The following is a 57,671-nucleotide window of genomic DNA, read 5'->3' as shown; positions in this document are numbered from 1 at the left end:
ATGCCCTTCAATATAAGCTTGTGTATCTCTAGGAAGCGATAAGACGTTTAATTTGCCTTCTTGTGGGTCAAACCGAAGTAAGAGCATCGTATCTGTCAGCCCTTCAAAGGAATTGACTAAAGCATGATAGCCTAAGTCTTGTTCTTTTTCGGGTGCATTCGTCACATCTGAGGTTAGTACCTTTGTTCCTAATACTAAGATATTGACCGATCGGCTTAATTGTGGGATCTGTAAATTGCTATAGGAAATTGTTTCTTTTTGTCCAAAAACGGCTTCTTGTTCGGGTGATAATTTAGCTTGCCGCAATGGGGTAGAAGATAGAGAAACGGCTAAAATCGCGCCTGCGGTGGCTGAAAGAATGGCTAAACTGGTTAATCCTAAACCGAGGAATAGCCATCTAAAAGAAGATTTTGGAGTTGATTTACTGGTTTTTGATTTGGCCACAAATATTATTTTTTGCTCAAAAGGGCTAAAGAAAGGCGTTTTTCTCACTAATACAGATGATAGAAGCAGTTATTAGCGTTTATGAGGTTTTCTGACTCTATTTTAGCGATTATTATAGATTATTCATTTTTAAGAACAGTAACTCAAAACACTTTAATACTCAACAATGGGAATCCATTCATAGGTATTGACAATTCCTTGAAAATATGTATTCATTGTTTCACGTGGGTAAGGTACTTCGCCATCCTCACCAAACCATTTATCATAAATCACGACCATATTTTGCTGATCGGTGACAATTCCTTCCATAAATTTAATCAGACTATAATTAACTAAGTCTCTCCATTCGGATTCATCATGGGGAACCGTACAAGCATAAGACTCATATAAAAAAGGATAGTTTGGGACAATTTCCAACATTTCGGAATTAGGTGCTGTTTTTTTGAGTCCTTCTAGTACAATTCCATCACTGGCAAAACCATCGATTTCACCTTGTTCTAGTTTTTTTAAACCCTCCATTCGATCTTTGACTTTAACTAATTGTGCGGCAGGTTGTTGAGATTGAATGACCTTTTCGTTAGTTGTTTCAGGAATGACTCCGATTCGTTTTCCTGCTAAAGATTCTATCTCATTTAGACCACTGTCTTTTTTAGTTAATACTTGTGTACCACTTGCAAAATAACTGACTGAGAAATCAACTTCTTTTTCTCGGTTCCATGTAAAGGTTGTCGAACCACATTCTAAATCAATGCTGCCATTTTTGAGTTTTTCAAAACGGTTTTGCGGAGTAACTTCCACTAACTGTAATTTAATCGGTTTTCCTAATTGTTTTTCTGCTTGTTGTCGAATCAGTTCTAGCATATCCAAAGAGTAACCAACCCATTGACCTTTTTGATTAATATACCCAAAAGGAATCGCATCTTTTCTCGCACCTGCGGTAATAACTCCCGTTTCTCTAATTTTTTCAAGAATTTTTCCCGCTAAACTGGGGGTTTGATGACAAATCGAGAGTAATAAACTCAATAAGATCAGGGTTAGTTGCTTTTTCATCGTCTTTTCCAAGCATGAACCAAAGATAGAGACGATGAAGGATTATTCTAGGTTTCAATTATTCCCATTCGATCGTGCCAGGGGGTTTCGAGGTGATATCATAGACCACACGGTTAACGCCTTTGACTTCATTAACAATGCGGTTTGAGATAATTTCTAGAAGTTCGTAGGGGACTCTTGACCAATCTGCTGTCATTCCGTCTTCGCTGCTGACTAAACGTAGGACAATTGGATAAGCATAGGTACGTTGATCTCCCATGACACCCACACTGCGAACGGGAAGTAATACCGCAAAAGCTTGCCAGAAATCATGATACATTCCTTGTTTACTGATTTCATCTCTGACAATAAAATCCGCATCCCGTAGAATATTCAGTTTATCGGCTGTCACTTCACCTAAAATCCGAATGGCTAAACCCGGACCTGGGAAGGGATGACGACGTACAATCTCTTCAGGGAGTCCAATCGATCGACCTAATTTTCTGACTTCATCTTTAAAGAGTTTCCGCAAGGGTTCGACTAGCTTAAACCGTAGATTTTTGGGTAAACCCCCGACGTTGTGATGACTTTTGATTTTGACGGCAACTCGTTCACCCGTTTTTGGGTCTACATTACTATCAGCCGATTCGATGACATCGGGATACAATGTACCTTGAGCAAGATAATCAAAAGGGCCAAGACGATTGGATTCTTCTTCAAAAACTTGAATAAATTCGTGTCCAATGCGTTTACGTTTTTCTTCGGGATCTGTAATACCTTCAATTTGGGCTAAAAATCTTTGACGCGCATTAACATAAACGACTGGAATATGAAACTGTTGAGCAAAAATGTCCATTAATCTTTCGGGTTCTCCTTTTCTCATGAACCCTTGATCGATAAACATACAAGTGAGTTGATCACCGATCGCCCGATGTAATAAAAATGCTAAGGTAGAAGAATCTACACCACCCGAAAGGGCTAATAATACCCGTTTATCCCCGATTTTGGCGCGAATTTCTCGAACTGATTCTTCGACAAACGCTTCAGTTGTCCATGTGGGTTCGCATTGACAGATATGATAGACAAAGTTACGGATTAAAGCAATTCCACCGACGGAGTGTACGACTTCGGGATGAAATTGGACACCAAATAGCTTTTTAGTATGATGTGCGATCGCTGCACTATCGGTATTATCAGTATGGGCTAAAATTTCAAATCCAGAGGGAAGTTCTTTACATGAATCTCCATGACTCATCCATGCAATTGAACCATTTTCGACATTAGTCAATAAGTCGGTTGGATCATCAATGTGTAACGATGCTTTGCCATATTCTGCTCTTTTCGCTCGTTCAACTTTTCCCCCTAACTGCTGTACCATGAGTTGCATACCATAGCAAACTCCTAACACAGGTACTCCGAGTTGCCAGATCTGCGGATCACAATGGGGCGCATTTTCATCATAAACTGAGCTTGGCCCACCAGAAAGGATAATCCCTTTAGGGTTTAGTTGTTGTAATTGTTCGGCTGTCGTGCGATATGATAAAACCTCTGAATAAACGCTCGTTTCTCGAATACGACGGGCAATTAATTCAGAATATTGTGACCCAAAGTCTAGGATCACGATCATTTGACGATTTAAGCTTGTTGTCAGAGACTCTGGAGGCAAAGTCTCGGTTGTTTGCGATACTGATGGGGTTTGAGTAGTCACTTCTACAGACGAAAGTTCAGGGCTAATCGTTGACTAAAAAATAAATTATTATTAAGAAATTTGGCTTTTAAGCTTTTCTCTATCCGTTTAAGAATAGAATTTTAAACAGCCATATCAAAAAACAACTAAAATTAGATATTCATACAAGTATAGCACATTAGTTACTTGTCATCTGTCTGCTGGCATACTTTTTCTTTAATCAGGCTTCCAGTGCGACTTTGAACGAGAATTGAACGATTTCTCTCAAATAGAATTGAACCTACATTAACCTTTTTCTGTGTATGTTTATAGATATAATCTTGGGAGCGTAGATCGATAGTAGATGCGATCGCGTTATATACTAATTCTACCCAATGGTTTTCAGTTTCTCGCAATACATTTAAAGCAATTTCTGTTGTAGCACTATCGAACACTTTTTGTAGAATTGGTGTCGGTAAACCCACCCTAGCACAGTGAGCCGTCAGAATCTCTAAGCGTCCATCCGCTAAATGATGATGGGTGTGAAAAATCCCACCCGCAAGCTTAATGAGTTTACCGTGATAACCAAATAATAATATCTCTCGAACTCCTGATAATGCAGCAGTGGCCAACATCGGGCCAACCCAATTGGCGGTTTTAATCAATTGTGATGGATTAATGCCCATTTGTTGCGCTAAATCTAAGCCATTTTCTCCCACACAAAACACTAATGTTTCAAACGCTCTGGCTTTTTGCGATAATTCTATTTGATATGCGTCTAATTGTTCGGGTGCGCTGAGAGGTTCCGATATGCCTCGTGTTCCCAGTAATGATAAACCTTCAACAACACCAAACGCAGCATTAGACGTTCGTGTGGCTAGGTTTTTTCCTTCGGGTAAAATAATCGTAACGGTGATGCTTTCATCGGGTTTTAGAAGGGGTTTAAGGTTTTCTAGGAGTAATTTTTGGGCATAGCTATAAATTGCTGCTTTTCCCTCATGATTAATTTGAATTCCTATTCCTTCTCCCCCTTTGAGGGTAATTCGTTCAGTATTTTCGGTTATTTCAACAAAAGCCCAAATTGGAGTATTTTTAGTTAGATCTAAATTATCACCTGGATCACTACGAGTAATCGCTAATGCCGAATGATGATTTAATTTAGCAACTTGTTCGATAGGAATATCTACAATTTGATGGGGTTCAATTAAATCTAGAGTTACAGTATCCTCTACTATTTCTTGATGAAGATGACGCAAAGCAGCAATAGCCGAAGCACAAGCAAAAACGGGTAAAGTATATCCTTTCCGAGCAGTCATAATTTAGATTAAAGGCATCGTTTGACGACAGTGATCTTGGAATGAATCTGATAGATCTTGTGGAGCGTTAATTTTTTGTCATTCCACTAACCTTAAAAATATTAACAAACATCGGCTTTAAAAAAAAAAGCTAGATAAAAATTTAGATACCGTTAGATTTCCGTGAACACCATGATTAATCATGAGTCTTGCTTATATCTTTATCTAGCCAATGAAATGAAAGAAGCTTAAACTGGGAAACTCAATCAATGTTAATCTTGATTGCATTTTGATTATATCTCAATACAAATATAAAGCAAGTGTAATCCAGACAATCTCGATAACGCTTGTCAAATGGAATCTTTCATAACAAACCTACGCAGAGTGTCCCTTTTACCGTTACAATGGGCCACTGCGGTAAAAGACCCGTCGATGATAAGAGATAGCATTAGACTCATTAACTAGATTAAATCAATATGGCTAAAGTTCTTGTTTCAGACCCAATCGATCAAGTGGGGATCGATATCCTCTCGCAAGTCGCCCAGGTAGACGTAAAAACAGGATTACCCCAAGAAGAACTCGTTAAAATTATTCCAGACTACGATGCTTTGATGCTGCGTTCTGGAACACGAGTCACCAAAGAAATTATCGAAGCGGGAACCCAATTAAAAATTATCGGACGGGCTGGAGTAGGAGTCGATAATATAGATGTACCATCGGCAACTCGTCAAGGAATTGTCGTGGTTAATTCTCCTGAAGGAAACACGATCGCCGCAGCCGAACACGCCGTAGCCATGATGTTAGCCCTATCACGTCATATTCCTGATGCTAACCAATCGATCTGTCAAAAGCAATGGGATCGTAAACGCTTTGTTGGCACAGAAGTATACAAAAAAACATTAGGTGTCGTAGGACTTGGTAAAATAGGTTCTCATGTCGCTACAGTAGCAAAAGCAATGGGCATGAAATTACTTGCCTATGATCCCTTTATTTCCAAAGAACGGGCCGATCAATTAGGTTGTACCCTCGTTGATCTAAATATACTCTTTTCTGAATCTGATTATGTGACGCTTCACGTTCCCAAAACGCCAGAAACCACTCATCTGATCAACCGAGAAACGATCGCCAAAATGAAACCCACCATCCGCATTATTAACTGTTCTCGCGGTGGTATTATCGATGAAGATGCTTTAGCTGAAGCACTCCAAGAAGGTAAAATCGGCGGTGCAGCATTAGATGTTTTTGAACAAGAACCTCTAGGCGAATCGAAACTACGCGGGCTAAATAATGTCATTTTAACGCCTCATTTGGGTGCATCCACCGAAGAAGCTCAAGTCAACGTAGCGATCGATGTTGCAGAACAAATTAGAGATGTATTATTAGGATTACCTGCACGTTCGGCGGTGAATATCCCTGGTTTAACGCCCGATGTCATGGAAAGATTACGCCCCTATCTACAACTGGCTGAAACATTAGGTAATTTAGTTGGTCAATTATCAGGAGGACGCATCGATCTACTTAATGTTAGCCTACAAGGTGAACTCGCCAGTAATGACAGTCAACCGATTGTAGTTGCTGCTATTAAAGGATTACTTTCCCAAGCTTTACGCGAACGGGTGAACTATGTTAATGCGGCTATTGAAGCCAAAGAACGCGGCATACGTGTTGTTGAGACCAGAGATTCACAAATGAGTGATTATTCTGGATCATTGCACCTCGAAGCGCGGGGATCAATGGGTCAACATTCCGTCACTGGGGTTCTTTTAACAACTGGAGAAATTCGGATCACTGATCTCGATGGTTTCCCAATTAACGTCCCACCGAGTAATCATATGTTATTCACCCTCCACCGCGATATGCCTGGTATTATTGGTAAAATTGGCTCACTTTTGGGCAGTTTTAACGTTAATATTGCGAGTATGCAAGTCGGACGCAAAATTGTTCGCGGGGATGCAGTAATGGCGGTGAGTTTGGATGATCCTTTACCCGAAGGTTTGTTATCCGAAATTACTAAAGTTTCTGGGATTCGTGATGCTTATGCGGTTAAATTGTTAGTTAATCCCTCTAAATAACGATCGCCATGTCTAATAGCTGGTGGGAAATCAGAATATTGTGTGTCCCTCAATTAGAAGAGTCGATTTTTTGGCGACTCGAACGCTTTGGCTGTTCGGGAACCGCAACCGAAATAAAAGGTGCATCGGCTTTAATTAGGGCTTATATTCCCCAATTCCAAGTCCAGCTATTAGATTTAGCCGCTTTGTCTTTGTGGTTAAATCAAGATGCAATTCTTGCTGAAGTAGCAACCCCTCTCATGCAATGGAAACTCATTGATGAGGAAGATTGGGCGATTAGCTGGAAACAACACTGGCAAATTACCGAAATAGGGGATCGCTTTTTAATCACTCCTGCATGGTTAACCCCCCCAGAAAACACTAATCGTAAGATTATTCTGCTCGATCCTGGGGTCGCTTTTGGGACTGGGGCGCATCAAACCACCCAACTTTGCCTAGAATCGCTAGAAATGCGTCTTTTTCCTGATCAAGTCGGTGAATTCGTCATTGCAGATATTGGTTGTGGTTCGGGTATTTTATCCGTTGGTGCCGTTTTATTAGGGGCGCAAAAAGTGTACGCAGTCGATACTGATCCCCTTGCCGTTCAATCAGCCCGCAGTAACCGTCATTTAAACCGTATTGATCCATATGAACTCGTGATCAATAAAGGTAGTGTCGCAGAATTACTAGATTTGATTCCCGATGGGGTTGATGGGATTTTGTGTAACATTCTAGCTGAAGTGATTTTAGACATGATTCCTCAGCTAACTGAATTAGCTAAACCGACGAGTTGGATGATTTTAAGTGGTATTTTAATTAATCAATCCCAAGCGATCGCCGAAAAACTACAACAATACGGCTGGATCGTCGCTACTATCTGGAAAAAAGACGATTGGTGTTGTTTTAATGTCAGACGTAGTAACTAATCGTTGTATCCTATGACTCTTTTTTAAAACCTTGTTTTTGATATTCGAGTGATTCTGAATGACGTTGTGCGGGGTAGCGTTGCCAAGTAGCCCACGCTGCTTTAACACCAGAAACAACGCCTTGTGTTCCTTGGTTAACTTTCCCTAATTGCTTTCTAGCATTGCTAAAACTTTGATCGACTTGTCTGACTACACCCGAAGCACTTTTCACTCCATCATTAAGATCATCAGTTAATTCACTAATTTCTAGCCCTGTTAGACGAATTGCATCTAAGGTGGGTGGGAATTCTCGCTGTAGTGTATCGAAAAGCTTTTCGGCACTTCTAGCAGCCCTCGCTAATTCTTGCAAAGCAGGAATCGCCGCAATCAGTACCGCCGTTAAGCTGACGGCGACTAACAGTAAAGACAGAGAAAGCCAAAAGATAGGTTCAGTCACGCTAATTATCGGGTGTGTTTATCGACTGGGGTGAATTCGGCAGTAATATCACGGGGTTGCTGCATAGAATTACTGAGTTGACTTGCTTCGATGCCAGCAGCGATCGCATCTTTCAATCGTTCTAGGGTATCATCCCAATTGCGACGGGCTGTTTCTGATAAACGATCCGCCTGTAATTGTACAGTACTCGATAAATCTTCAGCTAATTCTGGCAAAGCTTCGGCCGATTTTTTTAAAATACGTCTTGTTTCTTGTCCAGAGCGAGGAGCAATGAGAAGTCCTGTAACTGTCCCTAAAACTCCACCTATTACCAATCCTGCGAACAATAAACCGCTATTATCTTTGTTGGACATTGCTTCACCTATGAAAGCCTTATTCTCATTGTAGAGGTATTCTATCGGATTCGTCAGTTAGGAAAAGTCATCCAATAGCTTTCTATACAATAAAATAATTGAGGTAGGAAAAATGAAGTAATTTTGTAAAAGATTAAGGTTAAAGCATGACACGGTTAGCACTACTGAGCGTTACAGACAAAACAGGATTGATTGAATTCGCTCATCAGTTGGTTGAAGAATTCGACTTTGAAATCATCAGTAGTGGTGGAACGGCTAAAACTCTCCAAGCAGCTAACATTCCCGTGATTAAAGTTAGTGACTATACAGGTTCACCCGAAATTTTAGGGGGACGAGTTAAAACCCTCCATCCTCGGATTCATGGTGGGATTTTAGCACGTCGAGAGGTTCCCCAAGATCTGACCGATTTAGAAAATAATCAGATTCGTCCGATTGATTTAGTGGTTGTTAATCTCTATCCTTTTGAAAAGACGATCGCTCAACCTAATATCACTGTAGCAGAAGCAATTGAGCAAATTGATATTGGCGGCCCTGCGATGTTACGTGCATCGGCTAAAAATTTTGCACATCTTACTGTTTTGTGTAACCCTCAATACTACGATACCTACTTAGAAGAATTGCGCTCAAATAACGGCGAAACTTCCTTCGCCTTCCGTCAAAAAATGGCATCTTGTACATTTGCACTAACCAATACTTATGATCAAGCTATAGCTTCTTATTTTGCTAGTCTGGGAGAGAATAGCGATCGTTTTAGCCTCGCAGGAACCGAGTTACAAGCGTTACGTTATGGCGAAAACCCGCATCAGAGTGCGACGTGGTATCAAACGGGAACGAGTACGAGTGGATGGGCTTCTGCTAGTAAATTACAGGGCAAGGAACTAAGTTACAATAATTTAGTAGATTTAGAAGCAGCCCGTCGCATTATTGCTGAATTTCCAGAAAATGAACCCGCAGCAGCGATTTTAAAGCATACGAACCCCTGTGGTGCGGCTTTGGGAACAACTCTTGCCCAAGCATATGAAAAGGCCTTTAATGCTGATTCTACCTCGGCATTTGGAGGAATTGTCGCTCTCAATCAACCCATTGATGCAGCAACGGCTACCGCTTTAACCAAAACTTTTCTAGAATGTATTGTCGCCCCAAGTTGTGATCCTGAAGCTGAAACGATTTTAAAGGCTAAATCTAATCTACGAGTTTTAATATTACCCGATTTAATCAATGGGCCGAAACAAACGGTTAAAGTGATTGCAGGAGGTTTTTTAGTCCAAGCATCCGATGATTTAATTGATGATCCTAAGACATGGCAAATTGTTACGGAAAAACAACCTACTTCTGAACAATTAGAAGAATTAAATTTTGCTTGGAAAATTGCTAAACACGTTAAGTCTAATGCTATTGTCATTACTAAAAATAAAACCACATTAGGAGTAGGTGCAGGTCAGATGAATCGCGTCGGATCGGTTAAAATTGCGCTAGAACAGGCTAAAGATGCTGCCAATGGGGGTTATTTAGCAAGTGATGGCTTTTTTCCTTTTGATGATTCAGTAAAAACCGCAGCAGCAGCAGGAATCAATGCTATTATTCAGCCAGGTGGATCTTTACGTGATAAAGATTCAATTCAAGCGGCTAATGAGTTAGGTTTGGTGATGGTTTTAACTGGAGTTCGTCACTTTTTGCACTAAAAAAATTATGGATGCACAAAATCAACTGATAGAAATTTCTGAACAACTTCGCTCTATCTCGACCCGTCTGGGATATATTGAAGATAAATTGATGTTGATTACAGATATCGATCGCTATAATCAATTACAGGAATTTTTAAAAGCAGGACAATTTAAAGAAGCTGATGCGGAGACTTCTAATATTATTCTGACGGTGGCTAATAAAGATCGAGAAACTTTTACACCGAATGATATGATGGATTTTCCCTGTAATGTGTTGACTGTAATTGATCGTCTTTGGAAAACCTATAGTAAAGAGCGATTTAGTTTTAGTCAGCAATTAGCGATTTATCAAAGTGTTGGTGGCACTATTGAAACTTTGATGGCACAGGATATTAATATTCTTCGGAAATTTGGTGAACAAGTTGGCTGGCGAAATGATGGAGAATGGATTAATGATGAAAATTATGACGAATTAGATTTTAGTTTAAATGCGCCTGTTGGTTTGTTTCCTGTGATTTGGTGGAAGTCTCCCTATGGTGCGAAAATGGTCTGTTTTTGTTTTACACGTTTGCTAAATTGTAATATTCAATAATTCATAATTAATAATTCATTAATCTGACCACGTTTTCGTGCATTACTATTAATCATTCGAGTCGCTTTAACTTTTTCTATTCGATAACTCTGATAAGCTTTTTCAAAAAAAGTGTCATCAAGATTTTTATTAGTTGGATCAGAGTTACTTAACATTAATTTGGCTTGTTGATGATGTAATAAATGAAAAAAATCTCTTAATTTTAATTGTTCTACATCACTAAAATTATCCTGAGAATAGGAAGTGAAATTAGAGGTTTGACTAATGGGACGATAGGGAGGATCGAAATAGACAAATGTTTGAGAATCTACCCATTGTTGACACTGAGCATAATTACCATGATAAATTTTTGTCTTTTTCAAAATTTGAGAAATCGCTTTTAAGTTTTCAGCATGACAGATTAAAGGGTTTTTATAGTTTCCCATAGGAACATTAAAATGTCCTTGTGAATTCACCCGAAATAAGCCATTAAAGCAAGTCCGATTTAGAAAAATAAGTTGAGTAGTTCTTTTAATCCATTGCTCACTAAAAACCTGAAAATCAATTTGTTTTTTTTGTAAATTATAGCTTTCCCTAACTTGATAAAAAAACTTTTTTCTATTGTTTAAAGATAAATTCAAATAACTGACTTGCATTTCAGATAAGCATTCGATTAATTGTTCTACTTCTTTTTGAATCGTTTTATAAGCTAAGATCAATTCATCATTAATATCACATATAAAAATTTCTTCAAACTGATAGAACTGAGTCAAATAAATAAAAACAGCACCGCCACCAACAAACGGTTCAACATATCTAATAATTTTTTTTTCTTCTATTTCTTTAGGTAAAAATGAGATAATTTGATTTAATAGTTGACCTTTGCCACCTGCCCATTTAAGAAAAGGTTTAGCTAATATTTCTGTTTTTTGCATTTTTATTCGCTATTAAAACATCGCAAAAAACTCATCTTCTAACTCATACCCTAACATTTGTGCCATTGATTTTAAGCGAAATTGGCTAGAAATCCCTTCTTTTTTTAACCAGTCGTTTAACACAAATATTTTTTGCATCACAAAAATTTCTAACGCTTCGGGATTGTAACGTATTCCTTCAGTCCGATGAAATTCATGAGGAACTAACATCGCAGTATAACGCCCTAATTCTCCTATCTTCCAATCTAACAGAAATGGCAGCCAGGGATACACTGAATCTAAACGAATAAACCATAATCTAACCTCTGGAATTTCTGATAATTCTCTGATATCAGATTCTTCACGAAGATAATTAATCTGAAACTGTATTTCTTGTTCAGCAGAAGTAATCCCGTTTTCTTGCTGTAACTTATTAATAACCGTCGTCACAGGTGATAAATCAAGATTGCACAAATGCTCAGGTTCTATAGCAATTGTTAGAGTCATCTATTTTAAAATTCGTCTATAGCTTTTATGACAAATTTTATTATAACTCTTGTTGCTGAGATTTAGAACTGTTTAATCCTGTTCTCTTGCTTTTAACAACAGGATTAATAACAAGATTTATTTTTGATGATTAAAATTAGATTTTGCTTTTTTTTGATAAAGTGCTAAAATTCCCAAAAGACTTAAAGCAATAATATTACTACCTTCAGGAATCGAAGTACTAACTCGAACAGGTTGATTAGCAAAGATATCTCCGATTATTGGAGGAGTATTAGGATCAACAAAAAAAGTTGTACTTCCACCAAATGTAATTGGATCAGATTCACTATCAACAGACAGATAATAATCTATAGTTGAAATTGTTCCATCATTAATAACTTCAGTTTTTTCGGCACTAAAAGCAATAGAATTACTACCATCAAGTGCATAAGAAAAAAATGTAAAATCGGGAAGAGTATAAACAGGTAAGCCGTAGGTACTCAAATTAAAGCTAGTTAATTCACTTAAGGTAAGCGACAAATTATTATCAGTATCTTCTCCTGTAAATTGTCCAGATAAAGCAATACCTCCAAAATCATCTCTTTGTTGAAGATAAAATGTAGTAGCTAACCCAGCTTGTGCTAAAGATACAGTTAAACCTAGTCCAGCTAAAGTAGTCAATGCAAAGTTTTTCCACATAATATTTTTTATTGCCAGCTTATAGAATACTTCTAGTAAATACTGGATTTTCAAAAAAATTCAATTATTTTTAACAATATTTAATATTAAATAAATTTTACGAAGAGTATGAAATAATTAACTTAATTATTTAAAAAAATGTTTTATATCAAAATTTCCTTTAAATCTAAAATAAATCCTGATAAAACATCTTCACCTGATAGCTGACTGGGTTGATGTAAGACTTCTTTTTCCTTTCCTTGTCTATAGATTTCTACGGTTTGTTGTTTTGGATTAATCAGCCACCCTAAACGAGTTCCATTAGCCATATATTGCTCCATTTTCTCTTGAAGTGATTTTAAGCTATCGGAAACTGAACGTAATTCGACCACAAAATCAGGACAAATCGGCGGAAATTCTTCTTGTTCTTCCGTTGATAAACGATTCCATCTTTCTAGAGATATCCATGCCGCATCAGGAGAACATAACGCACCATTTGGCAACCTAAACATCGTACTCGAATCAAATGCTTTACCCAGTTTTGCTTGACGATTCCAAATCCCTAAATCAATATAAAGTTCAAAATTACGATTTCCTGATGTTCCTCCTGTTGGTGGCATAATGACTAATTCCCCATTTGAATTCAACTCTAATTTTGCATCAGGATTAGCCTGACAGAGTTGATAAAATTCTTTTTCTGTCAGTTGAATAATTGGTTTAAGTGTGAGAGTAATTGCTGTCATATTAAAGCAGAAAAAATAGATGATAATTCTAAAATTTTATTCAATTCAGGAATTTTTATTTGTTCATCAGGCAAATAAACACGTTTTGAACGATAATTAAACTGATTTTTATTTTCTTGATAGGGTTCTGTATAAACTTCTACATGATAATCGACTAAATTAAAAATCCAGTAATTAGATATTCCTGCTTCAGCGTATAAATATAATTTTAATGTTTGATCGGACTTTAATGTAGAGTCAGAGACTTCAATCAATAATAAAATATCTTCAGGTAATGGATGAGAGGATAAATATTTATCTTCTTTTGAACGAGCAATAACAATATCTGGTTCAGGTGCGCTATTCGGAGGAATAATAATAGGATCTTGTACTCGAATAGTAGCTTGACCAAGAATTAATCTATAAAATTTTTCAGCCAACAAAGTATTACAAACAGAATGCGCTCTACCTTTTGCTGCCATTTTAACCAATTCTCCTCGAATTAACTCAATTCGTTCTTCAGGATGAAAAAATCCGATTTCTCCTAAATGCTCATATTCTTCTAAAGTGAACAGTCTACGATTAACAACAATCATTTTTTGATCTCTCCTAACTTTTTATCTCATCTCTTTAAACCCTGTTAAAACGCCATAAATTCCCCAAATAGCCATTGCTCTTAAATAATGACTAGCGCGGAAGGTACCCACTGCGGTAATTGCTTCAGGAGTACGAAATTGTAAGCCATTTTCATACACTTGTTTGACGACTGCTTCAGTTAATCTAAACGCTTCTTCTTTCATCCCCATTTTCACCAAATAAGCCGCCAAACCGTAATTAATTCCTGTCCACACTTCTAACGGGTGCGTAGCATTAGGATTTTCGGGAGTGCCATCAGGTTTTACGCCATTTGCCGCGCCAAATTTTCCGTCAAAAAACTTCAAAAAACAAGCCTCATAGACTTTCTTTAAAGCCGACTCAGCGTACTGAAATTCTACGACATCAGGTAAGTCTAACAAACGGGCGTAAAATTGACCACAAAGTTGATCCGTCATTACTACATCTGAGCCACTTTCACTATCTAAACGATAATATTCACCATTCCAAAGTGTCTGATGATAAATAGCGCGAGATTGTTCTAACCAAGTTTGATAAATATTGATGGTTGATTCAATACTATTAGGATAATCTTCTACTTGTAATTTAGGATTCATCGGGGGACGTAATAATAAAATTTTACCGATTTTAATAGCTGCTTCTAATGCTGCTATCCAAAGTCCGCCACAATATGCACTAATTCCTTTTAGTTGCCAATCATCAAAAGTTTGATCAGGTGCGCCAGAATTTTCAGGAATACCATCATCATTCAAATCAAAGGTTTTTAAATAAGCCAAAGTTTCGACAATTGCAGCCCAACATTCCCATAAAAAATCCTGATCTTTTGCACCTGTTAACAAGTAATCTCGATATACCTGTAAAACAAAATCACTGCCTAAATCTTTCCAAAGATTACAATCTTGATAACTTGTATAGTTCGTTTGTACCCAAGGATGTTCATTAGGTGCGCCTAAATCATGTGGAGTTGCACCTTTAGCTTTACGAATGGCTGACGCTTGGTTATAACCAATAATTCTCGGTGTATCATCACTTGTCCCAATGGCGCGTGCAAAAGCCGTGAGAACACTTTTATCTAATCTTGGCCATAACATCAATAAACTAAATGAACCGTATAATCTAACGTCTAGACTCTCATACCAACGATAATCTATACATTCTAGAACGCCAAACTGTCCAACAGGATCATCTTCGGTTGCTGCTGTCCAAAGTGTTCCCCCATCGGTGAGTAAATACAGTTCATTAAACAACGCCATCTTAAACCAGTCGGGTAAATTAGACTGTTTCAGGATCGGTAACTGCCATTGTTGAATTTGTTCTCGCCAAGTATCACTATGTTTAAGTGCAGTACGAATGATCGCCCAAGCATTTTGACCATTTCTACCAAAAAAATCAGTATAACGCCGATAATAATTAATTCCTTGAGCAAATTCAGTTACAGGTAAATCCCATGCGAGAATAAAAGGAATTTTACGTGTTTTGCCTGGTTTAATTGTAAACCGAATCGCGATCGCCGTCGCAATTTGTTCACCATTTTTAGCAGGGGTTTCATCTTCGGTGTCGGGTAGTGAACCATCCATTGCGAAATAGTCCCAAACTTCGGAACCATCGCTATTCGGGTTCCATTTACCCAGATGAAAAACTTCTAAAGTAGGATTACTCAAAGTTGCAATACAAATTTGTCCGTCACCTTCAAGTGGACTTTCATTTGCTTGGAGACGGTTCATCAAACACCCCATCCGAAAATTATCTTCTATCCACTGATTGAAGTTTCCTTGACTATCACCCCATTTTGCCTGATATTCATAGACAGGACTACCATCATCTCTAACTTTGACTTTGGGTGATTTGACGGCATTAGTGAACCAACCGACGGTATTTTGCCAAGTTAGCATAATACTCAGCGTAATTGGTTTATCGGTGGGATTTTGGACTGTCCATTCAAAAATAGCGACAGGATAACTACTTTCTTGATAATTTCCCGCCCAAATCGGTGAAAACTGCTCACAAATTAATTTACTCTGAAATATTCCTTCGTATTCGTACCAACTGCGGGGATAGAGTGCAGAATAAGTTCCTTTTTCTTTTTCGTACCACGACCAACGGGATAAGGTACCATCTTCGGGAGGTTCGGTACAAAGTGCGTATGCGTGTGCTTCCCCATCTTCGGGTTGTTCAAAAATACTAAACTGACACGCGGGTAAATTTTGGAAAAGATGTTCACCCCCATCGAGATGCCATAGGTTAAAATCACCTTTAGACGATCGTCCGATACATCCTGCACCAAAACCCCCTAATGGTACACCATGCCAAGGCCCATCATCTAAATTACTGGCATAGCGAACGGTATAAGGTTTCTCCCAACCTTTGCCGATGGGACGAGACCAAGCACAAGCGGGAATTTCAGGAAGTGAGACTAAATTAAACATAAAATAGAGGCGCAGTTGTACTTATGGCTAGATCTTATCCGATGATGATATTGTTCCATCTGATAGGATCAAAAAACTAAAAGTTCAAGCGGCTAGAAATGTGGACAATTCTTCATGCTAGACTACATACGACTCTAAAACAAACTCAACTACTTGCTCAAGGGGACAAAATTTTAATTGCTGTTTCGGGTGGACAAGATTCGATTTGTTTACTGAAACTATTAATCGATTTACAGCCAAAATGGAATTTTAAAATTGCTGTTGGTCATTGTGACCATCAATGGAAAACTGATTTAGGAATTGCTGAATTTGTCCAAGAAATTAGTGATAGATGGTATGTTCCTTTTCATTTAAAAATAGCGACTAACCTTACAGAAACAGAAGCAGCCGCGAGAGAATGGCGATACCAAGCTTTACAAGAAATCGCACAAGAACAGGATTTTAACATCATTACTACTGGACATACACAAAGCGATCGCGCTGAAACTTTACTCTATAATCTCATTCGGGGATCGGGTGTCACGGGTTTAAGTGCTTTAAAATGGAAACGAAATCTAAGTCCAACCGTGAGTTTAGTTCGTCCTCTCTTTAATGTTTCTCGCGCTGAAACTAAAGAATTTTGTCAACGGTTAAAATTACCCGTCTGGGATGATCAAGCTAATCATAATTTAAAATATGCTCGTAATCGGATTAGAACAGAAGTTTTACCTTATTTAAAAACCCATTTTAATCCCCAGGTCGAAACCGCTTTCGCACAAACGGCCGAAATCTTGCAAGCTGAATCCGATTTTTTAGACACTTTAACTCAAAATTTAGCCCAAGAAATTATTGATTTTGAACAGAAAAAGTTAAATCGAATTAAAATCAAAAGTATTCCACTAGCATTAAAAAGAAGAATTATCAAGCTACTTTTAGAAAATATTTCTTTAAAATCGCCAAACTTTGCTCAAATTGAAGCCATTATTGATTTAATCGATGCCCCACAAAAAAGTGCTACATCATCTCTATCAGGAAATACGATTGCACAAGTAGAGGGCGACTGGATTATCTTAAAAAAGTTGTAAATTTAGCGTATCCAATGGGACAAGGTTTCAATATGTTGCCGAATTTCACTTAAATGATCTTGAATCGGTTGTAAGGTTTCTTCAGCGAGTTGAACTTGAGATTTGATTTGTATAAACTCAAAATTTGCTTGTTGAAATTGGTGTTGGTGTTGTTCAATTCCTCTCGCTTTTTGCTCAAGTTCCGCCCATTGATGAGCGACCATTTCTTTAAGTTGCTGTAAATTATTTTGTAAATGTTCAATTTCTTGTGCTAAATGTTGTTTCTCTTCTTCAGTATCTTGTTGCTGTTCAATTAATTGCATGATCATCGGTTTTAAATTAATTGTATTCGATTCTTGTTCTGGGTCAAGAATACCTTTGCGTCGTTGCAAAATCCGAACATATTGTAATAAAATACCTTGACGTTCTTTTAAATTACGCCGTTGTCCCACTAAAGTCTCATCAAGCATTCTTTTTCGTTCTTGTTCTTCGGATAGTTCCGCTTCAATCGATAAACGCTCGTATTCACTTACATTTTGTAATTTAGCTAAAACTTCTTCTACCGTCTGACACTGCAAAGCTAATTCTTCCTCTTGATCATTAACAAAAAGAACTAACTTATCTAAATCATTTTGTAACTTATTAACATTTTCTTCAAGTTCAGCAAGAGGCATATATTCTAGAGCATTCAAATCAATTTTTTGCTCAATTTCAGGGTCATCAACGCCTTTAGCCAAACCAAGCAAACTTTCTCTGATATCTTGTATGCGTTGCAAATTCAAATTTAATTGACTAAGTAATTGTTGTTTACTCTTTAAAACGGCTTCTTGTACTTGAATCTGATTTTTAGCTTGCTCAAGTGATGACTCAGTAGATTTGAATTCTTGTTGTCTTTGATCAACCGTTTCCCTAAGACGTTCTACCTCTTGCTGTAGAGAGAGCAAAGTTCTTTTTTCATGTTCTAAACGTTGCCAATAGCCGTCTAAAGTCATTTGCTGTAATTTAACTGAATCAATTGCTAAATGTACAGAATCAGAAAGATGATGAATTCGCTCTGGATCTTCCGTCAAACGTTGTATAAATGCTTGTAATGAATTCGCTTGTTCAGATGAAAGATTATTAAGTGGGCCAAGTTGCTCCCGTCCTTCCTCTAAACGTTGTTGTTCAATCCGTAAATGTTCCCAAGATTCATCTAATTCCTTGCGCTGACGTTCTAGATACTCAAACTCCGATTCCATCTGCTCAACTTGTTCGAGTCTCGCTTCGATTTCCATTTCTCGGCGCGTCAGTTCTTGACTTTGATAAGTTAAAGACTGCTTCCATTGTTCAATCTTTTCCTGTTCGTCTTTTACCTTTTCCATCAAGCGAGAAATTTTCTGTAATTGACGAATTAATTCAGGTGAAGCTTGTTCGGGTGAGCCTTGAAGTTGACGGTTATGACCAAGGGTAATCATCACCAGAGCGCCTTCGCCCAAGGTATTAGGCACATCGCAGACTAAAACCTCATTTTCGGGTACCGCACTCCAACTTTGGTCATTATGTTGACAAGCTAATAGTTTGAGTTCGGTTTTGAGTCCGCCGATAAATCCTCTAGTTTGTTTTTTGACTTCCGCAAGATAAAGCACAAGTCGTCATCCTCATTTTACTTTTTTTAATGTGTGAGCTAATCAGTCTGGTGCGATTAAATCAATCAATGGTGCAGACAAAGAAAGATAGTAAACGATTGTTCCTTATTAAAAAGTAAGACAAAAACGATTACCGTCTTCTCATAACGTTCCTTCACGTAACAACATTGGCAACTAATTTTACAAAAATTAACATACTCTTTGAATTGTGTCATTGATTGACTCAACCCCAGTATTAGTCGATTAGTGCCACCTGTGTGAAGTTACCCAACCTATAATCAAGAATAACTAGGTTTTTAAGACATTGCCAAGGGATCTGGTTAGAATTGAGTGAAGCAAGCATGGCAAGAATATGCAGGGAAACTTAAACGAGATTGATCTACGCAGCATTTTACAACTCATTGAGTTAGGCCAACGCACAGGAGAACTCTATATCGAGGGAACAAGTTTACCTACAATGACACTTGAACCTCAAACAGAACTTGCTCAAAAATTTTGGTATCTTTTTTTTGCCAATGGACAAATTATTTATGCCGTAGATCGGTCAAATCAGAGCTTATCACGTTTACAGGACTATTTACAGCCCTATCAAGACAAACAAATCGTTATCGAGCAACTCTTTCAAACCGAGACAACCAGCAACATTCCTGAATATAGTTATTTGTGGTGTCTACTAGAAAAAAAATTTTTGACACCCACTCAAGGACGTAAAATCATTCAAAAAATGGTAGAAGAGACTTTATTTGACCTTTTGGGTTTAATGTACGGCTCTTTTGTCTTTGAAATGTCTTCAGCTTTAGCCCCTCAGTTAACCCTTTTAGAAATTACACCTTTAATCAGCAAAATTCAGCGACAAATTCAGCAATGGAAGCAACTTTATCCACATATTCAACATCCAGACCAATATTTAATGATCACCAATGCCAAAAAACTACGCGCTAGTATTCCAGAAAAAGCGTATCAGAGCCTCAGCCGTTGGTCAGAACAAAAAATTACCCTCAGACAACTGTTTCGCGCCTTAAATCGAGATTTACTAGCGATCGCACGTGTCCTTTATCCCTATGCCGAACGAGGATGGATTCAATTAATCAGTGATCTTGAGCCACCAAAGCCTCAAAATTTCAACAACAGCAAAAAACAGTTACACATCGCTTGTCTAGATGATGATTTGACCATCGGTAAAAGTATTGAAGCAATTTTAGAACAGTATCCCTATCAATTTACGCTGATCACAGAGCCGCTCAAGTCATTCAATCAACTGTTTCAAAACAAACCCGATCTGATCTTGTGCGATATTGCCATGCCCAAATTAGATGGTTATGAAGTCTGTGCCATGCTGCGTCAGTCTAAGGCATTTCGTCAGATCCCGATCATTATGCTCACAGGAAAAGAAGGATTAATTGATCGCGTCAAAGCCCGCATGGTAGGAGCAACCGACTATTTAACCAAGCCCTTTGGAGCCAGCGAATTAATGTTATTACTTTCTAAATATACAGGCTCGGACATCACTGCGAATATTCACCCAAAAATTTAATCCAAGAACGTCGATTTATCGAGATCATTTGGGCAAATTAAGTATGTAGCTTATTCAAAGCATCAATAACACACGATGAGGCCGAACACGGAAAGCAGACCATGTTCACAAGAAGTAGCTCACAGCAAGCTACAGGGTATCATTGCCATCATGAACCATGTAGGTAGATTATGAGCGAAGTTTTGCTGGTAGAAGATAACCGATCGCAACGGGAAATGATTTCAGACCTACTGAAAAAACATGGTCTGACAGTAACGATCGCCTGTGATGGACTAGAAGCAATAGCGCATATTGAAAGATCTAATCCAGATCTGGTGGTTTTAGATATTGTCATGCCTCGGATGAATGGTTATGAAGTTTGTCGCCGTCTAAAATCTGACCCAAAAACCAAAAATGTACCAGTGGTCATGTGTTCTTCTAAAGCCGAAGAATTTGATCGCTTTTGGGGCATGAAACAGGGAGCCGATGCGTATATTGCCAAGCCTTTTGAACCGATTGAACTACTTGGCACGATTAAGCAATTACTCCGTAAGTAAACACAACATGAGATCTCGTAATGGTTAATCAACAAGATTTTTTCAGGGGAAATCCTCAAGAAATTTCAAGCGATCTTCAAGGTTTACAAACACCAGAAGGTGAACTTTATTTGCGGTTTTTTCTGCCGTGTCAAGATGAATTTGTGTTGCCCGCAGCAGCCATTCGAGAAGTGATGCAGCAGCCACCTGATCGCATTACGGCGATTCCAAATGCGTCTCCTCTGTTATTGGGAACGATTAATTTAAGAGGACAAGTGATCTGGGTTGCGGATCTTGGTCAGTTTTTAGGGGATGGAACGAGTTTAAATACCGATCGGCCCGAAATACCAGTCATTGCGATCGAAGATCAAGAAACAATTTTAGGATTAGCCGTTGATCGTTTGGGCGAGATGGAATGGTTGGATTTAGAAAATTTACAAATCTCAACGACCATTCCTGATCAAATTGCTCCCTTTGTTCAAGGTGAATGGGTGAGCCTCCAAGAATCTCATCCAGCACTACGGCTTCTTGATCATGTAGCAATTCTACGCTCGGCACGTTGGGCAGCTTAAAAGGCTAAAAATAGGATGGCTTTTAAGATAACAATTCGTTTCTATTTATTAAAAAGTATACATTCTGATTTTTACTTCCAAGGGAGGGAGGACAATGGTAGCAGGAATAGATTACATCAAACTTTATGGAAAAGCCAACGCCGCCTATTGTCAAGGTCGGTTAGATGAAGCCTTGGAAATGACCAATCAAATCATCGCAGAATATCCTGATGATGGAAATACCTTATTATTACGAGGCCATATCTATTTCAAACAAGCACAGTATCAACACGCTCAAGAACAATATGAAAGTGTTCTCCGCTTTCATGAGCAACCCGAATTAGTTAATTATGCTCATCAAGGAATTGAGCAGATTAAACGAGCTAACTATCAAGCCAATGAGTTAGATTATGCGGTTGCCCAAACCGAAGGTCTTGCCATGAGTGAACCCGCATTTGATCCGACTCAGGAATTTAATGATGAGGATGATGACGAAGCTTTAAACTGGGGCAGCGATTCCCAAGTAGAGTCTTTAGCTTGGGATAGTGGCGTTTTTAATGAATTCAGTGAGGATGATTTAGGTGAGCCGACAGTCGGACAACCGCAACCCTTTACGAATCATCAAGACGTAGGTAGCACGTTTAAAGTGGGATCTAATCAAAGCAACCATTATCAAGATCATCCCTTTGAAGCAAATCAAAGTTACGACTGGTCAGAAATGCCAGAAGATGAGTTCCCTTTCTTAGATGATGTAGAAGATAGTGATCCCCCTTATCAAAATGGTAGAAATCAATCGGGAGAAGCTACCTTTGTCGTTTCATCGGATTTGCGATCGTCTCACTATACATCTACCTCGGTTGGTAGTACTCTTCTCAATCAAAATCAGGGAAATAGTCATTTTCCGTCGGGAAATCTAGCCGAAGATGCTCACTCATTTGAGGAATACAGTGATTTTGGTGAGGACGATTCAGATCTATCGCAACTTGATATTACAGATATTGCTAAATCAATACCAGAGTCCGCCTTTCTCACCCGTACTGGCGATCAAGACGAGATGGATTTACCTAAATCAAGTTTATCTGGTCAAGGAACTCCTAGTAGTCAAATGGCAAGTAAACTAACATGGAGCGAGTTTCATGATCACAGAGAATCTCCCCCAGTTGTCATGGCAGAACAGCGTTTACTCAAACCTAAAGCCGAAGTCCCTTTAGGTCTTTTTGCTCCTTTAAAAAACGCTAAACTTGCCACTAAACAATTAATGATAGCGACGGCGGCGGGTTTAACCCCGATGCTAGTCATTTTCCTCGTCAGTAGTTTAAGCGGGTTTTTCAGTCCAAAAGAAAAAGCTTCTGTTCCCCTCAAAGGAAAAGCTAAAACGGAAAAAGTGGTACCTGTACAAAAATCACCTAGCAAAACAACCGTCATTTCTCCTTTTAGTCCACCAATTTTAACTATGATTCTCCTATCGGGTTTAAGTGGATTTGGGATAACTTGGCTTTTAGGACAAATTGCAAATCGTCAGATCAAACGAACGCTTGATGATTTACAAAAACAGTTTGATGTAATTGGTGAAGGAAATTTTAATGTCAAAGCCACGATTCACTCTGAAGATGAGTTTGGCGAACTGTCTAACCGCTTTAATCAAGTGGCACGAGTTGTTTTAACCACAACTAGCGATGCTCAACGTCGTGCGGCTGAAACTGAACAAGCGAAAGAAGATCTACATCGTCAGGTGATTCGCCTGCTTGATGATGTCGAAGGTGCGGCTAGAGGTGATCTGATGGTGGAAGCGGAAGTAACAGCAGATGTTCTTGGTGCGGTTGCTGATGCCTTTAACCTAACGATCCAAAATCTCCGTGAAATCGTGCGTCAGGTGAAAAAAGCAGCAGTACAAGTGAACCAAGGATCGATTGATAGTGAATCTTTTGCCCGACATCAATCGAGTGATGCACTACGCATGGCGGAAGAATTGGCTGTAACCCTTAATTCAGTACAAATGATGACTGAATCGATTCAACGGGTCGCCGAAAATGCGAAAGAAGCCGAAGAAGTTGCCCGTACTTCCTCAATTTCTGCTCTTAAAGGGGGTGAATCCGTCGAGCGAACCGTCGCAGGAATTTTACAAATCCGAGAAACAGTGTCAGAAACAGCGCGAAAAGTCAAGCGTTTAGCTGAAGCTTCTCAAGAAATCTCGAAAATTGTGGCTTTGATTTCTCAGATTGCCTCTAGAACCAACTTACTCGCCCTTAATGCTTCGATTCAAGCAGCCAGAGCAGGGGAAGCGGGGAAAGGATTTGCGATCGTAGCCGATGAAGTGCGACAATTAGCCGATCGTTCAGCAAAATCCCTTAAAGAAATTGAACAAATCGTGTTGCAGATTCAAAGTGAAACGGGTTCAGTTATGACTGCGATGGAGGAAGGTATTCAGCAAGTCATCGATGTAACCGAACGTTCCGAACAAGCGAAAAAATCTCTAGAAGATATTATCCAAGTTTCTAACCGTATTGATAGTTTAGTACGATCAATTACAGCAGATACCGTCAAACAACGGGAAAACTCTCATGAAGTCGCTCAAGTTATGCAATCAGTGGAACTAACTGCCCAAGAAACCTCTCAAGAATCACAACGAGTTGGCGGTTCTCTGCAAAAACTCGTTTCTATTTCGCGAGACTTGCTAACCTCAGTTGAACGCTTTAGAGTGGATCACGAAGATTAGTCCAATTTTATCAAGGATCAAGATGGTTAATCTAGGCAATAAGGGTGGTTTACAAAAATGGTCACAGCGTTTAGTCGCAGCGATGTTTTTATCAGGTCAGGTGTTTTTACACCTCCTGCAAGGCAAAATTCACCGCCGTAATACGATCGAGCAAATGACCATCGTTGGCCCCAAATCAGCGATTATTGCTTTGCTTACATCTACCTTTGTTGGTATGGTTTTTACCATCCAAGTCGCTAAAGAATTTATTAATGTTGGTGCTGGTTCTTTTGTTGGTGGTGTTCTAGGCATTGCGTTAACCCGTGAACTCTCTCCCGTTTTAACAGCCGTTGTGGTAGCGGGACGAGTGGGATCAGCGTTTGCGGCGGAAATCGGTACAATGCGGGTAACCGAGCAAATTGATGCCCTTTATATGCTAAAAACAGATCCGATCGATTATTTAGTCATTCCGCGTGTTTTAGCCTGTTGCGTCATGCTACCTATTTTAACCCTGATGTCTCTGATTACGGGTACCCTCGGAGGTTTGGTAATAGCAGATAATCTTTATAAGATTTCCCCTTATTCTTTTATTTATTCGATTCAGACTTTGGTTCAGCCTTGGGATATCATCTCTACCGTGATTAAAGCCGTTGTTTTTGGGGGGGTGATTGCAGTCATTGGTTGTAACTGGGGACTGACGACGACAGGTGGTGCCAAAGGCGTTGGACAATCAACAACAGCCGCCGTTGTCACCTCATTAATTGGAATTTTTGCGCTAACGTCATTTTATCTTGGGTTCTCTTTCAAGGGCCAGGTACAGCTAATATTGAATAAAAACAAGACTGGATCTATCGTTTTTTTCTAGTCGATAAAAAGGTCATTTAGACTTGACACTGATCAGATTAAAAGCGTAACCGCTTATCTTATGATGAAGAAGACCATAAAAAGGATATTTTTTCATGGAAGACGCTAATATGAGTTTATTGATCAAACGCCCTATCACAGTCAGAGTTATTGTGACTACTCGTTGGAAAGAAGATGCTCAACAACAACTGCAGGCACAACTACAACAATTAGATGCTCAATTGCAACAATTAGAAATGCAGGGACAACGAGCGATCGCAGAAATTCAAAAACAAAGTATTATCCCCCTTTCGTCTCAAGCTGCCCAACAAATCGAAAATATTCAAGTTCAAGTCAATCAAAAAAGATCCGAAATTCTCGAACGCAAAAACCAATTTTTACAACAAATTCAACAGGTTCAATTATTAGAAATAGACCAAGAAGTAGTTCAAAATGTTCAGCTTGAGAGCTTTTTCAGATTAGAAAAAGGAGACAATATTGTTAATAAAATGAATGTCGAAATTGTGATCAAAGACAACATTGTTGAAGACATTCGCGGCGAGATTTAATGATTTTTTTCTTTTTCATCTAAATCACTAATGTAACAAAATTTGATACAATGTCGTTTGGTATAAGACATTAACCCATTATTCTTAATCATCATTACATTTAGCCCAAGACCACACCATGATTCACGATATTTTCATGCCCGCACTCAGTTCCACCATGACCGAAGGAAAAATCGTTTCTTGGGTTAAATCGCCAGGCGAAAAAGTGGCAAAAGGTGAAACCGTGGTTGTGGTCGAATCAGACAAAGCTGACATGGATGTTGAATCCTTCTATGAAGGCTATTTAGCAGTCATCCTTGTTAATGCTGGAGAAGAGGCAACCGTCGGAGATGCCATTGCCTTTATCGCCGAAACTGAAGCCGAAATACAAGAAGCCCAAGCCAAAGCCACCTCAAAATCGGGAACTCAAGCCGAGCCAAAACCCACACCTCAAGCGATCCCTATCCCCGTTGCCGATCCTGGTACCACCCACGTTCCAGTCGCAGCATCCGTGACCCCAACCAGCCGTCAAAACGGAAGACTTGTCGCCTCTCCCAGAGCCAAAAAACTCGCCAAAGATCTCGGTGTAGACATCCAAACTTTAGAAGGAAGTGGGCCTCATGGTCGAATTGTCGCAGAAGATGTAGAACGCGCTGTTGGCAAGGTAGCCGCACCAGTAGCCACACCAACATCAACACCCACTCCTCAAAAACCCGCCTCCACACCTGTAACCGCCGCGCCTGTAGCTGTTGGGCAAACTGTACCGCTTACTACTCTTCAAAAAGCAGTTGTACAGAATATGGTCGCCAGCCTAGAAGTACCGATTTTCCATGTGGGCTACACTATGACAACCGATGCTCTAGATAAGCTGTATGGGCAACTGAAATCAAAAGGCGTTACCATGACCGCTTTACTCGCTAAAGCAGTGGCGAATACCCTTCAAAAACACCCAATCATGAGTGCTGCTTATACTGAACAAGGCATCCAATATCGATCGGCGATTAATGTAGCGATCGCGGTAGCGATGCCTGATGGTGGTCTAATTACTCCCGTTCTCCGCAGTGCCGATCAAACCGATATCTACAGTCTCTCTCGCAATTGGAAAGATTTAGTTGAGCGGTCTCGCGCTAAACAGCTTCAACCCGAAGAGTACAACAGTGGTACATTTACTCTGTCTAATTTGGGAATGTTTGGAGTTGATCGCTTTGATGCCATTTTACCCCCTGGACAAGGAGCTATTTTAGCCATTGGTGCTTCATTACCTCAAGTAGCCGCAACCTCAGAAGGTTTGATTGGTGTGCAACGACGGATGAGCGTGAATTTAACCTGTGATCATCGGGTGATTTATGGCGCACAAGCCGCCGCCTTCCTACAAGATTTGGCTAAATTGATTGAAAGCGATGTACAGTCACTCACGCTGTAGATAGGTTTAGGGTTATCAAGTCGATGACCCTAAAAAATCTCTAAGGCAAAACTAAAACGATTCGTTAGAATGGTTAAAAAGTCAGCCCGTATATAATCGCTTATTGGCTGTGCTTACGGGTTAACTAAAAGACTCCCAACTTAAACAATTAACAATCTGTCGCTCTTTGGGAGTTTGATTCACAGAAAGTGTTACAGAGCAAACTCTTAAAAAGAAGCTATTATTAGTAAATTATAAACACTGTTTGCCATTGCACTCACACTATATTTAATGATTTTAAAAGAAGCAAAGACTTCTATAACACAGGAAAAATGACAACAGAAAATCTTCGTTTACGTTCCGAATTTCTCAATACACAGGTCATTACTCGTGATAACGGGAAAAAGTTGGGAGTCGTCAAAGAAATCTTAGTAGACATTGATCGACGAGAAGTTGTATCTTTTGGCTTAAGAGATAACTTTCTGTCGATGACTGGAATGCCCCAGTATATGTATCTTTCGAGTATCCGTCAAACGGGGGATGTTATATTAGTCGATGACGAAGATGTGATCGAGCCTGTTGATATTGATCTCTATACAACTTTGATGAATAGTGAAGTGATCACGGAAACAGGTGAACCTTTAGGGCGAGTTAGAGACTTTCAATTTGATCCCATCAGTGGCAAATTAATTTCGATTATTATTGCTTCTTTGGGTTTACCGCAAATTCCAGAGCAATTGATCAGTACCTACGAATTTTCTATTGAGGAAGTCATCAGTAGCGGGCCTAACCGTTTAATTGTTTTTGAAGGGGCTGAAGAAAGACTAAATCAATTAAGTGTCGGTATCCTCGAACGGATGGGTATTGGTCGCCCTCCTTGGGAAAAAGAAGAAGAAGAAATTTACTACCCACCGACTGCTAAACCTGAAAATCAATTACCGACGGGTATTCCCATTCGGACACCTGTCGAAGCGGCTAAACCCGCACCCGCATTAGAACAGCGTTGGGATGAAGATAATGATTATGAACCTGTTAGACCGATGCAAGTTCCCCAACAACCTTTAGCAATGCGTTATGAAGACGAATATGAAGCAGAACTCGAAGAAGATAACTGGGGTGAAGCACGTCAAGAGCGAGAAGTAGAGCGTTATCGTCCTCCGATTCAAAAAGAGGAAGATTACGATGATTATGAGGAAGATGTCCAGAATGATGTCTGGGATGATACTGATACCTATCAACCCCAACGGGTGAATATTCCAGAACGACAAAAAGAAAGAATCCCCGAATATGAAGAAGAAGCTAATTAAGATTTAAAGATGATAGGGTGGTTAAAAGCCATCCTATTTGTTTTTTATAGCAATTGATATTAATCAAATTAGTTAAGTTTTTGATAATATATCAGTACTATTCAATTTTTGGCAACAATTGACAAAATATGCCAAACTTTTAGATAAAGGCGTTGTGATTAAGCTCTATGACTACTCTCAATATCTCTCTACCCGACTCGATGCGGTCTTTTATTGACGAACAAATTAAACAAAAAGGCTATAGTACTGCAAGTGAGTACATTCGTCATCTGATTCGCCTTGAACAAGAACGAGAAGAACAAAAACGTCTAGAATCTCTTTTACTTGAAGGTTTAGATAGTGGCGAACCAATTGAAATCAATGAGCAATGGTGGGAAAACAAGCAAATTGAATTACTTCAACGCCTTCGCCCTTAAAAAATCATGACACTACGGATATTGATTACTCCCAAAGCCAGTCAAGATTTAGATGATTTGTTTTACTACATTGCTCAAAATAATCCTGATGCCGCCTTACGTTTTTTTGATGCAACTCGAAAAACGATCACAAAACTAGCGCAAATTCCGAGTATGGGTAGTCTCTATTCAGTCAGAAATTCTCGCTTAGAAGGTTTACGGAAATGGAGTATTAAAGGTTTTGAAAACTACCTTATTTTTTACCTTACTTCCGAGGATTTATTAATAGTAGTGCGAATTATTCATTCTAGTCGTGACCTTCCTACTATTTTAGAACAAGAAAAGTTATAAAACTGTTTTACCGTGATTGAAACGCAATTGATTTAGACACGTGTGTTAAAATCTCAACCGACAACCCCACATCATCCCAAGCTAAGATAAAAAAGTTGGCTATTGAAAGAGAAAGGGTAAAATGGCGATTCTCCGTTTTGAAGATGGAACAACTTATACAAACTTAGAAGATATTTCGAGAACTTTAGCACCGTTGAATGTGGCGTTAAATTATTGGACAGTTGGTGATAATAGAGAGACTCGTGATTTATTAGACAAAGCGGCTTTATCAGATGAAGAGAAAGAAGCCGTTTTACAAGCATTAGACGGCTATTTTGAAGAAATGAAGCAAAAAGAAGGCTATCAAGCTCGTGATTTAATTGTTTTACATCCCAATATCCCGAACTTAGATGCAATGCTATCGAAGTTTGAACGCTGTCACACACACGCTGATGATGAAGTCCGTTATATTGTTGATGGTGAAGGGGTTTTTGGCTTTGTTCTTCCCGATAAAACTCAAGTTGAGTTAACCATTCAGCCCGAAGAATATATTAACGTACCTGCAAATACAGAACATTGGTTCCATCTGACTGAGCAAAAACGGATTAAAGCCGTTAGATATTTTATTACGACAGAAGGTTGGATACCCGAATATACTGAGACGATGATTCGTTTTCCTTCTCTGGTGATGGGTTAATGATAGAAGTCGATTATCGTTTTCCCCCTGATGTAGATGCTTTCCGTCAAGCAAAAATCATCGCCATCGGACAAACGGCAGGCAGTTGGGATCAAAGATTTGCTCACCGCGATAGTCAGCTAAAAAAACATTTAGCCGAAGTTGTTAAAGTCGATAATAATGTGGCTAGAATCCGTTTTCCTGTGTTTAATACCGAAAATGATATCGCAAGCCTTTTAACGATGATATTCGGCAAATATTCGATGGCTGGAAGCGCAAAAGTAATAGGGGTGCATCTCCCTAATTCCTATGGCACGCGGGCTAAATTCGGGATCACTGGCATTCGAGAAAAATTGGGTATTAGAGATCGTCCTTTAATCATGGCGATCTTTAAACCTGCTTTAGGGCTTTCGGCGGCGGATCATGCCGATATTCTTAGAAAAGTGGCTATGAATGGCTTGGATATCATTAAAGATGATGAAATCATGGGCGATCTAGCTGTTGCACCCACTTTGGATCGATTATTGGCGTGTCGTCGCGTTTTAGATGAAGTGCAAGAAAAAACAGGGCGCACTGTTCTCTATGCGGTCAATGTCACTGGAAAGGCCGACCAATTATTGACTAAAGCGCGTTTATTAGTCCAAAATGGGGCAAATGCTTTATTATTAAATGTTCTGACTTACGGTTTTTCGGTTTTAGAAGCTTTGGCGACTGATCCTGAAATTAATGTCCCAATTTTCGCTCATCCTGCCTTTGCAGGGGCGATGTGTGCTTCAGAAGATACTGGATTATCTTATTCAGTGGTTTTAGGGACGCTGATGGCTCATGCAGGTGCAGATGCGGTTTTATATCCTGCTTCCTATGGTAGTTTACCCTTTGATCCCAATGAAGAAAACCAAATTAAAAATATACTACGTACGCGTAATATTTTCCCTGTTCCTTCAGCGGGGATTCATCCAGGGATCGTTCCAAAAGCATTAGCCGATTACGGACAGGATGTTATCTTAAATGCAGGTACAGGAATTATGGATCATCCCGACGGTTCAGCTTCTGGAGTAAGAGCGTTTTTTGAAGCATTAGAACGAGTCGGAAAACCTTTTACTTTAGATACTTTACCTTATGGCGCATTACGTCGAGCCGTAGAAAAATGGGGAACATGACGATCGCATATCTGATTAACCAATATCCTAAAATTAGCCATAGTTTTATCCGTCGAGAAATTATTGCACTTGAACGCTCTGGAATTGCAATCGCACGTTTTACCGTTCGCCCCACTTTAGATTTAGTCGATGAAGCGGATCAAAAAGAACAAGCCAAAACCCAAGCTATTTTAGATTTGGGTTTAGTCGGTTTATTATTCAATTTAATTCAAACGGCTATTACCCGTCCTTGGCGATGGTTAAAAGCTTTAAAATTAGCAATTACTCTCGGACTCAAATCAGAGCGAGGCGTTTTAATACATCTCATTTATTTGGCTGAAGCTTGTGTGTTGCTTGGCTGGTTACAACAGAAAAACATTTCTCACATTCATGCTCATTTTGGCACGAACTCGACCACAGTAGCATTACTAACTCATATTTTAGGCGATCTGACTTATAGTTTCACGGTTCACGGGCCAGAAGAATTTGATAAGGTTCAAGCGATCGCATTACCTGAAAAAATTAAACAAGCGTCTTTTGTCATTGCAATTAGTGAGTTTGGCAGAAGTCAACTCTATCGCTGGTGTACTCATGAACACTGGTCAAAAATTCATGTTATTCACTGTGGCGTTGATCAATCTTTTCTCAATACTCCTTTTCATCCGATTCCCGATGAACCGCGTTTGGTTTGTGTGGGAAGACTCTGTGAACAAAAAGGACAATTACTGTTAGTCCAAGCCATCCATAAATTAGTACAAAAGAACTTTGATTTGAAAATGGTCTTGGTAGGTGATGGGGAGTTACGCACAGAAATAGAATCTTTAATTAAACAATACAAATTAGAGAAACAAATAGAAATTACGGGATGGGCAAGTGGAGAAACCGTACAAAAGCAGATTTTAGCGGCTAAAACGATGATTTTACCCAGTTTTGCCGAAGGATTACCCGTAGTGATTATGGAAAGTTTAGCCCTGTCTCGTCCCGTTTTGAGTACCTATGTCGCTGGTATCCCCGAACTTGTCGAACCGAATGTCTGTGGGTGGTTAGTTCCCGCAGGTTCAGTTGATGCTTTAGTTACGGCTATCCAAAACGTATTAGAAACATCTAGCGAACAATTAGAACAGATGGGACAAGTTGGAGCTAAACGAGTTCAAGAACAATACAATACAACGGTAGAAGGGGAAAAACTAGCTAAGTTGTTTAGCCAATTGAATTAACCTGCGACAACAAAGTTAACCAGTTTACCTGGAACAACAATTACCTTTTTAATCTCTTTTCCTTCGAGATGGCGTTGCGCGACTTCAGAGTTACGGGCATACTGTTCTAATGCTTGTTTATCGGCACTTGATGGAACTTGAATCGTTCCGCGTGTTTTACCCATAATTTGAATGACTAGAGTAATTTCATCGACTTCTAAAGCAGACGGATCTACTTTTGGCCAATTTTGATGATGAATTGAATCTGTATAACCCAATGTATGCCATAATTCCTCTGCAAGATGTGGAGCAAAAGGCGCAAGTAAAATCAATAGGGTTTCGACACTTTCTTTGTACACCGCAGAATCATAGCATTTTGCCTCATTAATGGCGTTACTGAGTTTCATTAATTCAGAAACGGCGGTATTAAATTGATATTCGTCTTCTAAGTCGTCGGATACTTCTTTGATGGCGATATGCGTTGCCCGTCTGAGATCTTTTTCAGGTTTAGATATTTCAGAAGACTTGATTTTGGCAGGTTTTTTCTCAATATATTCTGCAACAATTCGCCACACACGATTAAGAAAGCGAAATTGTCCTTCAACGTCTGCGTCATCCCATTCTAAATCTTTTTCGGGTGGTGCTTTGAAAAGGATAAACATCCGCGCTGTATCGATCCCATATTTTCCGATCACTTGGTGTGGTTCAACGCCATTATATTTAGATTTAGACATCTTTTCATAAAAGACTTCTAAAGGTTCTCCTGTTTCGGGATCTTTGAGATCATTAGCATTAACCTGACTTGATGGAATGTATTTCCCTGTTTTGGGATTTTTGTAAGTCATCCCCTGAACCATTCCCTGTGTAAGCAAACGTTCAAAGGGTTCATCGAAATTTAATAACCCTCTGTCTCGGAGAACTTTAGTAAAGAAGCGGGAATAAAGTAAATGCAAGATAGCGTGTTCAATTCCACCGACGTATTGATTAACTGCCATCCAATCATTGACTTTTTCTAAATCAAAGGGTTTTTCAGTATTTTTCGCATCAGTAAACCGCAGGAAGTACCAAGATGAATCAATAAACGTATCCATCGTGTCAGTTTCTCGTTTAGCTGGTTTACCGCAACTCGGACAAGGTACATTTACCCAGTGATCTAATTTAGCAAGTGGAGAGGGGCCACGTCCACTAAACTCAACATCATCGGGTAATAAAACGGGTAAATCAGATTCAGGAACGGCGACTGTACCACAACTCGGACAATGGATAATTGGTATAGGACAACCCCAATATCTTTGACGGGAAATTAACCAATCTCTAAGACGATATTGAATTCTAGCTTTACCATAACCTTCATTTTCGGCAAATTGTACGATCGCATCCTTGCCTTGTGTTGATTTCATTCCTGTAAAGAGTTCCGAATTGACCATCATTCCCGCTTCGGTGTACGCTTGAGTGAGTTCTAAATCTGGATTATCTGCATCATCGGGAACAATCACGACTTTAATCGGCAAATTGTTTTCTTTAGCAAACTTGAAATCACGGACATCATGGGCTGGAACACCCATCACCGCACCAGTACCATATTCATATAAGACATAATCGGCGATTAATATCGGTATTTCTGCGCCATTAAACGGATTTATCGCCATTCCCCCCGTTAAAGTGCCTCGTTTGGGACGATCCTCGGCGGTGCGTTCGATTTCTGTTTGTCCCGCTACCTCTTTAATAAAGGCTTCTACGGCTTCTTGACGCTCAGATGTGGTCACTTTTGGGGTTAAAGGGTGTTCGGGTGCGAGAACAACGTAAGTCACGCCATAAACCGTATCAGGACGCGTGGTAAAAACAGCAATTTTTTCGTTTGATCCCTTGACAGAAAACTCTAAATATGCACCAGTCGATTTACCGATCCAGTTGGCTTGCATGATTCTAACCCGTTCGGGCCAGCCTGGAAGTTTATCTAAATCATTGAGTAATTGTTCTGCATAGTCAGTAATTTTGAGAAACCACTGGCGGAGTAATTTTCGTTCGACAACTGCCCCAGAACGCCAAGAACGCCCTTCATTGTCTACTTGTTCGTTAGCGAGTACCGTTTGATCAATCGGGTCCCAATTAACAGCAGATTCTTTTTGATAGGCTAATCCCGCTTGGAAAAATTGCAGAAAAAGCCATTGTGTCCAATGATAATAATCGGGTGAACAGGTTGTTACTTCGCGATCCCAGTCTACCGATAAACCGAGTTGTTGCAATTGTTCACGCATTTGAGCAACATTTTGATATGTCCATAAGAGAGGGGCAATTCCGCGATCAATAGCCGCATTTTCGGCAGGTAAACCAAAGGCATCCCAACCCATCGGATGTAGGACGCGATAACCCTGCATTCGTTTAAGACGTGCGATCACATCAGTAATGGTATAGTTGCGAACATGACCCATGTGAAGGCTTCCCGATGGATAGGGAAACATCGACAGCGCGTAAAACTTTGGCTTTTCTGTTGTGTCGAGGGTTTGGTCTAATTTTTGATCAGCCCATATTTTTTGCCATTTTTGTTCAATTGATGCTGCGCTGTACTGTGACTCCACAATAATTTCTCCTAGACGGGTCAGATAGTGACTACTTTTACTATTCTATCTGGGTTCTAGCCTAAGACGATAATCCACCCAAATCTATCGCTCAGTCTATTCAATTTAGACTCAAAGGTACTAGAAAATTACCCTAAATTTTCAGTATGATAGGCCGCAGGTCAGAGATTCTTAAACTATCTGGGAATATTATCTATTCTTGAATGATTATTACTCAGAATGTAAAGATAGAGATCTTAATCGCTGGAGTCAAAAAAACTGTGAAAGTTATTGTTATCGGTAGCGGAGGCAGGGAACACGCTCTCGCCTACAAATTATTACAATCGTCGAGAGTTACTCAAGTATTCTGTATTCCAGGGAATGCAGGAACGGCGACTCTAGAAAGATGTCAGAATGTATCCTTAGCGGTTGATCATTTTGAAGGAATTGCCCGTGTTGCAAAAGAGCAGCAAATTGATTTAGTGGTTGTCGGGCCTGAATTACCGCTATCATTGGGAATTACAGACTATCTACAAGAGCAAGATATCAGAGTGTTTGGCCCCAATAAACTTGCCGCACAACTCGAAGCGAGTAAATCTTGGGCTAAAAGTTTAATGTATGATGCTAATATCCCTGCGGCTCATTCCAGTAATTTTACAGATGCAGAATCAGCCTACTCCTATCTCCAAGATAAAGAAGCTCCCATTGTGATTAAAGCCGATGGACTCGCAGCAGGTAAAGGGGTAATTGTTGCTCAAACTCAAGCTGAAGCTAAACAAGCGATTGATGATTTATTTGCAAGTGGTTTTACAAAACTACTCATTGAAGATTATTTAGAAGGTGAGGAACTTTCGGTCTTAGCATTGACGGATGGTATGACGATTCGTCCTTTACTTCCGGCTCAAGATCATAAACGAATCGGTGACGGAGATACAGGAAAAAATACGGGCGGAATGGGTGCTTATTCCCCTTCTCCTTTAGCCACACCCGAATTGATGGAACGCATTCAACAAGAAGTTCTTGAACCTACTTTACAAGGCTTAAAAAATCGAGGGATTGATTATCGGGGTATTATTTATGTCGGTTTGATGATTACCTCATCAGGATCTCTAAAAGTATTAGAGTATAATTGTCGTTTTGGTGATCCTGAAACACAAGCTATCTTACCGCTTTTGGATACATCTTTAGCCGAACTAATTCTAGCTTGCTTAGAACAGCGTTTAGGAGAATTTCCCGATATTGCTTGGAAAGACGAGGTTTCAGTTTGTGTTGTTCTTTCCTCAGCAGGCTATCCCGATGAATCTGAGAAAGGTAAGGTGATTAAAGGTATTGCTCAAGCAGAATCCGAAGATGTTCGCGTGTTCCATGCCGCAACGATTCTTAAAGATGATCAGATTCTAACGGATGGCGGACGAGTCCTAGGTGTAACTGCTATGGCTAAAAGCTTTGATGCAGCGATAGAAAAAGCTTATCAAGCAGTTAATTTAATTCAATTTGAGGGGATGTACTATCGTCATGATATCGGACATCGCGTTCTTGCTAAGGTTTAGCAATGTCAAGACAAAATTAATAATCTAAACAAATCGTTACAAAAAGAGGAGTTCTAGGTTAAGATAGTCTTGATTCTTAAACTGATTCTCTAAATATCGATTAAAAACACTGGGAGACTGTGCTAACTCTGTTAAAAACGATTCGAGAAGCAATTAGCCGTTGGTGGCTTGAATTTCCACTGCAAACCAAGTTAATGGCTGCAGCTACTCTGGTTGTCTCTTTGGTAATGAGTGGCTTAACGTTTTGGGCGGTTAATACGATTCAGTTAGATGCTCGCCTGAATGATACACGGTTTGGTAGTGATTTAGGGTTGTTGCTGGCGGCAAATACTGCCCCTTTGGTTGCCGAAGATAATTTAACGGAGGTGGCACGCTTTTCGAGTCGTTTTTATCGCAGTACTTCTAGTGTTCGCTATCTGATGTATGCTGATGTAGATGGTAAAGTCTATTTTGGGATTCCTTATTCAGAGGCCGCCGTTCAGAATTCTTTATCAATTGAGCGTAGCATTCAATTACCCGAAAATTATGCCCAAAATACTGACTTACCTCTAATTCGCCAGCATAAAACCCCCGATGGCGAGGTTACAGATGTTTTTGTCCCTCTCAATCATGAAGGAAAAAATTTAGGGGTTTTAGCCGTTGGGATTAATCCTAATGCTACGGTAGTCGCTTCTTCTAATTTAACGCGTGATGTGACGATCGCTGTTTTTATTTCGATTTGGGCGATGGTAATATTAGGAGCAGTTTTTAACGCACTAACCATTACTAAACCGATTAAAGAATTGTCTGTTGGGGTCAAAAATATTGCCGCAGGAAATTTCAAACAACGGATTGATTTACCTCTAGGTGGAGAATTAGGGGAATTAATCTATAGTTTCAATGATATGGCGCAACGCCTAGAAAGTTACGAAGAACAAAACATCGAAGAATTAACCTCAGAAAAAGCTAAATTAGAAACGCTGGTTTCAACGATTGCTGATGGAGCGATTCTATTAGATACTAATCTAAATTTACTATTAGTCAATCCTGCGGCTCGTCGCTTATTCGATTGGTTAAATTCGGATATTATCGGACAAAACGTTTTACATCACTTCCCACGCGAATTAACTACGAAATTAAGCCAACTTTTGACGAAAATGGCTGTCGGTGAAACAATTGATATCAGCGATGAGGAATCTTCACACGATGGTGAGGAACTTCAACCTTTGCCCGTCGAATTGCGAATTAGTCTAAGTTCTCCGTTTCGTAAGAGTTTACGAATTCTCTTAATACAAGTTTTTGACCAATATCGAGAAACCGTGAAAGGTATTGCAATGACGGTTCAAGATATTACACGAGAAGTCGAATTAAATGAAGCGAAAAGCCATTTTATCAGTAATGTGTCCCATGAATTAAGAACGCCGTTGTTTAATATCAAATCTTTTATTGAAACGCTCTCCGAATTTGGTGAAGATTTGACGGAAACGGAACGCAGGGAATTTTTAGAAACGGCTAATAATGAAACGGATAGATTGACACGACTGGTAAATGATGTTTTAGATTTATCTCGTCTTGAATCGAGTAAAATCTATCAATTAGATGCGGTTGATATGGTTCAAATTATCGAACAAACCCTGAGAACCTATCAGTTAAATGCCAAAGATAAAGGATTAGAGTTAAGTTACGAGGTTGAAGCCAATTTACCGCAGATTTTAGGTCATTATGACTTGTTATTACAAGTTATCACGAATTTAATAGGAAACGCCCTTAAATTTACTCAATCGGGTGGAAAAGTTGTTTTACGAGCTTACTTGATTAAGCTAAAATCTCATCAGACTGAGACGAACAAAATTAGGGTTGAAGTATCAGATACAGGTATTGGAATTGATACAGAAGACCAAGAGGCGATTTTTGACCGTTTTTATCGCGTTGAAAACCGAGTCCATACTTTAGAGGGTACGGGTTTAGGTTTATCGATTGTGAAAAATATTATTGATAAACACTCTAGCAAAATTCATTTAATTAGCGAAGTTGGTGTGGGGACTACTTTTTGGTTTGATTTAGATTTATTCCAAGATGCAATGAATCCCTCAGAGACTCATAGTTTGAATCAATCTAATGTATTTATTTAGTTTATAACCGCCCAAATTAGACCGAGGAATAAAATTAGAGTCAAAAAAATTAAGCCGCGATTACGATAGCACCAGTTTTTAATTTTTCGAGTCAGTGGTAATGTAATCGGTTGTTCGGGTTTTTGTAATTTATTTTGATATAAAATACAACTTTGAGCAAAAGGACGCTGGGGAAAAGTACAAGTATCATCCTCATGATAAGTACAACTTTCACATAAATACGCTTCTTGAGTCGCTTGATGTAATGTCATTCCAGGATGACCATATGCTTTTAATATGTTGCCACAGTGGGGACATTTAATGGCTTGTGTATCGATAGTTTGCCGACAACGAGGACAGGTAGACATTATCTAAACATCGTAATGACTATTTTTATTCTAAATTAAAACCCTGTAGGCGTTAGGTCTCCAAACCCAAAGCACCTCTCTACATCTCTTTTACCACCTGTGTTTTCTGTTGACGTTCTCGCCACCAAGCTAGTAGCGTACTCGCAATAAATATACTCGAATACGCCCCCGCAGCAAAACCAATAATTAAGGCTAGGGCAAAGAATTTTAAAGTAGTACCCCCGAATAAGAAAATCGCAAATAGAGGAAGCAAAGCCGTTAAAGTTGTATTAATCGAACGTCCCAAAGTTTGATTGACCGCATTATCGACAATTTCACTCACCGACAAATCTGGTGTTAAGGCGAAATTTTCCCGAACGCGATCGTAAATAACTACCGTATCATTAACAGAAAAACCGATAATTGTCAAGAGGGAAACCAAAAATAAACTATCCACTTCAACATTAGCCATTAAACCTAAGATTGAAAAGACCCCCGCCGTAATCAAAACATCATGGAACAAAGCCACAATAGCAAAAAAAGCGTAATCGAATTGAAAACGAAAACTGAGATAGACAATAATCCCAAAAAAGGACAAAACTAAAGCCAGTAAACCCGACCTAAATAATTCCCGTCCCACTGTTGGCCCGACTGTATCAATTTGAATCGTTTCGGGGTCAAATTGACCAATTCTTTCATTTAAAGCTGTTTGTAATCTTGTACGTTGTTCGACATCCAAAGTTTGTGTCCGAATCGATAGGCTATAGTTATCGATAATCTGAACGCTACTATTACCTAATCCTTGTTCGCTTAATATATTTTGTACTTCATCCGTTGTTAAAGGTTTTGAACAATTATTTTGTGCCGCACAAGCAAGTTCAAGTTGTAAGCGAGTTCCACCCACAAAATCTAAATTAGGACGTAGAGGGGCTTTAATAGTGCTATAAGAAATAATCATTGCCACTAGACTAGCAAGGATGGCTACACCTGAAATTATCCACCAAAAAGAACGCTGTTTAGTTACACTAAATTTCATCATCGTTACCCCTTAAAATTTGGTGAAAAAAGTTCAGGTTTTTGGCGTAGTCCAGGTAGATTGAGTACAGTCAACAATAAAAAGGTTCGACTACAAGTAATCGCAGTAAACATACTCACTAAAATCCCAATTCCTAACGTTAAAGCGAACCCTTTGACTAAACCCGAACCTAACCAAAACAGCACTGCACACGCAATTAATGTAGTGACGTTACCATCTAAAATACTGGAAAATGCTCGATAAAAACCCGATTCCACGGCTCGATATAAGCTTTTACCTGCTTTTAGTTCTTCTCTCGTCCGTTCAAAAATCAGTACATTTGCATCGACCGCCATCCCAATACTGAGAATAAATCCAGCAATACCAGGTAAAGTCATGGTCACACCCACGAGAGCAAAACAGGCTAGACACAGCAAAGCATAGATGATTAAGGATATATCTGCAATAAAACCAGGTAAGCGGTAATAAATCGCCATAAACACCAAAACCAACGCTAACCCAGATACACCCGCATAAATACTTCTACGGATGCTATCTTGACCTAATGTTGCGCCTACAGTACGGTTTTCTGCGACTTCGACAGGGAAAGGTAACGAACCGCCTCTTAGTTGTACCGCTAAATCATTAGCGGTTTCTGCCGTGAAATTTCCTGTAATAACAGCACTTCCCCCCGTAATTCCCGTAGCCGCAAATTCTGGCCCGACAACAGGCGCGCTAATCAGACTATTATCTAAGAAAATTCCTAAAGAACGTCCTGTCCCCGCGAGATTTTTGGTTAGTTCAGCAAATTTATTACCACCATCAGAGTCAAAACGTAAAGCAACATCCCAATTAGTGCCTTGTGTCGGACTCGGAACAGCATTTTTAAGATTTTTTCCCGTTAAGCCAATGGGATCGAATAAATTTAAAATAGCTTCATTAGACTTTTTCAACGACTCTTGTAGTTCAGCAATGCGCTTTTGATTATTGGGGTCACTCTGATTCTTCCGAAGTTGTTCTAGTTCTAGTTCCATCTGACGCTGAATGGTATACTCAGCCGTAAATTGCCCTTCAGTTCCTTGTTTTTGTTGTCTGAACTCTAACTGGGCAGTACCCCCAAGAACTCGTTCTGCTTGTTCGGGGTCAGTCACACCAGGTAATTGTACTAAAACTTTATCACCGCCGACGGTTTGTACTAAAGGTTCAGAAACACCCAACGCATTAACCCGATTTTCGATAACGGTTTTAACGGCTGTCAAATCTTCAGGGCGGATGGTTGTCACCTCTGCGGTTGGTTTGACTTGAATTGTAAGTTGTGCGCCACCACGAAGGTCTAGCCCCAATTGTAATGGTAGCTTAATTAGAATGACGATCGCTGCTATCACTAACCCAATAATCAGCGCGAGTAACCACTGTTGTCGTTGCATCTTAAAAAATTCCTTTTACACTCGCAAGGTCATGATTTTTTCAACCGCTTCTACAATTTGATTGGGTTGAACAATCGTTAACCTCTCTAATGTTCCATTGTAAGGCGTGGGGATATCCTGTGACGAAAGACGAATAACAGGGGCATCTAATTCATCGAATAATTGTTCGTTAATCAGTGCAATTAATTCTGACGCAATTCCCGCCGTTTTCATACATTCTTCGACGATAATCACTTTATGAGTTTTACGAACCGATGCGCTAATGGTTTCCATATCAAAGGGTTTGAGGGAAATTAAATCAATAATTTCGGCATCATAACCTTGTTTTTCTAAGTCTTTAAGAGCTTGGATACAGTGGTGACGCATCCGTGAATAGGTCAGAATGGTAACATCTTTTCCTTTTTTCACAATTTCTGCTTTATCCAAAGGAACAATATACTCACCATCGGGAATATTTTCTTTTAAGTTGTAGAGTAAAACGTGTTCAAAAAAGAGAACGGGGTTATCATCACGAATAGCTGCTTTGAGAAGTCCTTTTGCGTTATAAGGAGTTGAACAAGCAACAATTTTTAGACCTGGAACCGCATGAAAATAAGCTTCTAAACGTTGAGAGTGTTCTGCACCTAACTGTCTTCCGACTCCACCGGGCCCGCGAATCACCATCGGAATCTTAAAATTACCACCAGAAGTATAACGTAGCATCCCTGCATTATTGGCAATTTGGTTAAAGGCGAGTAATAAAAAACCCATATTCATCCCTTCAATGATAGGGCGTAAACCCGTCATCGCGGCACCAACTGCCATACCTGTAAAACTGTTTTCAGCAATGGGAGTATCTAAAACCCGCAGTTCACCATATTTTTTGTATAAATCTTTGGTTACTTTGTAGGAACCGCCATAGTGTCCCACATCTTCACCAAGTACGAATACTGTTTCATCACGTCCCATTTCTTCATCAATGGCTTGCCGTAACGCATTGAATAATAATACTTCTGCCATACATTCCCAAGCTATACATCACATTACTAAAGAATCTATTGTACCTTTGTTAGTCAAGATCTGAGCTATGTTGACGGAAGATGTGCGATCGTTCTCTTGCTTTTTGCTATCATGACACTGGTCAGCTATGTACTTGTCATCAATAATTTTCTTTATCAAAAAAGTTTTTAAAACTTGTTAATTTGTAAAGTAAGAACAAATCAGACAGCTATATATTACTTTTCAATTGTTTCAATCCCGTTAACAGGATTCAGTTAATAGAAAAACATCTCGCTATTAGGAATAGTGTTGATCGAGTCGTAGAAATGTCTGTAGTAACACATTAGCACCTGCAACACACTGTTCTGGTGATGTATACTCGGTCTGAGAATGGCTAATCCCTCCAATACTCGGAACAAAAATCATTCCCATATCGGTTAGATTGATCATTTCTTGAGCATCATGACTGGCACGACTTGGTAAATAAGTATAACTTAATCCTAAGTCTTCACACACTTGAGCGATCGTATTTTGGATTTGGAGTGCTGCGGGTGCGGGTTCGTTACGGAGACAAGGTTCTAGCTTAATTTCGATCTGAGTTCGAGTTGCGATCGCTTTGATATTCTCTATCAATTCTGCCATTAAATGATCTAAATGCTCATTAGACAAATCTCGAATATCTAAACTCATCTCCACTTCACCAGGGATAACATTCGGTGCATTCGGTGTGACTTGCAGTTTACCCACTGTTGCGACTTGTTGACCCGATGTGTTACCAATACGATTAACCGCTAAAACAATTTCTGAAGCAGCAACGAGCGCATCTTGACGCATATTCATTGGGGTTGAACCTGCATGACTCGCACGCCCTGTAATATTAATAACATAGCGTCTTTGTCCGACAATTCCCTGTACTACGCCGATTTGTTTACCCAATGTTTCTAAAACGGGGCCTTGTTCTACGTGTAATTCAACAAATGCGGCCATTTCTTGTTTAGTACGTTGTGCTTGCTCGATTTTTTCCCAATTTCCACCGACATACTTTAAACAGGTTTGAATATCGGTGCCATTGAAATGAGTATAATATTCTGAATTATTAACAATTTTACCGACCATTGCTTTAGAACCGATCATCGTACTTTCTTCATCGGCAAATACAATCACTTCAATGGGATGATTTAAACGAAGATTGGCTTCTTGTAAGACTCTAACGACTTCTATACCCGCTAAAACCCCGTATGCTCCATCATAACGACCCCCTGTCGGAACAGTATCAATGTGAGAGCCTGTCGATAATGCTCCTGCTTGGGGATCTTTTCCTGCATAAGTCCCGATTATATTCCCTGCTGCATCAATTCTGACAGTCATTCTGGCTTCAATCATCCAATGCTGTACGAGATTGCGTGCGGTAATGTCTTCGGGAGTAAAAGCAATCCGACAGACTCCACCATGAGAAAGATGTCCGATTTTGGCTAAATCTTCAATACTTTGATTTAAGCGATCGCTATTGACCGATAAAGGTTTAACTAGACTACTAACCATTAATATAAACTTTGTTACTGTGTCGAAATAAAATTGTATACATTCTATCTTGTATCAGTTAAAAACGTATCTAAATCTGGAACATCCACCCAACAACGACGCTCATGGGACTGATCAGTGAGATCCATCAAAAGCTGTGAGTAAACCCCTTCTCGTAAAGATGGTGTAAGAGACTGATGGCTATCGATCGATTCTACCCAACGATTTACCACACGAATAAAAGGTGCTAAACGTCCATCGGGAAAGACTTGGGGAAAATCTAAACGTTTTGGGATTTCAATTTCTTGTAAAGTTTCGTCTTTCTGTGCGCCCATCAGGCGAAATCCATGTACATAATCTTTTAGATTAGAACTGCCTAAAATTAGAGTTCCCTTTTCGCCATAGATTTCTAACCAATGTCCCCGACCATTATAGGTAACTGAACTGAGAGTCATTTGACAGGGGGTACCATCGGCTAATTCAAGCATCACCAGACAGCTATCATCTGCGTCTACAGGCTTCAAACGATGAGCGTCATTTGGATCAGGTCTTTGGGGAATCGCACAGCTTAAATATCCACACAGACGCTTTACAGAACCGAATAACCAATAAATATAATCAAAAGCATGGGAACCGACGGCACCAAGTACACCACCCCCCATATCTTTTCTAGAATACCAATTCCAAGCGCGATCGGGATTTGCTCGACTCGCTACCATCCAATCTATTTTAATGAGGCGTATTTTGCCGACATAATCTTGTGCTAAATATTCGGCTAGAAGTTGCCATGCAGGAATGAAACGGAATTCAAAATCAGGGGTAACGATTAAATTTTTTTCTTGCGCGAGATGATATAACGCTTTGGTTTCACTCGCATTGAGATTCATCGGTTTTTCTAATAGAATGTGTTTTCCTGCTTCAAGTGCCTTTTTTCCCATCTCGTAGTGTAAAAAGGGAGGAGTAGAGATACTAACCCCATGGACTTCATCTAAAGCGAGAATCTCATCGAGTTGATTAGATGCGTAGGGAATATGATGAGTTGAGGCGATGGTTTTTGCTTTGGCTAAATCTCTGTTATGGATAGCGACGACTTCTGTTCGATGATGATGAGCAAACCCCGGTAAATGGATTTGTTGTCCGAACCCTGTACCAATGACTGCAACGCCTATTTTATCCATATTCATGATTTTAAGTTAAATGGAAAAGCCCTTGAGAGTCTTGCCGTGTTTCGACCTCAAGGACTTTGCTTTCTTCTCACTCCTCACACAATATAAGAGTACCTGAAATATTAACTTTAAAGATAATTTCTAGTGACGCTTTAGCAAGTGGCATAAGTGGAGGAACTGAAACTATAGGAAGATTGTCATTAATAAACGGTTTCGTCCTCTTTTCGCCACGCTGGGTCAACAATACAGATAAAAACGAGTGATTCGTCGCCACAGCTATGAATATATTGTCTGGCATTTGGGGGAATATAAACTGCATCCCCAGGTATGACTATTTGTGTTTCATCGTTGATGTGCATTTCTCCTTTCCCACTCAGGATGTAATAAACTTCTGAGGTGGTTAGAGAATGGGGTAAGGAAGTTTCGTCTACAGGTAATACGGCATGAGCTAAACTATAGCGTAGTTCTAAAGGTTGTTTATCAGGATGGAGTAATTCTCTGAGTTGGGTACTATCACCTGCTAAAAATTCTTCACAGTCTTTCAGATTTTTGACGAACATGGTTTTAATAAATTAAATGTGTTTCCAGTCCGTTTGCATTTTACCTTGTTGGGGTCGCCAAATATTTCTTAATTATTAAATGAATTAAGCTCTTTCTGCTGATTGGCAAAATAGGGTAACATCTGATTCTGAGTCGGCCAGTTTTTGTAAATAAAGTAAATGAGATAGGGTAAAGAGATCGCAAGCATTAAAAATCTGTAACCTAATGATGCTTCTGCTATTTTGTGATATTCACTTATACTAATAAAGTCGGTCGGATCACTTTTTAAATTAAAGAAAAAGTTATAAATATAATCAAACAATGTGATTAAACAGCTAAACACGATAGGAGTCATTAAATTTTTTGTCTTTAAATATAAGATTCCTACTATAACTCTCATCACGAAATGGGCTGCAAAATTTGTCACCCATAATAATGAACAAATTAGAGATGAAATGAGCAAGCCCGTGATAATTCCTTTTTTAATTGAAATTTTATGTAAAACAATTGTATTAAAAATTATTTCCAATATAAAAATTAATATAAATGATGCCAGAGCATATAAAATTTGACTTGATACATTGTCATAAAGATTGTCATTAAGATAATTTTCCACATAGTCAGGAAAGATTAATGATAAATAATAAAATAATAATCGAATGAATCCTCTTAAAAAGAGATAACTAAAAAAAGCTAATGTTAATATAATCTGATAATTGATTGAATTGTCTAATCCTGTTATATATTTCCAATTTAAGTTAGCATTATCAATATATCTAATTAAAAAAAATAAAAAGCAAAAGACAACAATCAATATCATAAAGTTGGCAAAAGTTAAATTCTTAATAAGGTCATTATAATCTTGTTTATCGACTGCTAAATAAGCGGTTGAACTAAAGATATAAGCCATCGATAACCCAATGGATAAAAGAGCTAAGATAATTTCTAAATAATTGATTTTATTAAATTTATCTATCTCTAAATCTTTTGTTGTGCTGGGATTGTCATTTTTATTATTTAAAAGAATGAAAAACGGTAGAATAAATACATTTAGTAAACCTAACCAACCCCAGCGAGACGAATAACCTTTACCTCTGCAATATCTGCGACATCCTCGAATCAGAAGATAATATCCAAGCAAAAGCGTTAGTAACACTGAAATAGAAATAGATAGTGATAAATTTAATGAGATATAATCTTGATTCATTCCTAAAATAACTAAAGGAATATATTGAACACACAAACCAACAACGATTAAGTTAAGACCTTGTTGCATATTAATTTTATTATGTAGAAGTTTGGTAAAAGAACTGACTGATTAATCCTTTTACGTTCCAAATTTAATATGCCCAAATCATCAGCCAAAAATCCAATCACTCAACTGGCACATCTTGGAGTGACACTTGGCAGGCGAATTTTATATAAAGAAATAAGATAAATTATTCGGCAAATCACATCAAATGAATAAACACGGACTTCACCAAGACCATTCACAAGCTTGGATAGTTCAAACTTGGTTAGCTTTTATTCTTTCCGTTGGTGCTACCAGTATCGGTATACTTTATCTTCCCGTCGATAATTGGGTTAAAGGTTATATGGGAATGGGTTTGGTGTTTACAGTTGGTTCAACGATAAGTTTAACGAAAACGCAACGGGATACATACGAAGCGAAAAAATTAACAACTCGACTCGATGACGCGAAAGTCGAAAAGATTTTAGCCGAACACAATAATTTTAATTTGTAGGAAATTTTAAAAATACTCCTACATTTAAAAATCGGAATTAAACTGCTGTTTTTTGAGTTTTTGATGGATTGCATCAGTCTTTCCTTGCGGATAAGCCAAATTTCTGATTACTATATGCTTTCTGGCTTCTTCTAATTCTTTTAAATTAGTATAATCGACCCAGTGAATACAATCTACTGGACAAGTATCGATCGCTTCTTGTATTCTATCTTCTGAGTCTCCATCTTGATTAAAGACTCGTGAACGTCCATTATCTGACTCAATATAAAAAGTATTAGGGGAAACATGAGCGCAATGTTTACAACCAATACAGGTAGCCTCATCCACATATACGCCTTTTTGTCGTAAAATTCCCCCTAATTCGGGTTCAAACCCTGTTCGTTCAGGTTCATTTCTAAAAACTCCCCCTAACTCTGGTTCAAAACCTGAGCGGTTGGGGGATAATTCAAAATCAGCCATTAGGCACTCCAACGTTGGACAACTAAGCAAATTGAACCATCTTCGTTGACTTTTTGTTCGCTTACTTGAAAACCTTGTTTAGCAGTTTCGCTCAAAATGGTTTGGTAAGCATAACCTTGAGAGACTTTTCTTAAAAATCCTTCAACTGTTAAAGGTTGTTGCCAATATTGTAAATCAGCAACTAATTCATATTCATGACCGTTCCAACTAAAACCGATATCATAGTCATTTTTTTGTTCGACTACTACTTCGGCAGTACGGGTTTGTCCTTGGTATCCTCTAACGTTTGTTGGGCCTTCTTTCCACGCTATCCCCATTTCGGTTAAAGCAGATTTAAGAGAAGTGACATTACGGATTTGGGTTTTGATGTTGCTAAAGTGTGACATAGTCCTCTAGATAGATTTAAAGAAATAACAATAATCTTGCGTTCAAAATTACCAATCGCTGAAAGACGCTTGATTAGCGACTTGCGTAGATTGGCTAATCGTTTGATTGTAATATTCTGAGCTTTTCTCTTGTGAAATAACTGTACCAAGTTGTGCTTCTATTGCCGCCGTGACCTCTTGACAAGATGCGCCTACTATGCCTGTAACCTTTTCTTTGACACGACCATCAGGATAAATGACAAATTCTAAAGTTTCCATATTCATAGTTAGTTCACAGTCCCGTTTAATCTTGATCAGCAAAAGATGACTCAAAGAAATTACTAAAATCTAAACTAGCTAACAATCGTAAGCAAGCTTGACAATATGTGTTAAATTTTAGCAAAAGTTTACATTGTCTGAGTATCTTACTTTAGTTGTTTGTAAGTTTCGCTTAACTTTACTAACGTAGTCAAGGGCTAAAATTTTTTTCTGTGCCAAATGTAATAAAAATATACAGAAGTTGTGGGCTTAATCGCTTAAACCATAGCTAATTGTCTATAGATACGATTTTTAAAATATTTTATTGAACAAAACTAATGACGTAGCGACGAGGAAGCAGGATAATTAAAGATCGTCCATTGGTTTTGGTTGTAAAGTAAACATATGAATCAAAGTGCGATTTCTATTGGTGTCTTGGGCTTTGGTGGATTAGGACAAGCCGCAGCAAGAATTTTATCAGCCAAACAAGAAATGCTTCTAGTCGCCGCAGCCGATAAACAAGGCTATATTTATCATGAAGAGGGTTTAGATAAAGAGCGCATCATCACAGCCTATCATCAACAGGGTTCGGTCGGATATTTGGAACCTCACGGAACATTAAGCCAAAATAGTATTGCAGAATTAATCGAAAAAGCTAACGTAGACGGATATTTTCTCGCTTTACCCAATTTACCAAATACTTTCATGGCTGAGGTTGCTAAACAGTTTATTCAGTCGGGATGGCGAGGTGTATTAGTCGATGCTCTCAAGCGAACCAGTGCTGTAGAACAATTATTAGAAATTAAAGACCATTTAGCCAAAGCGGGAATTACTTATCTGACAGGATGTGGTGCAACCCCAGGACTTTTAACAGCAGCCTCCGCGATCGCATCTCAAAGTTATACTGAAATACATCAAGTTAAAATTACCTTTGGTGTGGGTATTGCCAACTGGGAAGCATACCGCGCTACCATTCGAGAAGATATTGCCCATTTACCTGGTTTTGATGTGGAAACTGCCAGCAAAATGAGTGATACAGAAGTAGAAGCGTTTCTTGATAAAACCAACGGCATCCTAACCCTAGAAAATATGGAACACGCAGACGATATTATTTTAGAACTAGCAGGAATTTGTTCTAGAGATAGAGTAACAGTTGGTGGTGTTGTTGATACCCGTAATCCCAAAAAACCAATTAGTACAAACGTTCAAATCACAGGGCGTACATTTGAGGGTAAGATTTCCACTCATACGTTTACATTAGGTGATGAAACCAGTATGGCAGCTAATGTTTGCGGGCCAGCATTTGGTTATCTAAAAGCAGGGATAGCATTACATCGACGTGGAATACATGGTTTATTCACTTCTGCGGAGATTATGCCCCAATTTGTTCGCTAACCCGTCATTACAAAGAAATCTGAGTTACTGCAATATTTCCAGAAAAACAGACATCAACATCTGTGCCTTCTTTTCTGGGGCGTTTGCTGTATTCTCCATAGTAATAAAATAAATCCCCTTCAACGCGATAATTAACGGGTAAAGGTTGGGTACTCGGTTCACAAAATACAATTTTTGGGTCTGGTGAACCGGGTTCCAAATGGGGTAAATTCACATTCCAAAAACAATTAATGGGTAACGGACGAGTGAATAAATCTTGTAATACTTTAGCAGTCCAGTAACTCGCCCAATCCCAGTCTATTACTAACGGCCGTTTTATCCAATGAGAAACAGCAATACCCCGAACTCCTAACATTGTTGCTTCCCTGACTGCTGCGACCGTTCCAGAAATATAAACATCTACCCCTAAATTACCACCCGCATTAATTCCCGATAACACCCATTCGGCATCCGTTACGAGGTGTTTTAGGGCAATACGAGTACAGTCTGCGGGCATTCCATCAACTGCGTATTCTGTTGACGAACGACAATGTAAACGTAAAGGTTGATGTGTTGTCACTTGATGTCCACAACCTGAAAATTGACCTGTTGGGGCGACAATAATTCCTGTTCCGTCTACTGCTTGTTGTAATGCTTGTATTCCAGGTGCATCAATTCCATCATCATTGGTTAAAATCAGGGTCATGGGTAGGTGTTAAAAGTCAATGATAAAAGTGTACTATAATAATTAAAGTCTAGAAACTTAAAAATATGCTGGCCTCTAAAAAATACTTTTCAGTTTCAGAATTTCACCGTCTTTTTGACTTGGGTTTTTTTGGTGAAGATGAGCGAGTCGAATTAATCCAAGGAGAAATCATTAAAATGGCAGCAAAAGGTACACGTCATGTTGTTTGTTGTAGAAGATTGATTAAATATTTAAGTAGTTTATTAGCAGGACAAGCTGTGCTAAGTTGTCAAGACCCAATTAGTCTATCATCGAATAGTGAACCTGAACCCGATTTTACTATTGCTAAACTAAAAGATGATGATTATCTTTCTGGTCATCCTACACCCGAAAATATTATTTTAGTCATTGAAATTGCTGATTCTACTTTAACTTATGACCAAAAAGTGAAAATACCTCTTTATGCTGAATCGGGAATTAAACACTATTGGATTTTTAATTTACTCGACAATCAACTTGAAACTTATAGCCAACTCTATCAGAAAGCTTTAGATCAATTTGATTATCGTCAAAAAATTGTTTACTTACCGAATCAAACAGTAACTTTACCAGAATTAACTAATTTAGTTTTAGATTTATCACAGATTTTTTAAATTCTCTTTTTCTGTTACTTTTAAAAATTGTCATTAAAAGTTTAGTATAAAAATTAAAGTCTAGAAACTTAAAAATATGCTGGCCTCTAAAAAATACTTTTCAGTTTTAGAATTTCACCGTCTTTTTGACTTGGGTTTTTTTGGTGAAGATGAACGAGTCGAATTAATCCAAGGAGAAATTATTGAAATGGCAGCAAAAGGGACACGTCATGTTGTTTGTTGTACAAGATTAAACAAGTATTTAAGTAGTTTATTGACAGGACAAGCTGTTTTAAGATGTCAAGACCCAATTAGTCTATCATCGAATAGTGAACCTGAACCCGATTTTACTATTGCTAAACTCAAAGATGATGATTATCTCTCTGGTCATCCGACACCCGAAAATATTCTTTTAGTCATTGAAATCGCTGATTCTACTTTAACTTATGACCAAAAGGTAAAAATACCTCTTTATGCGGAATCGGGGATTAAACACTATTGGATTTTTAATCTACTCGACAATCAACTTGAAACTTATAGCCAACCCTATCAGAAAGCTTTAGATCAATTTGATTATCGTCAAAAAATTGTTTATCTACCAAATCAGACTGTGACTTTACCAGAATTAACTAATTTAGTTTTAGATTTATCACAGATTTTTTAAATATATAGTTTTTTATATTATCTTTTTTCTGTAACTCTGAAAAACTGTAATTGCGATAAAATTTTAAGATCATCAATATTTTTTAAGATTCTTCTAGATCCAGAATATCTGCTAAATCTAACGTTTCATCTAAATCTAAAGATAACTGTTCAGTTGAATGATTTAATATTACTTCTTCTCTTTTAGAAACATAATCAACAAGTTTAGTCCAGTCAATCTGATTATTATTCATAAAGTCGTGCATGAATTCTTGAGTCATTTCGTTAATTTTAGCTGCATAAGTTTGTTGAAAAAGTGCATCTTTTTTCTGGGCTTCTTGATCGATAGGTACAATAATTTCTTGATAAAGATTATCGTCTTCTGAAAGAAAATTCCAAAAATCTTGACCAGCATATTTAAAGTATACTTTTTCGAGATCTCTATCTTTTTTTAAAGGATTTGCATCTTTCCCGTACATACAACCATTTACAGCAATAATTTCCTTGTGGTTACCCTTTATTCTAATCAATTGTTTAGCTTTTTTAAAGTTATCTTTCATTCTATTAATTTGATCAGAGTTACCCCAGTTAGTACCAGATTTAATCCCTACAATATAATAATTTCCATTTCTTTCAAATTCTAAATCAATACTGTTTAAATCAGATTTAAAACCTTGATACAACTTTTCAGCTATATAAATTGCAAAACCTTCTAATAAATTACCAAAGATTGTTTCTTCTTGCGAGGACAAAAAAGCGTCAACAATACTTTTGACAAAATCTCCAGCTAACTCAATATTTTTAGCCTTAAATAAATAAGGATTTTTGCGTCCGAGAACATTAGACAACCTTAACTTACTGAGTTTTTCAAATCTTTTGTTATAAAATGGCGTTAGAACATTATTGATTAAATAATCATGATAAATTTGATAATTTTCTTGATTCATATTATAGTTTTTATTTAAAAAATTTTTATTCAGTTTTATGGTATTAAGTTGTTCATTAAATAAAGTTTTTTCAAGATTATTAATGGCTACTTTATAATACTCTTCTTTAATTTCAATACCTAGATAATTTCTTCCTAGTTCTTTAGCTGCTATACACGTTGTACCCGAACCTAAAAAGGGATCAAGAATTAGATCATTCTGTTCAGTAAATAATTTAATAAACCAAGAAGGTAAGGTTTTAGGAAATGCTGCACTGTGATTTTTATTATTACATTCTGTAGCTAAGTGTAAAACATTTGTTGGATAAGCCATTGTTCGCTCTAACCAATTTGAAATATTTTTTCCAAAGCCACTTTCTACTTTAGAATTATCACGCTGTTTATCAGTTTCACTCAAGTTACTTAACCGAGATTTTGCCCAATCTCCCATAGGAACCATAACTTGCTCTTGATACATTTTAAATTTCTTTTGCTTGTTAAACTGTAAACATCTTTCCCAAGCATCACGAAAACGATTTGGCCATTTTCCTGGATAACAGTTTTTTTTATGCCAAATATACTCTTCTGTCCAGAACCATCCTTGTTTTTGTAGTTCTAAAATCAGTTTTATAACATAGTTGTGTCGTTCTCCATTAACCGCTTTCTCTTTAATATTAAGAATGAACGTTCCATCAGCTTTTAGAACTCTTTTAATCTCTTGTGATATGGGAAGAAACCAGGTAACATAATCATCGGGATTGATTCCACCATATGTTTTTTTGCGACTATCGGCGTAGGGTGGAGATGTAACGATTAAGTTAACAAAATCGGATGGCATTTGCTGTAATACTGTTAAGCAATTATCTAAAAAAATCTGATTATGCCATTGATTCGACTGAGTTATAATTCTTTCGTTAAAACAAGAACTTTGATTCATTTATATTGAGATAAACTGATTAAGTTAGGAATCAAAAGACTAAAAATTGTCTCTTGACTCCTCTCATTTTACACCGCAGATAAAGATTGCTGTAAACGCAATTTATCCCAACCTTTTTGATGCAGTAAAACCCAAGATTGCATTAAATCAGGCCCCTGCAATTCTCCCATCAATCCAGCGCGAAGGGATTTCATTACTACACCTTTTTTGACTCCCTTTGATTTCGTGACTTGATTGACAATTTCTTTAGCCGTTTCTTCGGTTAATTCGGTTTCAATTTTGTCTAAAATCTCTTGCAGAATCTCTTTAACTCCAGCAGTTTTAAGTTGAGTTAGCGCATCTTCAGTAAAGTTTAAGGTTTCCCCAAACAGCAAACGACTTTCTTTGACTGTATCTGTCAGACGGGTTAAACTGGGGCCAATCAGTGTAGCGAGTTGTACTAACCAAGTACGTGCGCTTAAATCTTGATATCCTGCTTCTTCTAAATAAGGAATAATCAGATCAACTAACTTCTCTGGTGCTAAATGATGCAGATATTGACTATTGATCCAGTCTAATTTATCCCAATCAAACTTAGCACCTGCTTTATTGACTCGTTCTAAGGTAAAGACTTTGGCAGCTTCTTCTAGTGTAAAGATTTCTTGTGTCGAGTCGGGGGCTGTCCATCCTAGCAAAGTCATATAATTTGCCATTGCTTCGGGTAAAAAACCCATTTTTTTGAAATCATCAATTGAAGTGACTCCATCTCTTTTAGATAGTTTCCGCCCTTCTTGATTCAAAATCAGGGGTGTATGAGCAAATTCTGGGATAGATGCGCTATAAGCTTCATATAACAAAATCTGTTTAGCCGTATTAGCAATATGATCCTCACCTCGAATAACATGGGTGATCTTCATATCAATATCATCGACAACAACCGCTAAATTATACAAAGGTTGTCCAAACGCTTCATCTTGGAATTCTGCGGCACGTGCAACCACCATATCACCACCGAGATCACTGCCTTTCCATGATACTTGACCTCGAATTGCATCATGCCAAACAATTTCGCGATCGTCTTCAATTTTAAAACGAATCACAGGGATACGACCCTCAGAGATCAACGCTTCCTCTTGTTCTGTGCTTAAATTTCGATGACGGTTATCGTAGCGGGGTGCCTCTCCTCTTGCTTTTTGGGTTTCCCGCATTTGTTCGAGTTCATCTGGAGTACAATAGCAACGATAGGCTAAACCCTTCTCTAGCAAGGTTTGAATATATTGACGATAGAGATCTAAGCGTTGAGTTTGGTAAAAAGGGCCTTCATCCCAGTTAATTCCAAGCCATTGTAAACCCGACATGATATTATCGGTATACTCAGGACGCGATCGCTCGACATCTGTATCTTCAATTCTTAGTATAAATGTACCGCCCAGATGATGAGCAAACAACCAATTAAAAACGGCTGTTCTTGCGGTTCCGATGTGTAAATTTCCCGTTGGACTAGGTGCAATACGAACTCTAACGCTCACGATATCCTCTTTAATTCTAGTGCAGTCTTATATTCTAATCTAGTGCTTGTCCTGCTGGTTTGCGTTGATCGTTCACACCATAGATTAATTTTTTTTCTGGATCGATTTTAATAGATTCCGCAGCACCCCAGTTGTAGAAAGGTTTGATGGTGTATCCCATTTCTAACAATTTTTGAATCGTCGTCTCATTTAACCCATTTGGTTCATTTAAAACAGCATTAGGTAAACCTTGATAATGAATGCGAGATGAATTAACCGCTTTTTCTAAATTCATTTGATGATCGATTAAATTGGTGATCACCTGTACAATTGTCGTGGGAATGGTTGAACCTCCTGGACTCCCCGTAACTAAAAAAAGATGACCATTTTTTGTAACAATGGTGGGAGACATCGAACTAAGAGGCTGTTTTTGCGGTTGAATTAAATTAGGATTTCCTTGCATTAAGCTAAATTGATTTGCTTCCCCAGCTTTACTGGTAAAATCATCCATTTCATTATTTAACAAAAATCCAGTATCACCTGCCATCACTGCCGCACCAAAATTAGAATTAATGGTATAGGTCACAGAAACCGCATTCCCATCTTTATCGACTACAGAATAATGAGTTGTATTCATTCCTTCTGGTTTTAGAATTGGTTGATAGAGTTCTTCAGGGTTTCTCGCTTTATTGGGTAAGATTTTTGTTCTAATTTGTTTGGCGTAATCTTTGGCTAAAAGTCTATTTAAAGGCATATTGACAAACTTGGGATCACCTAAATAAAGATTACGATCGCTATAAGCATATAACATCGCCGATAACATCAAATGTAAGCTTTGTGGAGTCTGAAAACCTAATTTTTTGAGGTTATATCCTTCCAAAATATTCAGCATTTGACAGACTGTGGTTCCTCCTCCTGGGGGTGGAGCGGAAATCACGACATAACCGCGATAATTACAGCGTAGAGGTTCTTGTTCAGTAATCGAATATTGCTGAAAATCTTTGAGACTTAAAATACCCTGATTTGCTTGACTTGCTTGGACAATTTTTTGGGCAATTATTCCATTGTAAAAAACATCTGTACCTTTCTCGGATATTAGTTTCAGGGTTTTAGCTAATTCTTTTTGAATCAGATAATCGCCAACTTGATAACTATTTTTGCCATCTTTAAGAAAAATCGCAGCAACATTCGGTTCTGTAAATTTTTTATCGTTTAATTTTAAAATTCTAATGTCACCTTCAGTTAAGATAAATCCTTTTTCTGCTAACTGAATTGACGGTTTAATAACTTGTTGTCTCGATAAAGTACCATATTGATTTAAAGCGTAATCTAATCCTTTTACTGTCCCTGGTACACCAACTGCTAAATAACCTTTTCGACTTCTGTCAGTAGCGACTTTTCCTTGTTCATCTAAATACATATTCGGTGTCGATGCGAGGGGTGCTTTTTCCCGAAAATTGATAAAAGTCTCTTTATCATTTGCTAAACGAATTAGCATAAATCCACCTCCTCCTAAATTTCCACAACAAGGATCAGTAACCGCGAGTGCATAACCAATAGCAACCGCAGCATCGATCGCATTTCCTCCTTGATTTAGAATTTGTATTCCGACTTTTGTCGCTTCATGTTGTGTCGTGACAACCATTCTATTTTTAGTAGAAACGGTCATTTTAGAAGGAGAATTATTAGGGGTTTGAGCAGAAGTAGAATCAGTAGAGATTAACCAACTTAAAAACTTGTAAGGATAAATGAGGGGATGATATATACTTTTTGCAATAATGATATCGAGAAGAGTTATAAATATTAAAAAACTGGTGAATAAAGTTATATATTTAGAAATCTTAGATATTTTCATCACTTCCTTTTACCGTAACTTATAAGATTGATGAATTACTATAGCATTGATTCGATTATGAACACCTAAAACTCACACTACGAAAATTATTGCCAAATTTGGCTTAAATCCAAGATAAAACCTGATAACACCTCGTCACAATTGACTTGGGTGGGTGATTGTAAGATTTCCACTTCTTGATTAACTCGATAAATCTCGACTTGTTGCGCTTGAGGATTAATCAGTAAACCTAAGCGTACTCCATTCGCACGATACTCTAACATTTTTTCTTGAAGGTCAGATAAGGAGTCAGTACGAGAACGCAACTCAATCACAAAATCGGGTGCAATAGGGGGGAATTTTTGCTGATGTTCGGGAGTCAGTGCATTCCAACGCTCTAGTTTTATCCACGCAACATCTGGTGAGCGTTGACTACCTAGCGGAAGACGAAACACCGTAGAAGAGCTAAAAACTTCACCTAACTGAGTTTGGCTATTCCAATTATATAACTGTGCGATCAAACCTGCTTCAGACCTTCCACTTTCTCCACCGACTGGGGACATGACGAGTAGTACTCCTTGTGCCGTTAATTCTAAAGGTTGTTCTGGATTAGCAATACATAGCTGATAGAATTGTTCATCAGTAAGATGGAGCGTACTGAAATCTAGTCGAATCGGTTCAATAATTGAAGATTCTGATAAAGTCATAAAATCCTCAGATAATTTTGCTAACTATTATAAAGATTTATTTGTAAATTATTGCCAAATTTTGCTTAAATCTAACCGAAATCCTGATAACACCTCGTCACAATTAATTTGTGTGGGTGATTGTAAGATTTCCACCTCTTGATTGACTCGATATATCTCGACTTGTTGCGCTTGAGGATTAATTAGTAAACCTAAACGAACCCCATTCGCTCGATACTCTAACATTTTTTCTTGTAGGTCAGATAAAGAGTCAGTACGAGAACGCAACTCATACTAAGTTGCGAATTAGACTGTAATTCTCAAATGAGGAAAATAAGTCATGGAGCGTAAGCGTTCGGGTTGAGAATCAAGTTC

At 38.5% G+C, this 57,671-nt stretch carries 54 protein-coding genes and 1 pseudogene (1 of these 55 running past the window's edge); 24 read left to right on the top strand and 31 right to left on the bottom strand.

Annotated elements, in window-relative coordinates:
* From CFPU101_RS18220 to cbiD, 4 genes are all read right to left on the bottom strand, one after another.
* Nucleotides 1–444, bottom strand: the 5' portion of a protein-coding gene (locus tag CFPU101_RS18220; protein WP_374191973.1) for an LCP family protein. Its footprint begins 930 nt before the window's first position; 444 of the gene's 1,374 nt are visible here — the first part of the coding sequence; the start codon lies at nt 442–444; its stop codon lies off the left edge, out of view.
* A 153-nt stretch (nt 445–597) separates the two neighbouring features.
* Nucleotides 598–1,494, bottom strand: a complete 897-nt coding sequence (locus tag CFPU101_RS18215; protein ID WP_206816756.1) for an amino acid ABC transporter substrate-binding protein — start codon at nt 1,492–1,494, stop codon at nt 598–600.
* 58 nt (nt 1,495–1,552) lie between these two features.
* A complete protein-coding gene (guaA, locus tag CFPU101_RS18210) occupies nt 1,553–3,181 on the bottom strand; it encodes a glutamine-hydrolyzing GMP synthase (RefSeq protein ID WP_206816755.1) in 1,629 nt (542 codons plus the stop codon).
* A 161-nt stretch (nt 3,182–3,342) separates the two neighbouring features.
* Nucleotides 3,343–4,455, bottom strand: coding sequence for a cobalt-precorrin-5B (C(1))-methyltransferase CbiD (cbiD, locus tag CFPU101_RS18205; RefSeq protein ID WP_206816754.1), 1,113 nt, complete (start codon nt 4,453–4,455; stop codon nt 3,343–3,345).
* 455 nt (nt 4,456–4,910) lie between these two features.
* Here cbiD and serA point away from each other — a divergent pair, with 455 nt between their 5' ends.
* Nucleotides 4,911–6,506 (top strand): phosphoglycerate dehydrogenase, encoded by a 1,596-nt coding sequence (gene serA, locus CFPU101_RS18200; protein ID WP_206816753.1) that lies wholly within the window; start codon nt 4,911–4,913, stop codon nt 6,504–6,506.
* An 8-nt stretch (nt 6,507–6,514) separates the two neighbouring features.
* Nucleotides 6,515–7,411, top strand: coding sequence for a 50S ribosomal protein L11 methyltransferase (prmA, locus tag CFPU101_RS18195; RefSeq protein WP_206816752.1), 897 nt, complete (start codon nt 6,515–6,517; stop codon nt 7,409–7,411).
* A 10-nt stretch (nt 7,412–7,421) separates the two neighbouring features.
* Here prmA and CFPU101_RS18190 read toward each other — a convergent pair whose 3' ends face one another.
* Nucleotides 7,422–7,847 (bottom strand): hypothetical protein, encoded by a 426-nt coding sequence (locus tag CFPU101_RS18190; RefSeq protein WP_206816751.1) that lies wholly within the window; start codon nt 7,845–7,847, stop codon nt 7,422–7,424.
* Between the two features lie 5 nt (nt 7,848–7,852).
* Nucleotides 7,853–8,200 carry a YtxH domain-containing protein gene (locus CFPU101_RS18185; RefSeq protein WP_206816750.1) on the bottom strand — a complete coding sequence of 116 codons (348 nt, stop codon included), beginning with the start codon at nt 8,198–8,200 and terminating at the stop codon, nt 7,853–7,855.
* 146 nt (nt 8,201–8,346) lie between these two features.
* Here CFPU101_RS18185 and purH point away from each other — a divergent pair, with 146 nt between their 5' ends.
* Nucleotides 8,347–9,882 (top strand): bifunctional phosphoribosylaminoimidazolecarboxamide formyltransferase/IMP cyclohydrolase, encoded by a 1,536-nt coding sequence (gene purH / locus CFPU101_RS18180; RefSeq protein ID WP_206816749.1) that lies wholly within the window; start codon nt 8,347–8,349, stop codon nt 9,880–9,882.
* Nucleotides 9,883–9,889: 7 nt separating this feature from the next.
* Nucleotides 9,890–10,456 (top strand): GUN4 domain-containing protein, encoded by a 567-nt coding sequence (locus tag CFPU101_RS18175; RefSeq protein WP_206816748.1) that lies wholly within the window; start codon nt 9,890–9,892, stop codon nt 10,454–10,456.
* On the opposite strand, the gene CFPU101_RS18170 is transcribed toward CFPU101_RS18175, so the two are convergent.
* From CFPU101_RS18170 to CFPU101_RS18145, 6 genes are all read right to left on the bottom strand, one after another.
* Nucleotides 10,450–11,370 (bottom strand): DNA adenine methylase, encoded by a 921-nt coding sequence (locus CFPU101_RS18170; protein WP_206816747.1) that lies wholly within the window; start codon nt 11,368–11,370, stop codon nt 10,450–10,452. The genes CFPU101_RS18175 and CFPU101_RS18170 overlap by 7 nt on opposite strands.
* A 12-nt stretch (nt 11,371–11,382) precedes the next feature.
* Nucleotides 11,383–11,856, bottom strand: a complete 474-nt coding sequence (locus CFPU101_RS18165; protein WP_206816746.1) for a CRR6 family NdhI maturation factor — start codon at nt 11,854–11,856, stop codon at nt 11,383–11,385.
* A 117-nt stretch (nt 11,857–11,973) separates the two neighbouring features.
* The gene (locus CFPU101_RS18160) at nt 11,974–12,516 is read right to left on the bottom strand and encodes a hypothetical protein (protein WP_206816745.1); all 543 of its coding nucleotides are present in this window, start codon (nt 12,514–12,516) and stop codon (nt 11,974–11,976) included.
* A 161-nt stretch (nt 12,517–12,677) separates the two neighbouring features.
* Nucleotides 12,678–13,256 carry a Uma2 family endonuclease gene (locus CFPU101_RS18155; RefSeq protein ID WP_206816744.1) on the bottom strand — a complete coding sequence of 193 codons (579 nt, stop codon included), beginning with the start codon at nt 13,254–13,256 and terminating at the stop codon, nt 12,678–12,680.
* Nucleotides 13,253–13,831, bottom strand: a complete 579-nt coding sequence (locus CFPU101_RS18150) for a Uma2 family endonuclease (protein ID WP_206816743.1) — start codon at nt 13,829–13,831, stop codon at nt 13,253–13,255. The genes CFPU101_RS18155 and CFPU101_RS18150 overlap by 4 nt, the downstream gene beginning before the upstream one ends.
* Nucleotides 13,832–13,852: 21 nt before the next feature.
* On the bottom strand, nt 13,853–16,276 hold the full coding sequence (locus tag CFPU101_RS18145; RefSeq protein WP_206816742.1) for a GH116 family glycosyl hydrolase: 2,424 nt from the start codon (nt 16,274–16,276) through the stop codon (nt 13,853–13,855).
* Nucleotides 16,277–16,374: 98 nt separating this feature from the next.
* Between CFPU101_RS18145 and tilS the strand changes: the two genes are divergently transcribed.
* On the top strand, nt 16,375–17,340 hold the full coding sequence (gene tilS, locus CFPU101_RS18140; protein WP_206816741.1) for a tRNA lysidine(34) synthetase TilS: 966 nt from the start codon (nt 16,375–16,377) through the stop codon (nt 17,338–17,340).
* A gap of 2 nt (nt 17,341–17,342) precedes the next feature.
* Here the strand turns inward: tilS and hmpF are convergent, their stop codons facing one another.
* Complete coding sequence (gene hmpF, locus CFPU101_RS18135) at nt 17,343–18,944, bottom strand: pilus motility taxis protein HmpF (RefSeq protein ID WP_206816740.1); 1,602 nt, start codon at nt 18,942–18,944, stop codon at nt 17,343–17,345.
* Nucleotides 18,945–19,296: 352 nt separating this feature from the next.
* On the opposite strand from hmpF, the gene CFPU101_RS18130 reads away from it, so the two are divergent.
* The 13 genes and pseudogenes from CFPU101_RS18130 (at nt 19,297) to CFPU101_RS18070 (ending at nt 32,096) form a co-directional block, all read left to right on the top strand.
* Complete coding sequence (locus CFPU101_RS18130) at nt 19,297–20,478, top strand: response regulator (protein ID WP_206816739.1); 1,182 nt, start codon at nt 19,297–19,299, stop codon at nt 20,476–20,478.
* A gap of 170 nt (nt 20,479–20,648) precedes the next feature.
* Nucleotides 20,649–21,014, top strand: coding sequence for a response regulator transcription factor (locus CFPU101_RS18125; protein ID WP_206816738.1), 366 nt, complete (start codon nt 20,649–20,651; stop codon nt 21,012–21,014).
* Between the two features lie 20 nt (nt 21,015–21,034).
* Nucleotides 21,035–21,565: a chemotaxis protein CheW gene (locus CFPU101_RS18120; RefSeq protein ID WP_206816737.1), complete on the top strand. Its 531-nt coding sequence runs from the start codon at nt 21,035–21,037 to the stop codon at nt 21,563–21,565.
* Between the two features lie 94 nt (nt 21,566–21,659).
* Nucleotides 21,660–24,260 carry a methyl-accepting chemotaxis protein gene (locus CFPU101_RS18115; protein WP_206816736.1) on the top strand — a complete coding sequence of 867 codons (2,601 nt, stop codon included), beginning with the start codon at nt 21,660–21,662 and terminating at the stop codon, nt 24,258–24,260.
* 22 nt (nt 24,261–24,282) lie between these two features.
* Nucleotides 24,283–25,073, top strand: a pseudogene (locus CFPU101_RS18110) (MlaE family lipid ABC transporter permease subunit).
* Between the two features lie 125 nt (nt 25,074–25,198).
* Entirely contained in the window at nt 25,199–25,651 is a 453-nt protein-coding gene (locus CFPU101_RS18105) for a YlqD family protein (RefSeq protein WP_206816735.1), read from the top strand.
* Nucleotides 25,652–25,769: 118 nt separating this feature from the next.
* Complete coding sequence (locus tag CFPU101_RS18100; RefSeq protein WP_206816734.1) at nt 25,770–27,053, top strand: dihydrolipoamide acetyltransferase family protein; 1,284 nt, start codon at nt 25,770–25,772, stop codon at nt 27,051–27,053.
* Nucleotides 27,054–27,364: 311 nt separating this feature from the next.
* On the top strand, nt 27,365–28,339 hold the full coding sequence (locus CFPU101_RS18095) for a PRC-barrel domain-containing protein (RefSeq protein ID WP_206816733.1): 975 nt from the start codon (nt 27,365–27,367) through the stop codon (nt 28,337–28,339).
* A gap of 167 nt (nt 28,340–28,506) precedes the next feature.
* Entirely contained in the window at nt 28,507–28,755 is a 249-nt protein-coding gene (locus CFPU101_RS18090; protein WP_206816732.1) for a type II toxin-antitoxin system ParD family antitoxin, read from the top strand.
* Between the two features lie 6 nt (nt 28,756–28,761).
* On the top strand, nt 28,762–29,085 hold the full coding sequence (locus CFPU101_RS18085; RefSeq protein ID WP_206816731.1) for a type II toxin-antitoxin system RelE/ParE family toxin: 324 nt from the start codon (nt 28,762–28,764) through the stop codon (nt 29,083–29,085).
* A 121-nt stretch (nt 29,086–29,206) separates the two neighbouring features.
* Nucleotides 29,207–29,761 carry an acireductone dioxygenase gene (locus tag CFPU101_RS18080; RefSeq protein ID WP_206816730.1) on the top strand — a complete coding sequence of 185 codons (555 nt, stop codon included), beginning with the start codon at nt 29,207–29,209 and terminating at the stop codon, nt 29,759–29,761.
* A complete protein-coding gene (locus CFPU101_RS18075) occupies nt 29,761–30,900 on the top strand; it encodes a RuBisCO large subunit C-terminal-like domain-containing protein (RefSeq protein ID WP_206816729.1) in 1,140 nt (379 codons plus the stop codon). The genes CFPU101_RS18080 and CFPU101_RS18075 overlap by 1 nt, the downstream gene beginning before the upstream one ends.
* A complete protein-coding gene (locus CFPU101_RS18070) occupies nt 30,897–32,096 on the top strand; it encodes a glycosyltransferase family 4 protein (protein WP_206816728.1) in 1,200 nt (399 codons plus the stop codon). Before CFPU101_RS18075 ends, CFPU101_RS18070 begins: the two co-directional genes overlap by 4 nt.
* Here the strand turns inward: CFPU101_RS18070 and leuS are convergent.
* A complete protein-coding gene (leuS, locus tag CFPU101_RS18065) occupies nt 32,093–34,654 on the bottom strand; it encodes a leucine--tRNA ligase (RefSeq protein WP_206816727.1) in 2,562 nt (853 codons plus the stop codon). The two genes, CFPU101_RS18070 and leuS, sit on opposite strands and share 4 nt — an antisense overlap.
* 260 nt (nt 34,655–34,914) lie before the next feature.
* Between leuS and purD the strand changes: the two genes are divergently transcribed.
* Both purD and nblS read left to right on the top strand, forming a co-directional pair.
* On the top strand, nt 34,915–36,183 hold the full coding sequence (purD, locus tag CFPU101_RS18060) for a phosphoribosylamine--glycine ligase (RefSeq protein ID WP_206816726.1): 1,269 nt from the start codon (nt 34,915–34,917) through the stop codon (nt 36,181–36,183).
* A 194-nt stretch (nt 36,184–36,377) separates the two neighbouring features.
* Nucleotides 36,378–38,294: a two-component system sensor histidine kinase NblS gene (nblS, locus tag CFPU101_RS18055; RefSeq protein ID WP_206816769.1), complete on the top strand. Its 1,917-nt coding sequence runs from the start codon at nt 36,378–36,380 to the stop codon at nt 38,292–38,294.
* Here the strand turns inward: nblS and CFPU101_RS18050 are convergent.
* From CFPU101_RS18050 to CFPU101_RS18015, 8 genes are all read right to left on the bottom strand, one after another.
* Nucleotides 38,291–38,641: a zinc ribbon domain-containing protein gene (locus CFPU101_RS18050; RefSeq protein WP_206816725.1), complete on the bottom strand. Its 351-nt coding sequence runs from the start codon at nt 38,639–38,641 to the stop codon at nt 38,291–38,293. The genes nblS and CFPU101_RS18050 overlap by 4 nt on opposite strands.
* Before the next feature lie 79 nt (nt 38,642–38,720).
* Complete coding sequence (secF, locus tag CFPU101_RS18045) at nt 38,721–39,656, bottom strand: protein translocase subunit SecF (protein ID WP_206816768.1); 936 nt, start codon at nt 39,654–39,656, stop codon at nt 38,721–38,723.
* A gap of 5 nt (nt 39,657–39,661) precedes the next feature.
* Nucleotides 39,662–41,062: a protein translocase subunit SecD gene (gene secD / locus CFPU101_RS18040; protein WP_206816724.1), complete on the bottom strand. Its 1,401-nt coding sequence runs from the start codon at nt 41,060–41,062 to the stop codon at nt 39,662–39,664.
* Between the two features lie 15 nt (nt 41,063–41,077).
* Nucleotides 41,078–42,061 carry an alpha-ketoacid dehydrogenase subunit beta gene (locus CFPU101_RS18035; protein ID WP_206816723.1) on the bottom strand — a complete coding sequence of 328 codons (984 nt, stop codon included), beginning with the start codon at nt 42,059–42,061 and terminating at the stop codon, nt 41,078–41,080.
* A 276-nt stretch (nt 42,062–42,337) separates the two neighbouring features.
* Entirely contained in the window at nt 42,338–43,582 is a 1,245-nt protein-coding gene (locus CFPU101_RS18030) for a Zn-dependent hydrolase (RefSeq protein WP_206816722.1), read from the bottom strand.
* 44 nt (nt 43,583–43,626) lie between these two features.
* The gene (locus CFPU101_RS18025; RefSeq protein ID WP_206816721.1) at nt 43,627–44,745 is read right to left on the bottom strand and encodes a Gfo/Idh/MocA family protein; all 1,119 of its coding nucleotides are present in this window, start codon (nt 44,743–44,745) and stop codon (nt 43,627–43,629) included.
* A gap of 182 nt (nt 44,746–44,927) precedes the next feature.
* Nucleotides 44,928–45,287, bottom strand: coding sequence for a cupin domain-containing protein (locus CFPU101_RS18020; protein WP_206816720.1), 360 nt, complete (start codon nt 45,285–45,287; stop codon nt 44,928–44,930).
* A 68-nt stretch (nt 45,288–45,355) separates the two neighbouring features.
* Nucleotides 45,356–46,543 (bottom strand): type II CAAX prenyl endopeptidase Rce1 family protein, encoded by a 1,188-nt coding sequence (locus CFPU101_RS18015; RefSeq protein WP_206816719.1) that lies wholly within the window; start codon nt 46,541–46,543, stop codon nt 45,356–45,358.
* Between the two features lie 184 nt (nt 46,544–46,727).
* Between CFPU101_RS18015 and CFPU101_RS18010 the strand changes: the two genes are divergently transcribed.
* Nucleotides 46,728–47,012: a YiaA/YiaB family inner membrane protein gene (locus tag CFPU101_RS18010; RefSeq protein WP_206816718.1), complete on the top strand. Its 285-nt coding sequence runs from the start codon at nt 46,728–46,730 to the stop codon at nt 47,010–47,012.
* Nucleotides 47,013–47,036: 24 nt separating this feature from the next.
* Here CFPU101_RS18010 and CFPU101_RS18005 read toward each other — a convergent pair whose 3' ends face one another.
* Genes CFPU101_RS18005 through CFPU101_RS17995 form a run of 3 tightly spaced genes read right to left on the bottom strand, consistent with a single transcriptional unit; the run spans nt 47,037 to nt 48,121 of the window.
* Entirely contained in the window at nt 47,037–47,471 is a 435-nt protein-coding gene (locus CFPU101_RS18005; RefSeq protein WP_206816717.1) for a ferredoxin, read from the bottom strand.
* On the bottom strand, nt 47,471–47,857 hold the full coding sequence (locus tag CFPU101_RS18000) for a DUF1257 domain-containing protein (RefSeq protein WP_206816716.1): 387 nt from the start codon (nt 47,855–47,857) through the stop codon (nt 47,471–47,473). Before CFPU101_RS18000 ends, CFPU101_RS18005 begins: the two co-directional genes overlap by 1 nt.
* 48 nt (nt 47,858–47,905) lie before the next feature.
* Complete coding sequence (locus tag CFPU101_RS17995) at nt 47,906–48,121, bottom strand: DUF2997 domain-containing protein (RefSeq protein ID WP_206816715.1); 216 nt, start codon at nt 48,119–48,121, stop codon at nt 47,906–47,908.
* Nucleotides 48,122–48,499: 378 nt separating this feature from the next.
* Here CFPU101_RS17995 and CFPU101_RS17990 point away from each other — a divergent pair, with 378 nt between their 5' ends.
* Entirely contained in the window at nt 48,500–49,489 is a 990-nt protein-coding gene (locus CFPU101_RS17990) for a saccharopine dehydrogenase-like oxidoreductase (protein ID WP_206816714.1), read from the top strand.
* A gap of 7 nt (nt 49,490–49,496) precedes the next feature.
* Here CFPU101_RS17990 and surE read toward each other — a convergent pair whose 3' ends face one another.
* Nucleotides 49,497–50,174, bottom strand: a complete 678-nt coding sequence (surE, locus tag CFPU101_RS17985; protein WP_206816713.1) for a 5'/3'-nucleotidase SurE — start codon at nt 50,172–50,174, stop codon at nt 49,497–49,499.
* A gap of 65 nt (nt 50,175–50,239) precedes the next feature.
* Here surE and CFPU101_RS17980 point away from each other — a divergent pair, with 65 nt between their 5' ends.
* Nucleotides 50,240–50,806 (top strand): Uma2 family endonuclease, encoded by a 567-nt coding sequence (locus tag CFPU101_RS17980; protein WP_206816712.1) that lies wholly within the window; start codon nt 50,240–50,242, stop codon nt 50,804–50,806.
* Between the two features lie 76 nt (nt 50,807–50,882).
* Complete coding sequence (locus CFPU101_RS17975) at nt 50,883–51,449, top strand: Uma2 family endonuclease (RefSeq protein WP_206816711.1); 567 nt, start codon at nt 50,883–50,885, stop codon at nt 51,447–51,449.
* Between the two features lie 82 nt (nt 51,450–51,531).
* On the opposite strand, the gene CFPU101_RS17970 is transcribed toward CFPU101_RS17975, so the two are convergent.
* From CFPU101_RS17970 to CFPU101_RS17950, 5 genes are all read right to left on the bottom strand, one after another.
* The gene (locus CFPU101_RS17970) at nt 51,532–53,289 is read right to left on the bottom strand and encodes a PmeII family type II restriction endonuclease (protein WP_206816710.1); all 1,758 of its coding nucleotides are present in this window, start codon (nt 53,287–53,289) and stop codon (nt 51,532–51,534) included.
* A gap of 68 nt (nt 53,290–53,357) precedes the next feature.
* Nucleotides 53,358–54,797 (bottom strand): glutamate--tRNA ligase, encoded by a 1,440-nt coding sequence (gene gltX, locus CFPU101_RS17965; protein WP_206816709.1) that lies wholly within the window; start codon nt 54,795–54,797, stop codon nt 53,358–53,360.
* 34 nt (nt 54,798–54,831) lie between these two features.
* Entirely contained in the window at nt 54,832–56,631 is a 1,800-nt protein-coding gene (ggt, locus tag CFPU101_RS17960) for a gamma-glutamyltransferase (RefSeq protein ID WP_206816708.1), read from the bottom strand.
* Between the two features lie 86 nt (nt 56,632–56,717).
* Nucleotides 56,718–57,293: a Uma2 family endonuclease gene (locus tag CFPU101_RS17955; protein ID WP_206816767.1), complete on the bottom strand. Its 576-nt coding sequence runs from the start codon at nt 57,291–57,293 to the stop codon at nt 56,718–56,720.
* Nucleotides 57,294–57,365: 72 nt separating this feature from the next.
* On the bottom strand, nt 57,366–57,584 hold the full coding sequence (locus CFPU101_RS17950; RefSeq protein ID WP_307730459.1) for a Uma2 family endonuclease: 219 nt from the start codon (nt 57,582–57,584) through the stop codon (nt 57,366–57,368).
* Nucleotides 57,585–57,671 lie beyond the last annotated feature (87 nt).

Origin of the sequence: Chroococcus sp. FPU101, assembly GCF_017312365.1 — a bacterium.
Taxonomy (GTDB): Bacteria; Cyanobacteriota; Cyanobacteriia; order Cyanobacteriales; family Microcystaceae; genus Chroococcus.
This window is presented reverse-complemented; position numbering and strand designations above follow the sequence as displayed.

What these genes read in the sequence shown, in the direction of transcription:
- CFPU101_RS18215 (WP_206816756.1), bottom strand. Translation starts at nt 1,494, where the DNA reads ATGAAAAAGCAACTAACCCTGATCTTATTGAGTTTATTACTCTCGATT.
- cbiD (WP_206816754.1), bottom strand. Translation starts at nt 4,455, where the DNA reads ATGACTGCTCGGAAAGGATATACTTTACCCGTTTTTGCTTGTGCTTCG.
- serA (WP_206816753.1), top strand. Translation starts at nt 4,911, where the DNA reads ATGGCTAAAGTTCTTGTTTCAGACCCAATCGATCAAGTGGGGATCGAT.
- prmA (WP_206816752.1), top strand. Translation starts at nt 6,515, where the DNA reads ATGTCTAATAGCTGGTGGGAAATCAGAATATTGTGTGTCCCTCAATTA.
- CFPU101_RS18185 (WP_206816750.1), bottom strand. Translation starts at nt 8,200, where the DNA reads ATGTCCAACAAAGATAATAGCGGTTTATTGTTCGCAGGATTGGTAATA.
- purH (WP_206816749.1), top strand. Translation starts at nt 8,347, where the DNA reads ATGACACGGTTAGCACTACTGAGCGTTACAGACAAAACAGGATTGATT.
- CFPU101_RS18175 (WP_206816748.1), top strand. Translation starts at nt 9,890, where the DNA reads ATGGATGCACAAAATCAACTGATAGAAATTTCTGAACAACTTCGCTCT.
- CFPU101_RS18170 (WP_206816747.1), bottom strand. Translation starts at nt 11,370, where the DNA reads ATGCAAAAAACAGAAATATTAGCTAAACCTTTTCTTAAATGGGCAGGT.
- CFPU101_RS18165 (WP_206816746.1), bottom strand. Translation starts at nt 11,856, where the DNA reads ATGACTCTAACAATTGCTATAGAACCTGAGCATTTGTGCAATCTTGAT.
- CFPU101_RS18155 (WP_206816744.1), bottom strand. Translation starts at nt 13,256, where the DNA reads ATGACAGCAATTACTCTCACACTTAAACCAATTATTCAACTGACAGAA.
- CFPU101_RS18150 (WP_206816743.1), bottom strand. Translation starts at nt 13,831, where the DNA reads ATGATTGTTGTTAATCGTAGACTGTTCACTTTAGAAGAATATGAGCAT.
- CFPU101_RS18145 (WP_206816742.1), bottom strand. Translation starts at nt 16,276, where the DNA reads ATGTTTAATTTAGTCTCACTTCCTGAAATTCCCGCTTGTGCTTGGTCT.
- tilS (WP_206816741.1), top strand. Translation starts at nt 16,375, where the DNA reads ATGTGGACAATTCTTCATGCTAGACTACATACGACTCTAAAACAAACT.
- CFPU101_RS18130 (WP_206816739.1), top strand. Translation starts at nt 19,297, where the DNA reads ATGCAGGGAAACTTAAACGAGATTGATCTACGCAGCATTTTACAACTC.
- CFPU101_RS18125 (WP_206816738.1), top strand. Translation starts at nt 20,649, where the DNA reads ATGAGCGAAGTTTTGCTGGTAGAAGATAACCGATCGCAACGGGAAATG.
- CFPU101_RS18120 (WP_206816737.1), top strand. Translation starts at nt 21,035, where the DNA reads ATGGTTAATCAACAAGATTTTTTCAGGGGAAATCCTCAAGAAATTTCA.
- CFPU101_RS18115 (WP_206816736.1), top strand. Translation starts at nt 21,660, where the DNA reads ATGGTAGCAGGAATAGATTACATCAAACTTTATGGAAAAGCCAACGCC.
- CFPU101_RS18105 (WP_206816735.1), top strand. Translation starts at nt 25,199, where the DNA reads ATGGAAGACGCTAATATGAGTTTATTGATCAAACGCCCTATCACAGTC.
- CFPU101_RS18100 (WP_206816734.1), top strand. Translation starts at nt 25,770, where the DNA reads ATGATTCACGATATTTTCATGCCCGCACTCAGTTCCACCATGACCGAA.
- CFPU101_RS18095 (WP_206816733.1), top strand. Translation starts at nt 27,365, where the DNA reads ATGACAACAGAAAATCTTCGTTTACGTTCCGAATTTCTCAATACACAG.
- CFPU101_RS18090 (WP_206816732.1), top strand. Translation starts at nt 28,507, where the DNA reads ATGACTACTCTCAATATCTCTCTACCCGACTCGATGCGGTCTTTTATT.
- CFPU101_RS18085 (WP_206816731.1), top strand. Translation starts at nt 28,762, where the DNA reads ATGACACTACGGATATTGATTACTCCCAAAGCCAGTCAAGATTTAGAT.
- CFPU101_RS18080 (WP_206816730.1), top strand. Translation starts at nt 29,207, where the DNA reads ATGGCGATTCTCCGTTTTGAAGATGGAACAACTTATACAAACTTAGAA.
- CFPU101_RS18075 (WP_206816729.1), top strand. Translation starts at nt 29,761, where the DNA reads ATGATAGAAGTCGATTATCGTTTTCCCCCTGATGTAGATGCTTTCCGT.
- CFPU101_RS18070 (WP_206816728.1), top strand. Translation starts at nt 30,897, where the DNA reads ATGACGATCGCATATCTGATTAACCAATATCCTAAAATTAGCCATAGT.
- nblS (WP_206816769.1), top strand. Translation starts at nt 36,378, where the DNA reads ATGGCTGCAGCTACTCTGGTTGTCTCTTTGGTAATGAGTGGCTTAACG.
- CFPU101_RS18050 (WP_206816725.1), bottom strand. Translation starts at nt 38,641, where the DNA reads ATGTCTACCTGTCCTCGTTGTCGGCAAACTATCGATACACAAGCCATT.
- secF (WP_206816768.1), bottom strand. Translation starts at nt 39,656, where the DNA reads ATGAAATTTAGTGTAACTAAACAGCGTTCTTTTTGGTGGATAATTTCA.
- secD (WP_206816724.1), bottom strand. Translation starts at nt 41,062, where the DNA reads ATGCAACGACAACAGTGGTTACTCGCGCTGATTATTGGGTTAGTGATA.
- CFPU101_RS18035 (WP_206816723.1), bottom strand. Translation starts at nt 42,061, where the DNA reads ATGGCAGAAGTATTATTATTCAATGCGTTACGGCAAGCCATTGATGAA.
- CFPU101_RS18030 (WP_206816722.1), bottom strand. Translation starts at nt 43,582, where the DNA reads ATGGTTAGTAGTCTAGTTAAACCTTTATCGGTCAATAGCGATCGCTTA.
- CFPU101_RS18025 (WP_206816721.1), bottom strand. Translation starts at nt 44,745, where the DNA reads ATGAATATGGATAAAATAGGCGTTGCAGTCATTGGTACAGGGTTCGGA.
- CFPU101_RS18020 (WP_206816720.1), bottom strand. Translation starts at nt 45,287, where the DNA reads ATGTTCGTCAAAAATCTGAAAGACTGTGAAGAATTTTTAGCAGGTGAT.
- CFPU101_RS18015 (WP_206816719.1), bottom strand. Translation starts at nt 46,543, where the DNA reads ATGCAACAAGGTCTTAACTTAATCGTTGTTGGTTTGTGTGTTCAATAT.
- CFPU101_RS18010 (WP_206816718.1), top strand. Translation starts at nt 46,728, where the DNA reads ATGAATAAACACGGACTTCACCAAGACCATTCACAAGCTTGGATAGTT.
- CFPU101_RS18005 (WP_206816717.1), bottom strand. Translation starts at nt 47,471, where the DNA reads ATGGCTGATTTTGAATTATCCCCCAACCGCTCAGGTTTTGAACCAGAG.
- CFPU101_RS18000 (WP_206816716.1), bottom strand. Translation starts at nt 47,857, where the DNA reads ATGTCACACTTTAGCAACATCAAAACCCAAATCCGTAATGTCACTTCT.
- CFPU101_RS17995 (WP_206816715.1), bottom strand. Translation starts at nt 48,121, where the DNA reads ATGAATATGGAAACTTTAGAATTTGTCATTTATCCTGATGGTCGTGTC.
- CFPU101_RS17990 (WP_206816714.1), top strand. Translation starts at nt 48,500, where the DNA reads ATGAATCAAAGTGCGATTTCTATTGGTGTCTTGGGCTTTGGTGGATTA.
- surE (WP_206816713.1), bottom strand. Translation starts at nt 50,174, where the DNA reads ATGACCCTGATTTTAACCAATGATGATGGAATTGATGCACCTGGAATA.
- CFPU101_RS17980 (WP_206816712.1), top strand. Translation starts at nt 50,240, where the DNA reads ATGCTGGCCTCTAAAAAATACTTTTCAGTTTCAGAATTTCACCGTCTT.
- CFPU101_RS17975 (WP_206816711.1), top strand. Translation starts at nt 50,883, where the DNA reads ATGCTGGCCTCTAAAAAATACTTTTCAGTTTTAGAATTTCACCGTCTT.
- CFPU101_RS17970 (WP_206816710.1), bottom strand. Translation starts at nt 53,289, where the DNA reads ATGAATCAAAGTTCTTGTTTTAACGAAAGAATTATAACTCAGTCGAAT.
- ggt (WP_206816708.1), bottom strand. Translation starts at nt 56,631, where the DNA reads ATGAAAATATCTAAGATTTCTAAATATATAACTTTATTCACCAGTTTT.